This is a genomic window from Cognatiyoonia sp. IB215446 (assembly GCF_033963825.1).
Taxonomy (GTDB): domain Bacteria; phylum Pseudomonadota; class Alphaproteobacteria; order Rhodobacterales; family Rhodobacteraceae; genus Yoonia.
In genome coordinates this window covers 225,305-278,403 of record NZ_JAXBMD010000002.1, presented here as the reverse complement: position 1 = coordinate 278,403, position 53,099 = coordinate 225,305, and the positions used below count along the sequence as shown (strand labels likewise).

Here is a 53,099-nt window from a genome sequence, read left to right as displayed (position 1 = left end):
ATGGGTGCGATCACGTTAAACGCCGTAGAAAAATGGTTCGGCGCAGTGCAGGTGATCAAGGGCGTCGACCTTGACATCGCGGCAGGCGAATTCGTTGTTTTCGTGGGCCCGTCGGGATGCGGGAAATCCACGCTATTGCGCATGATCGGCGGCCTCGAAGATATCAGCCGCGGATCACTTCTTGTGGGTGGGCGCGACGCGACCGCCGAACCACCCTCCAAACGCGGGCTTGCGATGGTGTTTCAAAGCTACGCGCTTTATCCGCATATGTCGGTGCGCGACAATATCGGGTTCCCGCTCAAGACTGCTGGCGCCCCGCGAAGCGAGATCGAAGAGAAAGTCAATCAGGCCGCGGAGGTTCTGAAGCTGGATACTTATCTCGACCGCCGGCCAAAGGACCTTTCGGGCGGTCAACGCCAGCGCGTGGCGATTGGCCGCTGCATCGTGCGTGATCCAACCGCCTTTTTGTTTGATGAGCCCTTGTCCAACCTCGACGCAGCCCTCCGTGTTGAAATGCGCTACGAGATTGCAAAGCTGCACCGCCAACTTGACAAAACCATGATCTACGTGACCCACGATCAGGTTGAGGCAATGACGCTGGCAGACCGGATCGTCGTGCTGGACGCTGGGAAGATCGCGCAAAGCGGATCGCCGCGCGAGCTATACGAACGGCCCGCGAACCTCTTTGTCGCGCAGTTCATCGGCAGCCCCAAAATGAACATCCTAACCTGCGAGACCTCGGGTGGCAGCTATCGCCTCCCCGGTGCGCGAGGCGGCGCCTATGCAGGCGATCACCCCGCCGTCCATCTAGGTATCCGGCCAGAGCACATTACAATCGGTGCGGCAGGTGAGGGGCAATGCGATGGCGTGGTTGAGGTTGTCGAATATCTCGGCGCCGACAGTTTTATCCTGATCGATTGCGGAGATGCCGGCACGCTCACGGTGCGGGCGATCGGCGATACAAAGCTCCGTCCTGGCGAAAGCGTCGGATTGACCTTCGACAATGACCGCCTTTCGTTCTTCGACAAAGAGGAAAACCGCATTCCATGATGCTGTTCAACCAAAGTTACGCCAGAGCCATGCGATATCGCGGCTCTGGCACTTAGGTTCAGTCTTTTGACGCATGTCCGGGCGCACGGAGCAGGATGGACCAGACCTGCCCCAAGCTCTGTGCGCGCCGAACATCCCTGATCAGTTCGGGCCATTCCGAGAACCAGACCTTGATCGGATTCCTGGTGTCAAAGTCGCGTTTCAGGCCATAGCGTGGCGTTTCCTCTTCTTCCTGAAAGGTGCCCCAAAGCCTGTCCCAGATAATCAGAATGCCACCGTAGTTCTTATCCAAGTATTTGTCGTCACAGCCGTGATGTACGCGGTGATGCGAGGGCGTGTTCAGCACCCACTCCAACGGCCCAAGCTTGCCGATCAGTTCAGTATGGATCCAGGTCTGATAGGCCAGCACCACAATGACGCCAAACACAATTGCTTCGGGCGCAAAACCAATGAACGCCAGCGGCAAATGCGCGATGAGAGACCATACACCCTCTAAGGGGCCGAAACGCACGCCCGTCACGATATTCATATCACGTGACGAGTGGTGCACTGCATGCTGTGTCCAGAGGATGCGCACTTCATGGGCGATCCGATGTTCCCAATAATATGTGAGGTCGGCTAATATCACGATCAGCAGAAGGCTCCACCACGTCACCGGGACAGACCACGGCATGCCTTGTGCAATAACCCAGTAAAGTCCGTATGCCCCGGTCAGAATGAAGGTCTCGACCAGCAAATAGGGAAGCTGGGTGGAGGCACTTGTCAACATCTCACCAAAGGTCTTTGCTCTGAACTCGCCTCTAAAGGCCATCTCAGCAATCTCGATCAGAAGGATCGCAACACCAATGAGAAAGAATACCTCATCGATTTGTGTGGTCAGAGTTTCAACGTTCATCGTGAACCGCCTTTCAATCCGCGCGAGAGTGTACGCCATGCCAGTTCGGCCGCTTGTTTCGGTGTGGCCTCACCCGAGCGGACAAGCGACCAAGCAGCGTAGGTGAGATTTTCGTAAGCTTCGACAATCCAGGCCGTTGGCACATGAGGGTCGAACGCGCCTTCTTCTTTTGCTGCCTCAACGTCTGTGCAAAGCGCCGCCAGGCTCGACGCATAAGCGGCACCGATCTCAGGATCAGCATCCAGACCTTCATTGGCCAGAAACCACTGCCGATTTGCCAGCGGCACAGTTGCCATCAGCGACAGCCGAAAACCTTCTTCATAACTCTCCGCGTTGGCCGTAGCTTCTTCAACTGCTTCCTCCAATTCAACAAGCGCAATGTTTGCCAGCGCGCGCATCAACTCTGCGCGGCCGGGAAAATGGCGATGCAGCGTCGCGCGGCCAACACCGGCACGTTCGGCCACATCCCTCAAGGATGCGGCCTGGTTCTCAGCGAACACAGCAAAGGCGGCTTCGGTAATGGCGTCGCGGGTACTAGGGCGAATCTCGATCATGATACATACATGTCTCATTTGAGACAAGTATTCAATACCACGCCAAAAATAACGAAATCCGTTAACTGTATCTCAGTCACAGAACTCGCGGACTATGCAAGCAGCCAGCGCACTCATCCAAGTGATGTTGACGCAGCAACGTTCATCGCGCGGTTGCAAGCAAAGCTTGCTCGGTCGCGTCGTCGGCCGGAAACAAGGTCTCGACCCGCAGCTCCTGCGCAAGGCTTCCTGTCGGGCTTCCAATGACGGCGAGGACCGAAAAGAAGTTCATCTCGCGCTCGCCGTTGAGCATCTGGATCGGAAAAACGGGGCTAAGGGTATATTGCACATCCAGCGCCCACCAATCCCCAGGCAAATCGGGGTATCTTGCCACTCGATCAAGCGCCGCGCGCAAGTCCACGGGCGACAGCGCCTCACGATGAATGCGCTGAAGAGACTGACGCGCATAGTCATCCCAGTTGGTGATAAACGGCCGGAATCCTTCGGGACTGAATGTAATGTCCAGCATATTTAGCGATGAGTGAATATCATCAAACGGAAACGAGGCCGCAATCAGTGAAAGCATCTGTCGCGCTGAGGCGTTAGCATCCCTTACATGCCAGTAGCGGTCGATCACGAAAGACGGAAAGGGATCGTGCGCCCGCATCATCCTGCTGACAGCATCTTTCAACATCTGCATCTCACCGCTAGATAGTTCACCAGCCTGGTAGAGATCCGCAAATCCTGCCGTCCGCAGCATCAGATTTCTGTCGCGCAGTGGCACGTCCATAGCCGCTGCCAGTCGTGTGACCATATCCCGGGACGGTTTTGACCGACCTGTTTCCAGAAAACTGACATGCCGCGGTGGCGTTTCAATTGCATGCGCCAGATCGGCCTGCGACAGGCGGCGGGCCCGACGCCACGAGCGTAGAACCTCACCAAAGCTTGATGGCGGCGCAAAATCAGTCATGGCGGCCCAGTAACAAAACTGGACACACCACACCATTCCCTTGGAGGGAATTGATTGGCGACCCTCACTCGTCATAGGTCGGACTTGGCAATTCCAACAATGAGACTTCCGATGACGTTCTGGATCCTGGCCGCACTGGCACTTTACTTCGTCCAAACCCTTCTTCCGCCGATGTTCCGCTACATGTTGCAGCCGGACCCACAGATCCTTGCCACACTCGGGCCGCGGGACAACCCGCCTGAAACAAGCATCTATGGAGCCCGATCAGAGCGTGCGCTGCGCAATTCCGGCGAAGCCCTGTTGATCTTTCTGCCGCTAGCCCTCTTGGGCGCGGAAAAGGAAGGCGCACTGCTCGGCGCGCAGATCTTTGTCTTATGTCGTCTGGCCTATCTGCCCGCGTACATTCTGGGTATTCCGTTTCTTCGGTCGTTGGTCTGGACCCTTGGTGTCAGCGGTTTAGTCCTGATGGCGGCTGCGGCTGTCGGACCCGCATGAGGACCATTCGGCCTACCATCTGAACCTCCACGTGCTTCAACCACTAAGTTTCGAAGATCGCAGTATCCCAGTTTTCGCATTTTGAGACGAGTTCAGTTGGCAAATGATCAGTAAAGATCGCATCAATATCTCGTATCGACGCAATCCTCACCGGGGCCGAACGGTTGAGTTTCGATTGGTCAGCAACCAAAAAAGTCCGTCTAGAGCATTCGATGATGGTGCGGCTCACCCGCACTTCGCGCAAATCGAACTCCAGCAGGTTGCCCTCCATGTCCAGCGCTGATGTCCCAATGACGGCATAATCGACCTTGAATTGCCGTATAGCTTCGGTGGTCAGATCGCCGACAAGACCGCCGTCTTCGCGCCGCAGCTCTCCCCCCGCCACAATCACCTTGCTTGTTGTGTTCTTTGACAGAATGTCCGCAACATTGATGTTGTTGGTCACAATCGTCAGGTTTTCATGGGTCAGCAATTCACGCGCCACGGCTTCTGTTGACGTGCCGATATTCAGAAGAACAGAAGCATTCGGCGGAATCTGACGCGCGCAAAGCCGCGCGATCTCGCGCTTCGCACTTTCCTGCAACACTTTGCGCGCGCGGTAATTCGGATTGCGATGCGCATCTGGCATGATCGCACCGCCATGCACCCGATCAAGCCGCCCCTCATCCGCCAAAGCCGACAGGTCCCGCCGAATGGTCTGGGTCGTGACGCCAAAGCGGGTCGCCAGTTCATCGACGCTTACCTGGCCCGCGTGACGGGCAAGTTCCAGGATCTGCGATATACGAAATGAATCGACCATTTGAACCTGAAAGAAACGACCCTGAGGTTGGGTAGTGCCGCATATTCGGGCCGAAAAGCAAGCGAAAATGTTGATATATGTTCGTATTGTAGCCCCTTCATCCAAAAACAAACAAAATCGCGCCCACAGGGATGATTGATGAAAACGAACGAAGATTACCCTTTGACAAGCGAAAGGATATGAGCAACCAATTCAAGGGGAGGATTTACTGTGATGGCGCGTGGGGGGCACGACACCGACATGCTGGCGGTTCCAGAAGGCGTGAGCCGGTCTGCACGGCCCCTTGCTGGCACGACCAGCATCGTTTTACAGCTTCTTTCCGGTATGGGCGAGCTTGCAATCGGGATTGGGTCTGCCCTGAAACCGGACGAGTTCAGGGCCGTGCTGCAAGGCACCAAAATTGTCACGTCCCCAGCGGTTGCGTAGTAGGAGAGACAGCGCATGGGATTAGAGCTGAAAGGCGTCTCGAAGGTGGTCGATGGCAAAACGCATATCTACCCCACAGACCTGACGCTCGAACCCGGCACGATGAACGTGCTTTTAGGGCCAACCCTGTCGGGCAAAACATCTCTGATGCGCCTGATGGCCGGGCTTGACGTACCCGCAAGCGGTCAGGTGATCTGGAACGGCGCGGATGTCACCGGCCAACGGGTGCAGGACCGGGGCGTCGCGATGGTCTATCAGCAATTCATCAACTACCCCTCGATGAGCGTTTACGAAAACATCGCCTCACCCTTGCGGCTTTTGCGCAAGTCGAAAGCAGAGATTGATGCCGCCGTGCACAAGACAGCCGAGATGATGAAGCTAACGCCGATGCTGCAGCGCAAACCTCTGGAACTGTCGGGCGGGCAACAGCAGCGCTGTGCCCTCGCCCGCGCTCTGGTGAAAGAGGCCGGGCTGGTGTTGCTTGATGAGCCGCTCGCAAACCTTGACTACAAGTTGCGCGAAGAGCTGCGGGTCGAAATCCCACGCATCTTCGCGGAATCCGGGGCGATCTTTGTTTACGCCACAACCGAACCGGAAGAGGCCCTGCTGCTGGGTGGTAACACCGCCACGCTGTGGGAGGGCCGCGTCACGCAATTCGGGCCAACGCCAGAGGTCTATCGCAGACCAAGCGACGCCACCACCGCCAAGGTCTTTTCAGACCCGCCCATGAACTTCCTGCAAATCCGCAAGCGGTCAGGCTATCTGGAATTCGGTGACGGGCAGCGGGCCGAGGTAAGTGGGCAGCTTGGCGCCCTTGCAGATGGCGATTACATCGCAGGGTTCCGGCCCAATCACCTTGAGGCCGAAAAGCACACCGATGATGCGATGGCGTTTCACTGCAAGGTCGCCGTGACCGAAATCACCGGGTCCGAGACCTTTATCCACCTGGATCACCATGGCGAACGTTGGGTGGGTCTAGTCCACGGGGTGCGCGAGCTTGAGATCGGCTCAGACCTCACGATCTATCTCGACCCGTCGCATATCTACACCTTTACCGAAGACGGATCGCTGGCCGCAGCCGCATCCTATGCACAAGCCGCATAAGGAGACGCGTATGGCCAAGATCACCCTGTCCAACCTCGCCCATTCCTACATGCCGCGCCCGACATCGGACGCCGATTGGGCGCTGAAAGAAATGAACCACACCTGGGCGGATGGTGAGGCTTATGCCCTGCTTGGCGCCTCTGGCTGTGGGAAATCCACGCTCTTGAACATCATCTCCGGCCTCTTGCACCCGTCCGAGGGGCGCATTCTGTTCGGGGACGAGGATGTGACCGAGAAATCCACGACCGACCGCAACATCGCACAGGTCTTCCAGTTCCCGGTTGTCTACGACACGATGACCGTGCGCCAGAACCTCGCCTTTCCGCTGAAGAACCGGGGCGCTTCTGCCGAGTATATCGGCCAGCGGGTGCAGGCGATTGCCCAGATGATCGGGATGGAGGCCGAACTTGACCGCAAGGCACGCGGCCTGACGGCAGATGCCAAGCAAAAGATCAGTCTGGGCCGTGGCATGGTGCGTGAGGATGTGAATGCGATCCTGTTTGATGAGCCGCTGACGGTTATCGACCCGCATATGAAATGGGCCCTGCGCACTCAGTTGAAGGAACTCCATCAAGAGTTCGGGCACACGATGATCTACGTCACCCATGACCAGACCGAGGCGCTGACCTTTGCCGACAAGGTGGTGGTCATGCATGACGGGCGTGTGGTGCAAATGGGTACACCGCAGGAACTCTTCGAAACACCTGCACATACATTCGTGGGCTATTTCATCGGCTCGCCGGGGATGAACCTGCTGCCGGCGCAAGTAGACGGCATTATTGCCAAGACCGATGGTGGACAGATTTCACTTGGCGCCGCTTACCCCGAACTTGATGGAAAGGTAGAGATCGGCGTGCGTCCAGAATTTGTCCGCCTGACCGATGCGGAGGACGGCCTGCCGGTCACGATTCACAGGGTCGAGGATGTGGGCCGCCACAAGATCGTGCGCGCCGATTGCGCCGGCACCGCGCTCAACATCATCGTGCAGGAAGGCGAAGAGATCGGCGCCGACGCCGCGCGCGTCACCTTCGACCCTGCCCATGTGAACATCTACCAGAACGACTGGCGCGTGACGCCATCCCACCGGGAGGCCGCGTGATGGAAAAAACCGTCAATCAGAAAGCCTGGTTTCTGGTCCTGCCCGTCCTGATCCTTGTCGCATTCTCGGCGGTGATCCCGCTGATGACGGTGGTCAACTATTCGGTGCAGGACAGCTTTGGCAATAACCAGTTCTTCTGGGCGGGCCTCAGCTGGTTTGAGGAGCTTCTGGAAGACGACCGGATGTGGAACGCGCTACAGCGGCAGTTGATCTTTTCCGGTATCATTCTGGCGATTGAGATCCCCCTGGGCATCATGGTCGCACTCTGCATGCCAAAAAAAGGCATCTGGGTCTCGGTCTGTTTGGTGTTGATGGCCTTGCCACTTTTGATCCCGTGGAACGTGGTTGGCACGATCTGGCAGGTCTTCGGCCGGTCCGATATCGGTCTGCTTGGCGCCGCTCTGAACGGCCTCGGCATCGACTATAACTACACGCAAGACCCGTTTGACGCCTGGGTCACGGTGATCGTCATGGATGTCTGGCATTGGACATCGCTTGTGGCGCTGCTTGCCTATGCGGGCCTGCAATCTATCCCGCAGGCCTATTATCAGGCCGCCAAAATCGATCAGGCGTCACGCTGGGCCGTGTTCCGCTTCATCGAGCTGCCCAAGATGGCCGGAGTGCTGCTGATCGCGGTTCTGCTGCGGTTCATGGACAGTTTCATGATCTATACCGAGCCCTTTGTGGTCACCGGTGGCGGCCCGGGCAGTTCCACCACGTTCCTGTCCATTGACCTCGTGAAGATGGCGCTTGGCCAGTTCGACCTTGGGCCCGCCGCCGCCTTTTCGCTGATGTATTTCCTCGTGATCCTCGCAATCTCGTGGGTGTTCTACACGGTCATGACGAACCTCGACAAAGCGGACAGCAAACGATGAGTGATGGCGCCATCTCGACCCCCGCCACCCGCACGGCACGCAAGTTCGCCTTTCCCAAGGTGAACGGCTCAGCGCTGGTGATGATCCTGTACCTGTTGTTCCTGTTCCTGCCGATCTACTGGCTTATCAACATGAGCTTTAAGACCAATGCCGAGATCGTGTCCGACTTCACGCTCTGGCCGCAGGACTTCACGCTGCAGAACTACGTCACGATCTTTACCGATCCGGCATGGTATTCCGGCTACATCAACTCGCTGATCTATGTGGTTTTCAACACGCTTATCTCGCTCGCCGTGGCGCTGCCTGCCGCGTATGCCTTTTCGCGCTATACTTTCATGGGCGACAAGCATCTGTTCTTCTGGCTTCTGACCAACCGGATGGCACCACCGGCTGTCTTTGCCTTGCCCTTCTTTCAGCTTTATTCATCCGTCGGGCTTTTTGACACACATATCGCCGTCGCACTCGCCCATTGCCTGTTCAATGTGCCGCTTGCCGTTTGGATCCTTGAAGGGTTCATGCGCGGCGTGCCCAAGGAAATCGACGAAACCGCCTATATTGACGGCTATTCGTTCGGCCATTTCTTCGTCAAGATTTTCACGCCGCTCATCGCCAGTGGCATCGGGGTCGCGGCGTTCTTCTGCTTCATGTTCTCATGGGTGGAATTATTGCTCAGCCGGACGCTGACATCCGTGGATGCCAAGCCCATCGCCGCCACGATGAGCCGGACCCAAGGCGCATCAGGCATCGACTGGGGCGTGCTCGCTGCCGCCGGGGTGCTCACGATCATCCCCGGCGCGCTCGTCATCTATTTCGTCCGAAACTACATCGCCAAGGGCTTTGCACTGGGGAGGGTCTGATGAACTTGAAGGAATTCATTACCGATACGCTCAGCGAAATCGTTGAAGGCGTCCATGTCGCCGCCAACACGCCAAGATATGCGGGCATCATCGCTCCGGGAACCGAGGCGGGCGAGGCGATTGAGTTGAGCGATGTCAGCTTCGATGTCCTTGTCACCACCGACGAAGAGGGCGGCGGCGGTCTGAAGGTCATGGGTATCTTTGAGGCTGGCGGCAAGATGAGCAGTGGAAACGCGCATCGTGTCTCTTTCTCGGTCCCTGTGAACCTGCGCGCCAACGTCAACGAGGGGGCGTGATATGGAATGGATGGCATGGACCTGGCCGACCGCGATCTTTTTCATGGTGATCGCCGCACTGCTGATCACCTTCACCTTTCTGGCCATTCGGTTTCCCGAGACTCCGCGTATTGGCATCTTGAGGATCGAAACGACGCGGGGGGACCGGCTGTTTCTGACATTGCTTGGCTCGGCCTTCATCAACATCGCATGGCTCGGCCTGACGGATATCGCCCAATGGTGGGCGCTCGCCATCTGCGCCGTCTATGCAGCTCTGGTCTTTCGATACGTCTGACCAGCGCCATTCACGACCGGTCGTCGCCCGCAAAGTCGGGCCGCGCCCAAACAGGGAGAAGAGTGTTCATTAAAAGGAGGAGAATAATGAACCTGTCACTCAAATCATCCACGGCCTTGGCCCTGGTGGCGGGGCTGATGGCCACGCCATCCTTCGCGGATATGGAGGCCGCGATGGAGTTTCTCGACAACGAAATCGCGGGCCTCTCGGTTCTGACGCGCGAAGAGCAAGAGGCCGAAATGGCCTGGTTCATCGAAGCGGCAGAACCCTTTGCTGGCATGTCGATCAGCGTTGTGTCCGAGACCATCACGACCCACGAATACGAAGCGCAAGTGCTCGCCCCCGCCTTCACGGCCATCACCGGTATCGAGGTCACCCATGACCTGATCGGTGAAGGGGACGTGGTAGAACGTTTGCAGACACAGATGCAAACCGGCGAGAACATCTATGACGCCTATGTCAACGACAGCGACCTGATCGGCACCCATTGGCGCTATCAACAGGTCCGCAACCTGACCGACTGGATGGCGGGCGAAGGGGCTTCCGTCACCAACCCGAACATCAACCTTGAGGACTTCATCGGGTTGGAGTTTACGACCGGGCCGGACGGCAAGCTTTACCAATTGCCAGACCAGCAATTCGCGAACCTTTACTGGTTCCGCTACGACTGGTTCACCGATGAAAAGAACATGGCCGATTTCGAAGCCGAATACGGCTATCCGCTGGGCGTGCCAGTAAATTGGTCGGCCTATGAGGATATCGCCGAATTCTTTACCGGGCGCGATCTCAGCCACCTTGGTGTCGAGGGCGAAGTCTTTGGCAACATGGATTACGGCAAGAAAGACCCTTCGCTTGGCTGGCGCTACACCGATGCGTGGATGTCCATGGCCGGCATGGGTGATGTGGGTGAACCCAACGGTCTGCCGGTGGATGAATGGGGCATTCGGGTGAACGAAAACTCACAGCCCGTCGGCTCCTGCGTTGCACGCGGTGGTGCCACGAACTCGCCTGCGGCTGTTTATGCGGTGAACAAGGCGATTGAATGGCTACAGAAATATTCGCCACCCACCGCCGCCGGTATGACCTTCTCGGAGGCCGGTCCGGTGCCTGCGCAGGGCCAGATCGCGCAGCAGATGTTCTGGTACACCGCCTTTACCGCCGACATGGTGGGTGAGGGGGCCGGTGCGGTTCTGAACGATGACGGCACGCCACGCTGGCGCATGGCGCCTTCGCCACATGGTGTTTACTGGAAAGACGGCCAGAAAGTCGGCTATCAGGATGCAGGCTCATGGACGCTCATGCAGTCCACGCCCGTTGACCGCGCACAGGCCGCATGGCTTTATGCCCAGTTTGTCACCTCGATGACGGTGGACCTGAAAAAGTCTGATGTAGGTCTGACCTTCATCCGCGAGTCCACCATCAACTCCGACCACTTCACCGAACGCGCTGACCGCCTTGGTGGCCTGATCGAGTTCTATCGCTCGCCCGCCCGCGTAGCGTGGTCGCCCACCGGCACCAACGTGCCTGACTATCCACGTCTGGCACAGCTCTGGTGGCAGAATATCGGCGATGCGATGTCCGGACAGAAGACGGCTCAGGAAGCGCTGGATGCGCTCTGCGAAGCTCAGGAATCGGTGCTGGAGCGGCTTGAACGCGCAGGCGTTCAGGGCGATATCGGCCCGGTCATGAACGAAGAGCGGGATGCCGAATACTGGTTCGCCCAGCCCGGCGCGCCCTACGCTCCGATCGAGAACGAGGATGAAGAGCCGGTCACCGTCGCGTATGACGAGTTGATCCAAAGCTGGCAGAACTGATCCTGAACAGGGTCTCAGATCAGCCAGTCATACGCTAACGTATTGGGGCGAGCTCGGCTCGCCCCTTTCCTTTGGAAGCAAAGCCTATGACCCCATTTTCGTTTTCCACCGCGCAAACCATTCATTTTGGACGCGGAACCGCTGCAACGGTCGCTGAAGCCGCCGCGCGCTACGGCCGGCGGGCCTTGTTGGTCCATGGACGGAACGCTGAGCGGGCAGCATGGCTCTTGCGTGACCTGACTGCTCATGGCCTGCAAGTGCACAGTATCTCCGTCAGCGCCGAGCCCGACCTGCCGTTCCTCGAGCAGGCTTTGGCCGATATCCGGCGCGATCCGCCCGACATTCTCGTGGCCCTTGGCGGCGGCTCCGCCATCGATGCTGCCAAGGCCATCGCCGCCCTGACCCCATCGCCCGGCGCACCGCTTGATTACCTGGAAGTTGTCGGAAAGGGCCAACCGCTCGCCGCAGCACCAATCCCCGTCATCGCGGTCCCCACAACCGCTGGCACCGGCGCGGAGGTCACCAAAAACGCCGTCATTGGCATCCCGGAACACAGACGAAAGGTCAGCCTGCGCGATGATCGCATGATCCCGCAGATCGCCATTGTCGATCCTGCACTGACTGATCATTGCCCACCCGGTGTGACGTTTTCCAGCGGTCTCGATGCGCTGGCTCAGGTAATAGAGCCATTCCTCAGCACCAAGGCCAACCCCATGACTGACGCGCTTTGCCGAGATGCTATCCCGCGCGGTCTTGGCGCGCTGCTCCGGCTCGCCGAAACCGAAGATCCTAAGGCGCGTGACGATTTGGCACTGACAAGCCTGACGGGCGGCATCGCTCTGGCCAATGCGAAACTGGGAGCCGTGCATGGAATGGCGGCTGTGATTGGCGGTCGGACGCAAGCGCCCCATGGTGAGATTTGCGGATCGCTTTTGCCGCATGTTCTGCAAGAGACAGAGCGCGCCATTGCGCCAGATTCGCCTGTGGCCGAAAGGGTCACTTCCATCAAGACGTGGATTGCCGCCGCACTGGATGCGTCGATGGAGGGCGTCTGGGACCACTTCGCCCACTGGATCCGGGCACGCGGCTTAAGGGGTATGCGTGACCTCGGCCTGACGGCGGCCGAGATCACAGAAATCGCGACGGAGGCCAGACGGGCCTCTTCTTCGCAGACAAACCCCATCGCCCCGGACAAATATGACTTTGACGCCGTCATGGCCCGCGCGCTTTAGGCGTGGACAGCAATCGGAGCCTAACCGCAATCTGACGCGCGTCTTTTGCATTCGCGCGACCTTTCAACCCGCGCGGCATCACGGCATAGTCGGACCAAAGACGCTGCTAAAAATGAAGTCATGATTGAAATCTCCCTGCCCGTGACTAGCGTGACCGCCATCTGTGCGGCTCTTATCCTTCTGATGCTGACCTGGAAGGTGATCATGCTGCGCCGCAAGGATGGTGTTGTGCTGGGCGATACCGGTGATCGCGTTCTGACCAAAGCGATCCGAGGGCAGGCGAATGCAGCCGAACAGCTCCCCATGGCGCTGATACTGATGGGCCTTGCTGAACTTCAAGGGGCTAACGGCGTCGCGTTAACTGCCCTCGCCGCGATACTTCTGATCGGACGTGGCATGCACGCGGCTTATTTCGGCATACATGGCCTGACTTGGCGGCTGCGCTTTTATGGTATGTTCCTGACGCTTATCGCGCAGTTGGGACTGATGATCCTGCTTCTCTTGACCATCCTCTAAACCAACGAAAAAAGGCCGCGCAAATTGCACGGCCTCGTCACTGTCCTGAGCGGGGCGATCTTACTTGATCTTGCCTTCTTTGTACTCAACGTGCTTGCGCGCGACGGGGTCGTATTTCTTGATAACCATCTTTTCGGTCATCGTCCGTGCGTTCTTTTTTGTCACGTAGAAATGCCCGGTCCCCGCAGTGGAGTTCAGGCGGATCTTGATGGTGGTTGGCTTCGCCATGTCTCATCTCTCCTGGTTGCGGGCCCGTGTCCGGCGCAGCGCATGAATCTGATTGAACGTGCCTTTTACGCGCGGGCGGAGACGAGTCAACCGCAAACCCACGTCAAAACGCTGATATCGTGCACGGATGGCCTGTAAGCCGGATTCTGTCCACCGGATCGCTCCGGATGGATGACCATTCATCTTGAGTGCCTGTTGCCAGACACCCTGTAGCTGCCAACCCGGACCTGCTCGGGCTCAAGCCACCCTGTCTTGCGACGCGCGATCCCTATTTGGCATTGCTCCCGGTGGGGCTTGCCGTGCCGCTTGCGTTGCCGCTCGCGCGGTGGGCTCTTACCCCACCGTTTCACCTTTCCCTTGCAAGCAAGGTAGTCTGTTCTCTGTGGCGCTTTCCCTGGGGTTGCCCCCGCCGGGCGTTACCCGGCACCGTGCTTTTTGGAGTCCGGACTTTCCTCGACATTGCTGCCGCGGTCATCCAGCCATCCGCGCGGGATGCGCTTTAGGCCCAAGCGGCGTTGACGTCAACGGGGAAGCGTTTTGCAAGATCATTAATCATCGCCAGATCGACCGCGTCCAGCGGGCCACGATGGCCGGGGCGAAACCGCAGACGAAAGGTTCTGAGCAGCAGGTCCGGGTCGTCTGTCGCCGTGCAACCAAAGGCTTGCATCGCTGCGCCAAACAGTGCGTGATCAAGCGCTTGCGCGCCCTCTTCCGAAGAAGGCGCGCAAGCGCTTGATGAGGGCCAGACCGACAACCCCTGCCGTGCAAGCCTGCGCCAGTCAAACCTTGGGCCGGGGTCAGTCTTGCGCCCCGGTGCCATATCCGAATGCCCGATCACCCGGTCAGGCTGGATATCCCAGCGCGCCTTGATCCCTTTGAGCAAATCCACGAGGGCATCCATCAGCGGCGCAGCAAAAGGCGAGAACCCATCGTTCGCAAGCTCGATCCCGATCGAGTAACTGTTCACATCAGTCACCGACCCCCAGGCCCCTGCCCCCGCATGCCAGGCCCTCAAATCCTCGGGCACCAGCGACAGCACTTCCCCATCCGGCGCAATCAGATAATGCGCCGAGACCTCACTTACCGGATCACATAACGTCTTCAGCGCGGCGTTCGCCGACTGCATCGCCGTATAATGGATCACCACCAAACTGGGCCGCGCGCCATCCCGACGCGGACCGTAATTGGGCGACAGATGCGTGGTCAGTCTCAGTTCTGGAACGCCGCTTTGAAGGGGGCCGGGTCCCAACCACAGGCAAACCCGTCCCCGTCTGGGTCAATCCCCAACCGGTCACGTTCCGGCCCGCCACGCGCGAGGAAATCGCGCTGCGCATCATCAGGCGTCGGGTAAGCCGCGCAATTGCGTTGGAAGCGATTCTGACCTGCCAGGATCGACCGGCTATACCATTCCTGCCCCTTCACATTGGGCGCATTGAGTGCGTATTCAACGATATTCGGCCCCGTGTCGCGTGGGCGATCCGGCAGCGCGGTTGGTTCAATCTCTTCACGCGCTGCCGCCTGGGCGGCACGCCGCTCAGCATCGCTTTCAATCGTCTCCCGACCCGATACAGCATCAAAGTTCTGCTCATCAGAGATACCGGGATTGTTTTGCAAGTTAGGTGCAGGATTGGTAGGCGAAGCATCAAGCCCCGCAACACGCGCGGGATCAAGTGCCGAGTTCTCCGGCGTCTGACCAATCCCGGCGGCGGCAAGGTCGCTGGCCGAGATAGCGGGGCCACCCACCGGGCCGGGGATCGTATTGACCTGCGGTGGCGGAATGATCGATTCACGTGGTGCGGAAAGCGCCGCCTCGCGTCGCGCACGGTCAAGCTCAAACGCGGAAAAGTCGTCAAAGCCGACGCCACGCTCAGGCGACTGCCCTGGTCCACAGGCCACCAGGCTGAGCGCTGCCACCGCAAATATCATGCCGGATTTCATCACCATTCACCTGCCAAACTGCATCATTCTTGCGATGATCTTTACCACCACTTGGCCGGTTTGGCCACAAAACCCGCCGATTGCTCCAGGCTGTACGCGATATTGAGCAAATCGGCCTCTTCCCAAGGCCGCCCAATCAGCTGCAGCCCAAGTGGCAAGCCTTGTTTATCCAGTCCTGCGGGCACCGCAATCCCAGGCAATCCTGCAAGGTTCACCGTGACCGTGAACACATCGTTGAGATACATCTGGATCGGGTCAAAATTCTCACCGAGCGGGAAGGCGGCAGAGGGCGTGGCCGGTGTCAGGATCGCATCAACGCCATCGGCAAAGACCGTCTCAAAGTCGCGTTTGATCAGTGTGCGTACCTTGCGCGCGCGGTTGTAATAGGCGTCGTAAAAGCCTGCGGACAGCACGTAAGTCCCCACCATCACGCGGCGCTGGACCTCGGCCCCGAATCCTTCGGCGCGGGTCTTTTCATACATCTGGGTGATGCCGTCACCTTGGGCCAGCTTGGCGCGATGGCCAAAGCGCACACCGTCATAGCGGGCGAGGTTGGACGACGCTTCAGCCGGGGCGATCACGTAATAGGCGGGCAGCGCGTATTTGGTGTGCGGCAGCGTGATATCGACGATCTTCGCACCTGCATCTTTCAGCATTGCCGTGCCATCGGCCCAGAGCTTTTCGATCTCTTCAGGCATACCATCCATGCGGTATTCTTTTGGAATCCCGATGGTTTTGCCCTTGATGTCGCCGGTCAATGCGCCTTCAAAATCCGGTACAGGCAAATCAGCGCTAGTGCTGTCTTTCGCATCATGCCCGCACATGGCCCGCAGCATGATCGCCGCATCGCGCACGTCCTTGGTCATCGGCCCCGCCTGATCGAGTGACGAGGCAAAGGCCACAATCCCCCAGCGCGACACACGGCCATAAGTGGGTTTCATTCCTGTGATCCCGACGAAAGCCGCAGGCTGCCGGATGGAGCCACCGGTATCTGTCCCTGTCGCCGCAAGGCACAGGTCAGCGGCAACGGCACTCGCCGACCCGCCCGAAGAGCCGCCCGGCGTCAGGGCAGCCTCGTCATTGCCGCGCCGCCACGGGTTCACTGCATTCCCATAGACCGAGGTTTCGTTGGACGAGCCCATCGCGAATTCGTCCATATTGAGCTTGCCCAGCATGACCGCGCCCGCGTCGAAGAGTTGCGTGGTCACGGTGCTCTCATATTCGGGCTTGAAGCCTTCAAGGATGCCGGACGCCGCTTGCGACGGCACACCTTTGGTGCAGAACAAGTCTTTGATTCCCAAAGGAATCCCGCACATATCCGGCGCATCGCCAGCCTTGATCCGCGCATCGGCGGCTTTCGCCTGCTCGGCGGCAATCTCTGGCGTGTGGTGGACAAAGGCGCCCAAGGCCCCTGCCCCGTCAATGGCGCTCAGGCACGCATCGGTGATCTCCGCACTTGTCGTGTCGCCATTGCGCATCGCGTCGCGTGCTTCGGCGATGGTCAGTTTGGTCAGTTCACTCATCACTCAACCACCTTCGGCACCGCAAAAAACCCTTCACGCGCATCCGACGCGTTCTTCAGAACGGCGCCTTGCTGATCCCCGTCTGTCACCACGTCATCGCGGCGTTTCAGGCGCATCGGCGTGACGGAGGTCATCGGCTCCACGCCCTCCACATCCACCTCATTGAGTTGCTCGATGAAACCCAGGATCGCGTTGAACTCTCCCGCCAAGGCGGGCAGCGCATCATCTTCAACCTTGATCCGCGCCAGTTTGGCGACGCGGCGGGCGGTTTCTGTGTCGATGGACATGGGACGTCTCCGGTAAATCTCTGCCCGCGTTTAGCGCCCCGCTGCAGGACCCGCAAGCATGTGGCGGCGATAGACCTCGATCATCCAGCCCAGCATGATCCCGTTAAGGATATGCCAGAAGATATGGGTGCCGATGGGGAATTGCGGGCAGAGGATTTCATCGAGCGACCGCAAGCTGATCGAGGCCGAAAGGATCACCGCCCCGATGACAAAGCCCAACCCGACGGCGCCGCGCAGGTACGCCGCATAGGCCACCAGCAGGATCGGCACGGTCCAGTAGAAGTTCGAGATGTTGAAAAACGGCACGTCTCGCAGGAGCGAAACAACGCCGTAAGCATATGGAAAGAATAGGAAAGTGATGCCCAACGCACCCCACCAAGGCATGCCGACAATGTCGCGATTGGCCAGAAACAGATAGGTCAGGATGAAGACGCCGATAGGTGTGACATCGGCGAGCGCGGCCCATTGTGTCGCGTGTGTGTGGAAGAGGTAGCTGCCGATACCGATGCAGAACAGGATCACGCAGAGAAGACGCGCGGCAGGCAGGCCACCGGTGCGGCGCCACATGATGATGGCAGCGACAATGAATGCGGCATTGGTGACTGCGTTAAGTGGTTCAGACCAATAGGAAAAATCCGTCCGCTCGCAATAGCCGTCGATCTGTGCAAACCAGTCCATCTTGCGCCCTCTTCTCTGGGGCGTATCCTGACGAGAACGCAGTGGAGGGCAACATGAAAATCACCTGGTTGGGACATGCAAGTTTCCGGATTGAGATCGCGGAGGCGGTACTTTTGATCGACCCATGGCTGACGGGAAATCCGTCCTTTCCCGATGACAGACGCGCGGAGGCGCTGGCGGGTGCCACGCATATCCTGCTGACCCATGGGCATTTCGATCATGCCTCGGAAGTGGCTGATATTGCTGGGGAAACGGGTGCTACAATTGTCGGCATCCCCGAGCTGTGCGGAGCGTTTGCCGGCCACGAGACGGTGGATTTCAACAAAGGCGGCACGGTCGATCTGAACGGCGCGAAAGTGTCGATGGTGCAGGCCACGCATTCCTCCTCTCTCGGCACGGCGTATGCGGGGACCGAGGCGGGATATATGATCGGGGGCGAGGGCCACATGATCTATGTTTCGGGCGACACGGATGTGATGGCCGATATGGGCTGGATGGCAGAGTTCTATCAGCCCGATATCGGAATCCTCTGCTGTGGTGGGCATTATACGATGGGCATGGAAGGGGCGGCCTTTGCCGCCAGAAAGTTCTTTGATTTCAACATGGTGATCCCCTGCCACTACAAAACCTTCCCGCTCCTCGCGCAATCCGCGCAGCCACTTGTTGACGCATTGCCGGATGTGGATGTGCGCACGCCGGATGTGATGGACGTTATTGAGATCTGAGTGCCAAACTTTCATCGAAAGTTTGGGGCAATTCCTGTGCCAGGAATTGTCAGCGTTTGGCGGCGAAGAAGGTCTTCAGCAATTTTTCCGACGCGGCGGCATCGATTCCATCATAGATTTCAGGCACGTGGTGGCATTGTGGGTGGCTGAAGATGCGCGGCCCCTGCCCCACGCCGCCCGATTTCGGATCGGCGGCGCCGTAATAAAGCCGGGCGATGCGCGCGGCGCTGATGGCGGCGGCACACATCGGGCAGGGTTCCAAAGTGACATAGAGGTCCAGGCCTGTAAGCCGTTCTTTTTGCAGCATTTCACAGGCCTCACGGATCGCCAGCATCTCGGCATGGGCGGTCGGGTCGTTCAGTTCGCGCGTCCGATTTCCGGCTTGTGCGATGACACGATCACCGTCGGAGATCACGGCACCCACTGGCACCTCGCCCCGCGCGGCGGCCGCGCGCGCTTCTTCGAGGGCCAGATGCATATGCGAGCGGAAGGTCATAGGTTTGTGATGCCAGTTGGGATGTCGGCTCTCAAGCGGGGATTGCCCGTCACTGCCCATACCTTTTGGTATACTTGGACAAAAACCGCATACCTTTTGGTACGAAAGGGGATAGATCGCATACCCAAAGGTACGTTAACGTACTTTCTGGTATGTAGAGAAACGCTGATTTTTGAGGTGTCACATGAACATGTCGTTTGTCCTTTCTGCCGGCTTTCTGTCATCGATTTGGCTTGCCGTTCACCTTTTCGTCGGCGGTCGTCAGATCGCGACGCCGCTGTTGGCGTCTGATCTGGCACCGCTGGTGCGGCAAACGCAATACTTGTGCTGGCATTTCACCAGCGTTGCTATCGCGGCCATGGCGGTTTTGAACCTTTGGGCCGTGATCACCGATGATCCGGCCTTTGCACTTGCCGCGTTCCTGCTGGCTGTCGGTTTCGCGACCGTGGGGATTGGTCTGGTGTTACGCCTTGGTGCGCGCCATCTCGACCTGCCGCAGGGCTGGCTGTTTGTGCCGGTGGCGTTGCTTGGGGGGCTGGGTCTTTGGCTGTAGGCAAACGGCGCTTTCAGGCGGAGGATTGGCTGGCGCTTGGTCTAAAGGAGCTTTCGGCGCGGGGGCCGGAGGCGATAAAGCTCGCCCCAATTTGTGCCGCTGCGGGGCTGACGCGGGGGTCATTCTATTACCATTTCAACGATCATGATGCATTTCTGGTCGGCATGGCCGAAACCTGGCTGGAGACGCAAACCACAAACGTTGCTGCGATACTCAAAGGTCTGCGTGACCCGGACGTGCAGGCCGAGACGCTGACGGATGCGGCGATGTCAATCGACTACAAGTTGGAACTGGGCATCCGCGAATTGGCGCGCCGCAATGGCGATGTGGCCGACGTGGTGAAACGCGCTGATAACATGCGCTTGTCGGTCCTGATGGATCTCTACGCGGCACGATTTGATCTTGAGCGGCCAGAGGCCTGGGACATGGCGCATCTGGAATATGCGGCCTTTGCGGGGCTCATTCTGATCGACCCGGAGATGTCGGAAGAGCGGCAGCGCGATCTGGCTGCACGCTTTGATCTGATCATGCGGACTTTCTTTGCGACGCGGGACCTTGAAACCGACGCATGACCCGGCGCAATCTTGGACCGAAGCCCAGACGCCAAGAGGTCCCTCATGTCCAAGCCTTTGAAAGATATTCGTGTTCTGGACCTAACCAATGTGCTGGCGGGCCCGTTCTGCTGCCATCATCTGGCGCATCTGGGTGCCGAGGTGATCAAGGTGGAGGCGCGCGGGCGGGGCGATCTGGCACGGCAATTGGGGGCTGATCCTGCGTTGAATGCGGCGGGGATGGGCGTGTCATTTCTGGCACAGAATGCGGGGAAGAAGTCCGTCACGCTGGATCTGAAGAAACCGGATGGCAAGGCGCTGTTTCGGCGACTTGTCGGCTCTGCTGATGTGCTGGTGGAGAACTTCCGGCCCGGTGTGATGGACCGGCTGGGGCTTGGTTACGGCGCACTGAAGGAGGTCCGGCCAGAGCTGATCTATTGCGCGATTTCGGGCTTTGGGCAGGACGGGCCATGGAAGGATCGCCCGGCTTACGATCAGATCATTCAGGGCGCATCGGGGGTGATGTCGATCACCGGGGATGCGGGTAGCGCGCCTTTGCGCGTGGGCTATCCCGTAGCCGATACGTTCGGCGGGATGAATGCAGCCTTTGCGGTGGCGGCGGCGCTGAATGAGCGGCCCCGAGGGTGTTTCATCGATGTGTCGATGTTGGAATCTGTTTTGGTGTCAATGGGTTGGGTTGTTTCGAACCATCTGATTGCTGGGGTGACTCCGCAGGCGAATGGCAATGAGAATGTGACATCGGCACCGTCGGGCACGTTTTGCACCGCCGAGGGCATGATCAACATTGCAGCCAACAAGGATGAGCAATGGGTGGTGCTGACCGGGCATCTGGGGCTGGAGGCTTTGCGGGACCATCCCGACTATGCCACGCGTGAGGCGCGGAAAGTGAACCGTGTGGCGTTGCGCCAGGCATTGGAGGTGGTGCTGATGACAAAGCCCGCCGCCCATTGGGTGGAGGCGCTGAACGCGATTGGGGTGCCAACGGGTGCGGTGCTGAGCGTGCCGGAAGCTTTGGCCACGCCGCAAGTTGCTGAGCGCGGGTTTTTGCAATCTTATGAGGATGTTGCGGGTGTGGGCCGCGATATCGCGGTCGCGACAACCGGCGTGAAGATCGATGGAGCGGCACCGATTGTGGCGGACCCACCGCCGGAACTGGGCGCGGATAATGACGCGGTCTGGGGCGATTTGGGCCTGTCGGCGGCAGAGATCGCCCGACTAAGGGAGGATGAGGTGATATGAGCAGCGATGTGGCGGACTGGTGGGCGACCGAGATTATCGACATGGCGCCCGGCCAGATCCGCATGCGGGGGACGCCGATTGAGGACTTGATCGGGAATGTGAGTTTTCCGCAGATGATCTGGCTGATGTTACGGGGAGAGTTGCCCACGTCTGCGCAGGCGGAATTGTTCGAGGCCGCATTGGTCGCCGCCGTCGATCACGGACCGCAGGCGCCCTCGATTGCCGCAGCGCGCATGGCAGTGACCTGCGGGATGGGGCTGAACGGGGCGATGGCCTCGGCGGTGAATATGCTGGATGACGTGCATGGTGGCGCGGGTGAGCAGGCGGTGGAATTCTATGGCTGGGCAGACGCAAGCGGCGCGGAGGCAGCCATTGACCGCTGGCGGGCGGAGCGGTCGAAATACATCCCCGGCTTTGGCCACCGGTTTCACACGCCGGAGGACCCGCGCGCGCCGCGCCTGTTGGCGCTGGTGGCAGAGGCCGCAGCGGCGGGCACGGTCAGCGGACGATTTGCAAAGATCGGGCTGGAGGTGCAGCGGGTATTGGGCGAACAGGCGGGAAAGCCGGTGCCGATGAATATCGACGGGGCGACGGCAGTGATCTATGCCGAACTTGGCTTCGCGGGGCCGCTGGCGCGGGGGCTGTTCTGCCTGTCCCGGTCGGTGGGTATCCTCGCACATGCATGGGAGCAGATGCAGCAAGGGGGGCGGAACAAGGGGCCGACACCGCCCAAGTATCGGTGGACGTATGCGGGGCCGAACCCGATTGAGGAGTGAGCGGCTCCGCACCTATCCTAGTGCGATGCCCGGTGCGTGCAGGCCTTTTGGCGACAACGTGAAGATCTCATATCCATCTGCGGTGACGCCGATGGAGTGCTCGAATTGCGCAGAAAGTGATCGATCGCGGGTGACGGCAGTCCAGCCATCGGCGAGCGTTTTGACATCCGCGCGGCCCAGATTGATCATCGGCTCAACAGTGAAGATCATGCCCGCACGCAGAGCCGCGCCCGTTCCTGCCTTGCCAAAATTCAGGATGTTCGGCGCATCGTGAAAGACCCGTCCGATCCCGTGTCCACAAAAGTCCCTGACCACGCTGCAGCGTTGGGTCTGGGCATAAGACTGGATGGCATGCCCGATATCGCCCAAATGCGCCTCTGGCCTGACCGCAGCAATGCCGCGCATCATCGCCTCATGCGCGATCTGGACAAGGCGTTGGGCAGCGCGCTTTGGTGTGCCGACCGCATACATGCGGCTTGAGTCACCGTACCAGCCGTCAACAACGAGCGTGACATCGATATTCACGATGTCACCGTCGCGCAGCTTCTTGGCGGTCGGAAAGCCATGGCACACGACATGGTTGACCGATGTGCAGCAGGCATAGGCATAACCACTATAGCCAAGGGTCGCGGGCCTGGCGCGGTGTCTGACGGCGAAGTCACGGACGAAGGCGTCAATTTCCGCCAACGGCAGGCCGGGCGCAATCAGCGCAGCAACATCGTCAAGAAAAGTCGCTGTCAATTGGCCCGCCCGGCGCATCCCGGCAAAGGCGTCTGGCCCGTAGAGTTTGATGCTTTCCGTGCGGTGCACTTGATCTGGCGGCGGCGCAACGGGCATGTCGATGTAGCTATGCATGCAACCTCTCTTTGATGTATTGTGACGAGGACGAGCGGACATATGCCGCTGCGGTACAGCTATATACGAAATATATGTGATTCGTATATAATTGATGGAGGTGCTGATGGGCATTGTGAAAATAGGCGATGAGCTTCACGCAGAGATACGGAAGGCCAGCACCGTCATGTGCCGGTCGATCAATGCGCAGGCTGAATTCTGGATTAAGATCGGGCTTTTGGCCGAGGCCAATCCGACGCTTTCGTTCAATGATCTTGTGCGCAAACAGCTCAAAGACGCAGATGTGGCGTTTGAGGAAATCGACGCGGCCTAGGGGTGTTCGCTCTTACAGCCGAGCCGATTGCGCCCGGCGCCCCTTCCCCGTACATGGCAACACATGACTGACACCCCTCCTTCCGGCGACCGTATTGCCAAGGTTCTGTCCCGTGCAGGCATCGCAAGCCGGCGGGAGGCGGAGCGGATGATTGCCGAAGGGCGCGTCGGCGTGAATGGCAAGGTCATCGACAGTCCGGCACTGAATGTGACGGGGATGGACAGGGTCACCGTGGACGGCAAGCCAGTGGGCGACCCTGATCCGCCACGTTTGTGGCTCTATCATAAGTCAGCGGGTTTGGTGACGACGGAGCGGGATGAAAAGGATCGCCCCACTGTCTTTGCCGCGTTGCCTGACAAGATGCCACGCGTGATGTCGGTGGGGCGGCTCGATCTGAACTCCGAGGGGCTCTTGCTGCTGACGAATGACGGGGCGGTGAAGCGCAGGCTGGAACTACCCAGCACCGGCTGGCTGCGGCGATATCGGGTGCGTATCAATGGGTCGGTGAGCGAGGCACAGCTTGATGCGCTGCGCGAGGGGATCACGGTTGAGGGTGTGGCCTATCAGCCAATGGAGGTCAGTTTTGACCGCCAGCAAGGGGCGAATGCCTGGCTGACCGTGGCCCTGCGCGAAGGCAAGAACCGCGAGATACGACGGGTCATGGGGGCCTTGGGCGTGACGGTGAACCGGCTGATCCGTGTCAGCTACGGCCCGTTCCAGCTGGGCGGGCTGAAGGCTGGAGAGGTCGAAGAGGTCAAACAGCGCGTGGTGCGGGACCAGTTGGGCCTGTCGGCCAAGCCCAGACCAAGCCGGGTCCGCAAAGCGCGGGGTCAGAACCGGAAATGACAACCCTGCAACACCCACGGGACGTGACGACGGGCGCGGCGCAATGCGCGCGATACGCTATGTTTGCGCAGCGCGTTCTGGCCGGTTAGCTTGATCGCACGTGGTCAAGTCCGATACGCGTGCCCGCGTGAGAATAAGGTAGCCGAGGCCAGTGATCCGCGTTTTTCTTCTTGTTTCGCTTGGTCTGCTATGGGCCGCGCGCCTTTCGGCCATCAAGGCGGCGGGACTTTCGGGTATCCCTGTTCATGTGGTGGTCAGCGTATCAACATTCGGCATCGCCATCATGTTTTCCCTTGTCGCCACGTTCAGAAGCGCCTGGCCGCCACTCAGCAGGGCAACATTGATTTTTTACGTCCTGAGCGGGCTTTTAGGTTCTATCCTGCCGTTCTCGGTCGAAAGCCTGGTGGCACCACATCTGCCGGTATTCATTCTGGTGGTCATCATCGCGACGATGCCGATCATGACATTGGGACTTTCGGCATTGATCGGTCATCAGCGGCTCAACGTCGGAACGATCACTGCGGTGATACTTGGATTTCTGGGTGTGCTGTTCCTGATCTGGGACACAGCACGGTTTGGCGAGGCCGGTCAGGCCGACCTGGTATGGGTTGCTGTCGCGTTTGGGGTGCCGGTTCTTTATGCGGCGAATACTGTCTTCATCGCCACCAGATGGCCCGCGACCGCGGATGCAATCCAGGTCGCGCACGCGCAGGCGCTGATCCTTTCGGTCGCCGCACTGATCGGTGGGCTTGTCTTTGGCGGATTGCGCGTCTGGTCAGAGGCCACGCTGAACGTACCTGCCATTGCCCTGATCATCCTGTGTGAAGGCGGAGCGTTGATGCTATATCTGAAGCTGGCAAGCACTTATGGCGCGATATTCGTGTCATTTGCCAACTACATCTCGATGCTTTTTGCCGCCATGATAGGGGCGTATGTGTTTGGCGATCGGATCACCTGGTACAGCGCGTTGGCAGCCGTCGCGATCATCGCCTCGGTTGTCATTTATCAGCGGGGCACCAGACGGCAGGCGGAGCCATCGTGAGCCTCTGAAAGCGCCTGGATCGCTGATAGAAGCCACTTGCCCCTGCCGGTTGCAGCCATCAACGGGGAAAAACCGCCACACTTGAACCTTGTCCTGTTCCATCGCCTGTGCATGCTGGTGATCAAAGAAAAGAACTGGGGGACATCAATTGGCGGACTTGCTCACGCTGGAAAACGCGACCAACCTGATCATGCTGTGCTTTTTGCAGGCGGTATTGGGGTTCGACAACCTGCTTTACATCTCAATCGAAAGCCAGCGCGCGCCAGTGGCGCAACAAAAGGCGGTGCGGACATGGGGCATTATCATTGCGGTGGCTTTGCGTGTGATCCTGCTTTTCACCATGATCCAGCTGATTGATGCGCTGGCGGAGCCGTTCTACATCTTTGACTGGGAAGGTGTGATCGAAGGCGGGGCGAACTTTGCCACGGTGGTCTTTGTCTTTGGCGGGATTTTCATCATGTATACGGCCGTCAAAGAGATCGGCCATATGCTGTCGATGGAGCATCTGGATCATGATGTGGAGGGCAAGTCAGGCAAGTCCGCGGTACAGGTTGTGATGCTGATCGTACTGATGAACCTGATTTTCTCTTTCGATTCAGTGCTTTCAGCCATCGCGATCACCGACGTCTTCCCGATCCTGGCCTTTGCGATCATCCTTTCGGGCCTCGCGATGCTGTTGCTGGCGGATGGCGTGACGCGGTTTTTGGAGAAGAACCGGATGTATGAGGTTCTGGGCCTCTTTATTCTGTTGATCGTCGGGGTGGTTCTGCTGGGTGAGGCGGGGCCTGCTGCGGCGCATGCGATGCATGATGACAGCCTGCAGATCAAAATCTTCGGCTATGAGCTGCTCCCGATGTCGAAGACAACCTTCTACTTCTCGGTTGTGGTGCTGGTGGCCGTGGAAATCATCCAATCGGGCTATCGCAAGAAGCTGGATGCGGAACGGGCGGCGTTGCAGAGACACTCGTAATGGCCCGCTCTGCTACCTATCTGAAAGTTAAGCAAAACTGCGGGAGTGACTAAAAATGGTGCGATTGATCCTGGTGCTGGCATTTGTTGCGGTCTTGGCGATTGCATTTGCCGCCGTGCTGGGGACACTTGCAGCCACGCGTCTGCCCGCTGGGGAGGATCATGACACGATGCCGGAGACATTTCGCAAGATCGCGTATTTTGCCCTGGTGCTGTTGCTGCTGGGCCTGTCGTTGGGCTGGCTGGGGGCCGCCTGATGGCCAAGCGCTTTGGCGGGAAATACAGCCCTGATGGGCAAAGCGCCGATGTGCGTGCCGAGGCGATTGATATCCGCCAGATCAAGGCGGCAGGCTCGCCCGCACGGCTTTTGTATCTGCCCGCGATCATTTTGGTGTTCACCTCGCTTGGGTCCGGCCCTGCGACGCTCGTATTGGCGCTGATCGGAGGTGGTGTGCTGACACTGGCCGCCTGGATGCTGCAGGAGGGGCTGAAGGCGGAGGCCGAATACCACGCCCGCAAGGTGGCGCGCCGTCCGGCTGTGCCGCGCAAGATGCTGGCCTCGGCCCTGACGGGAATTGGCGCGGCGATTGCGGCCTATACGGGCGATAGCGGGATGATTGGCGCGGGGTTGTATGGGATCGCGGCGCTGGGTCTGCATGTGGCGGCCTTTGGCATTGATCCGATGGCCGACAAGCGCATGGAAGGCGTCGATACGTTCCAGCAGGACCGCGTGGCGAGGGTGGTTGACGAGGCCGAGGCGCATCTGGATGTGATGAAAGCGCAGATCGAAGGCCTCTCGGACCGGCGCCTGACCGAACGGGTGCAGGATTTTCAGGTGATCGCCCGGCGCATGATCCGCACGGTCGAGGAAGACCCGCGTGATCTGACTGGCGCGCGCAAATTCCTGAGCGTCTATCTGATGGGTGCCCGCGATGCGACAGTGAAATTTGTCGATCTTTATGGCCGCAACAAAGACGCGGATGCCCGCACGAGCTACGAGGCGCTCCTCGATGATCTTGAGCAGAACTTTGCCGCGCGGACCGAGAAAATGTTGCTGGATGATCGCAGCGATATGGATATTGAAATCAACGTGCTGCGCGACAGGCTGCAGCGCGAAGGTGTGAGCCTGAAAACCAAAGGGAGTGAGTAATGTCAGAGACTATTCGCCAGAAGGCCGAAGCGACCCTTGCCGAAGTGGAAAAAGTGACCGCCGTTGTCCTGCCCGAACCCAAAGGGGAATTGGTGACACTTGAGGCGGCTGACGCGCCCACAGGCGCCGAGATTGAAAAACGCGTGGCCGAAATCGATATCTCGGATACCAATTCGATTGTCTCCTTTGGCTCGGCCGCGCAGGCCGAGTTGCAGGAGATTTCGCAAAGCATGCTGGCGGGCGTGCGCAACAAAGATGTGGGACCGGCAGGCGACAGTCTGCGCGGGATCGTGACGACCATTCGTGGGTTTTCGGTGTCTGAGCTTGATGTGCGGCGCGAGCGGAGTTGGTGGGAAAAGCTGCTCGGGCGGGCCGCACCTATGGCGAAGTTTGCGGCACGGTTTGAAGAGGTGCAGGGCCAGATCGACAAGATCACCGATGATCTTCTGAAGCATGAACATGTGCTTTTGAAGGATATCGAAAGCCTCGATGTGCTTTATGACAAGACGCTTGGGTTCTACGACGAACTGGGCCTTTACATCGCCGCTGGTGAGGCCAAGATCGCTGATCTGGATGCCAAGACGATCCCCGCCAAAGAGGCCGAAGTGCAGGCCGCCGCCGAGGATGAGGCGGTGATGAAAGCGCAAGAATTGCGCGACATCCGGGCGGCCCGTGACGATTTGGAACGCCGGGTGCACGACCTGAAACTGACGCGGCAGGTGACGATGCAATCCCTGCCGTCGATCCGGTTGGTGCAGGAAAATGACAAGTCGCTAGTGACCAAGATCAACTCGACCTTGGTGAACACGGTGCCGCTGTGGGAGACACAATTGGCGCAGGCGGTGACGATCCAGCGTTCAGCAGAGGCAGCAGAGGCGGTGCGCGATGCGAATGACCTGACGAATGAACTGCTGCAGGCCAATGCCGAGAATCTGCGTCAGGCGAACCGCACGATCCGCCAGGAGATGGAGCGGGGTGTGTTCGACATTGAGGCCGTGAAATCGGCGAATGAAAATCTGATCGCAACCATCAATGAAAGCCTTGAGATCGCCGATGAGGGCAAGCGCAAGCGGGCCGAGGCCGAGACCGAGTTGCAGAAGATGGAAGCCGAGTTGAAGGAAACGCTCGCCGCCGCAAAGGCGCGCGACTCCGGAACCGCGGCTATGATTGGTGCGACCGCAGCTGTTGTGGCGAGTACTGGGTAATATCTAAATGACGACTTGGCGGAGCATGCGGGGCGGTCTGGGCCTTGTTCTGGCGACGGGGTTGATGGGGTGTGAGTTGCTGATGCCGCCCGTCGCGCCGCCTGCTGACACGCAGGTGAACGAACCGCCCCTGCCACCCATGCCCTTGGTGGTGCCGCCCAGCCAGGCGAGCGGCGATCTGGCGCGCTATTACACGCGGCTGCAGAACGATCTTTTGACGCAAGGCTTGCTGCGTGGCGATGGTGGGGGTGCGGATACGCCATTTACCGATACGCTGCTCGCGCGGAATTTTGTGCGGATCGCGCTTTTTAACGAATATCGCGATGACAGCGACTTCACACGGCCTCAGGCCACGGTCTCGAAACTTCGGCGCTGGACGCAGCCGATCCGCATGTCAGTGGAGTTTGGCCAGACCGTGCCGCTTGATCAGCGTGCGCAGGACACAGCCAGCGTCAGTGCCTATGCGGCGAGGCTGTCGCGACTGTCGAATGTGCCGATCACGCTGACGGACGAAAACCCGAATTTCCGCGTGCTGTTCCTGGGCGAGGATGACCGACGCGCCTATGGCGACCGTTTGCGCGAGCTGATCCCAACGATCTCGGACGCGACGGTGCGGACTTTCGTCAACCTGCCCCGCGACCAGCTTTGCGTAGTGATTGGGACCTTTGCGCCGGGTCGTTCAAGCTATACCAAGGCCATCGCGATGATCCGGGCCGAACATCCGAACCTGATGCGCACCGCTTGTATTCATGAGGAGCTGGCGCAAGGCATGGGTCTGGCCAATGACAGCCCAGATGCGCGTCCGTCGATCTTTAACGATGACGAGGAATTTGCGCTGCTAACGCGGCATGATGAGCTTTTGTTACAAATGCTCTATGATCCACGGCTGGAGACGGGCATGGACCCCGCGACAGCGGCCCCCATCGCAAGAGCGATTGCGCGGGATTATCTGGAGCCGGGAGCAAGTTAATGACAGATAGAATGGAGGCCATCTGATGGGCATATTCGATTTTCTGACGGGCGAGTTTATCGACGTCATCCATTGGACCGATGATACCCGCGACACGATGGTCTGGCGGTTTGAGCGTGAAGGCCATGAGATCAAATATGGTGCCAAGCTGACCGTGCGTGAGGGGCAGGCGGCGGTCTTTGTGCATGAAGGGCAGCTGGCGGATGTGTTCAGCGCCGGGCTCTATATGCTTGAGACGAACAATATGCCCATCATGACAACACTGCAGCATTGGGATCACGGGTTTCAGAGCCCGTTCAAATCCGAAATCTATTTTGTCAACACGACCCGGTTTGCGGGCCTGAAATGGGGCACGAAGAACCCGATCATGCTGCGCGATCCGGAATTTGGGCCGACGCGGCTGCGTGCTTTTGGCACCTATACGGTCAAGGTCGCCGACCCGGCGGTGTTCCTGCGCGAGATTGTGGGGACGGATGGAGAGTTTACCCGCGATGAGATCAGCTTTCAGATCCGCAATATCATTGTTCAGGAGTTTTCGCGGGCGATTGCGAAATCGGGCATTCCGGTCCTCGATATGGCCGCAGCCACGGCGGAAGTAGGCAAGCTGATTGCGGATGCGATTGACCCCACGCTGAAGCAATACGGGCTAAGCCTACCGGAGCTTTACATCGAAAACATCAGCCTGCCGCCTGCGGTGGAAAAGGCGCTTGATGAACGCACCTCACGCGGCGTGGCCGGCAATCTGGATGATCATATGAAGTGGAAAGCGGCTGAGGCCATGACCATGGAAGGGTCAAGCGCCGGTCAAGCCATGGGGATGGGCATGGGTGCCGGGCTGGGCATGCAGATGGCGCAGAACCCATGGGGTGCTTCGACACCTGCGCCAGCGCCCGCTGCGGCAGCGCCCCCTCCCCCACCACCAGTTGAGCATGTCTGGCATATCGCTGAGGCCGGCAACGTGACCGGCCCGTTCTCCAAGGCCGCTTTGGGCCGGATGGTGACCGAAGGCAAGCTGAGCCGCGACAGCATGGTCTGGACTCAAGGCCAGGATGGCTGGATGAAAGCGGAAGACGTGACCGAGCTTGCGCAGCTTTTCACCGTGATGCCCCCGCCTCCACCGCCTGTCTGATGACCCGCCGCCGCTTGACGATCCTGTTGCATTGGTCGACCTTGCTTTTGGTCCTGATGATGGTCAAAGGCGGGACATCGGATGTGATCGTCCGCTGGCTCTTTGTCATCGGGGGCGCGGTATGGGTCGGCATGGCCTTGGCGCGCGGCATGATGTGCAAGCCGGGGCCAAAGCTGCAAGGGCCTTTGCGGGCCGCTTACCCGTGGATGCATCGAGGGATGTATGCGCTTTTGGCGGTGGCCGTGGTGCTGAATGCAAGCGCTTTGCTGGGGCTTGCACCGCATGACACGGGCTGGGTGGCATTGCTGCTTTTATTAGCGGCGGCCACGTTTCATGGTCTGTTTCATTTCTGGCGCCACAACGCGCTTTTTGACGGCGCCTTGCGTGTGATGACCCCTCGTTTTGTCCATAAGTATCTGTGATGGAAGAGAAAACATCAGTCGCGGCTGAACATCGCTTTCCTTGTGAGGCCTGCGGGGCCGATCTGCGCTATGACCCCGGCGACGATCAACTGGTCTGCGATCATTGCGGGAATATCCAGCCCGTCAGTGGCGACGGGCCTTGGTCAGGTGCGATCCGGGAGCTTGATTTCCGCAAGGGCGTGAATGCGCAGCTTTCGGCGGAAGACATTGAGGAAACGCGCGTCGTCACCTGCCCCAATTGCGGCGCGCAGACCGAGTTTGATATCGACCTGCACGCCGCCGAATGCCCGTTTTGTGCGACACCGGTGGTGACCGATACCGGCACCCATCGGCATATCAAACCGCGTGGTCTTCTGCCTTTTGCTTGGGAGGAAGCGCAGGCGCGCGATGCGGTGACGGACTGGCTGGGTGGTCTGTGGTTTGCACCCAACGGACTTGCCGAATATGCCCGCAAGGGCCGCAAGATGAACGGTATTTATGTGCCCTATTGGACCTTCGATGCCGACACCAAGACGCGCTATACCGGGCAGCGCGGCACGCATTATTACGAGACGCGCACGGTCACCCGCGATGGCAAGCGCAAGCAGGTGCGCGTGCGCAAGACCCGCTGGCGCAATGTCTCAGGCCGGGTGGCGCGGTTTTTTGATGATGTGCTGGTGCTGGCATCAAAGTCGCTGCCAAAGAAATACACAGACGGTTTGGAGCCGTGGGATTTGTCAGCGTTGGAGCCTTATAAGCCCGAATACCTCGCCGGGTTTCGGGCAGAAGGGTATCAGGTGGAACTCGTCGATGGGTTTGATGAGGCGCGGGCCTATATGGACCGGATGATCCGGCGCGACATCAAATATGACATTGGCGGCGATGATCAGCGGATCGGGTCGGTGAATACGGATGTGGCGGATGTGACCTTCAAGCATATTCTGCTGCCGGTCTGGCTCGCCGCTTATAAATATCGAGGCAAATCTTACCGCTTCGTCGTGAATGGCCGCACGGGCCGGGTTCAGGGGGAAAGGCCCTATTCGGCGTGGAAGATCGCCTTTGCCATCGTCATCGGGATCATCATTGCATTGGCCGTGGGATTTGTTATCGCGGAAAACCAATAAGGGAGGTTTGCGATGATACTGTGTGCGGGTGAGGCCCTGATGGACATGCTGCCGCGAAAGACCGTAGAGGGTGGCGATGCTTTTGCCCCCCATGCGGGCGGATCGGTGTTTAACACGGCGATTGCCTTGGGGCGGCTAGGCGCGCCTGTGCAGTTTTTCTCCGGTCTGTCATCGGATTTGTTCGGCGATATCTTGCGGGCGGAATTGGCGGCCTCGGGCGTCGATGACGGGCCTGCGGCGATCAGCAACCGCCCCACGACGCTGGCCTTTGTGACGCTGACAGACGGCCATGCGTCTTACGCGTTTTACGATGAGAATACTGCGGGGCGGATGATTGCGCCGGTGGATCTGCCGGATGTGGCGGCGGAGGCGCTGTTTTTTGGGGGTATATCGCTCGTGGTGGAGCCCTGCGGCGCTGCCTATGAGGCTTTGATGCTGCGCGAGGCCGCGTCGCGCGTGACGATGATTGATCCCAATATTCGACCGGGCTTCATTACGGATGAAGCTTCCTACCGCGATCGGCTGACCGGCATGCTGGGTGCGGCGGATATCATCAAGACCTCGGATGAGGATCTGGAATGGATCACGGGGGCTGCGGATGCCAGTGCGTTTTTGCGGGATGTTGGCGCGCAGGTGGTCCTGCTGACACGCGGCAGCGCGGGTGTGACGATTGTGACCGCACAAGGTGCCGTTGATGTGGCCGCCGCGAAGGCCGAGGTCGTGGATACGGTTGGCGCAGGCGATACGTTCAGCGCGGGGTTCCTGGCCTCATTGCATGACCAAGGCGTGCTGACCAAGGCAGGCATCAGCACAGTGACTAAGGCGCAACTGGTTGAGGCGGCGACATTCGGGGCGAAGGTTGCGGCGATCACAGTAAGCCGCGCGGGGGCGAACCCGCCCTGGGCCGCCGAGTTATGAGGGCGCTGATCCAGCGGGTGACCGAGGCGTCGGTGCGCGTGGACGGCGAAGTGATCGGCGAGATTGGGCAGGGGATGCTGATCCTAGTCTGCGCAATGGAGGGCGATGATCGCGCAAAGCCCAAAGCGCTGGCGGCCAAGATCAGCAAATTGCGGATTTTCCCGGACGATGCGGGCAAGATGAATCGGTCACTGTTGGATACGGGCGGTGCGGCACTGATTGTCAGCCAGTTCACGCTGGCCGCCGATACGTCACGTGGCAACCGGCCCGGCTTTTCGCAGGCGGCAAAGCCCGATGAAGGGCGCGCGCTTTACGAAGCCTTTGTGGCCGAGGTGGACATACTGGGGATCGCTACCGCCACCGGAGCGTTTGGGGCCGATATGGCCGTCAGCCTTGTCAATAACGGGCCGGTGACGATCTGGATGGATGTATGAGGGGGGCAGACTTTTCGTCACGAAAAGTCTGTTAACAAATCCTCCCGGAGGATTTGAGGCCAGTTTTTGTGTCAAAAACTGGCTGCCAGCTAGCACTGCTTGCCGACAACCAGCACCCAATAGAGGCCCTCAGGCTCTTGGGCGATACCGATGCCGAATTCCTCGATCCGGGGATGCATCATGTTGCGGCGGTGACCCGGTGAGTTCATCCAACCGGCAATGATCCGTTCAGGCTGCGGATAGCCCCAGGCGAGGTTTTCGGCAACGATGCAATCATCATAGCCAGCCGCGCGGACGCGACGCTGGGAGTTTGAGCCGTCTGTGCCGCGGTGATTGAAGAAATCATTCACTTGCATGTCGCAGGCATGAACCATCGCCGCCTGTCCCAGACGCCGGTTGAAACGCAGCGGCGCCTCGCCTTGCGCGCGCCGGTTGGCATTCACCCCCGCAGCGATTTCCGTGGCCAGCGCGTTGACATTTGCAGGTGCGACGCAATTGGCCGACGCGGCGGCCTGTGTCGAGGCAAATGTCAAGAAAAGCCCGGCGACGAGGCCAAAGAAGCGCTGCATTGTGATGTCCTTTTGTCCCGTGGTTTCTACGGTAGATTTGACACCGGATCGCGGCAAGGCTGTGGCGCATGAAGGGCCTTGCAGCAGCAATTCACTGCTGAAATGGGGGCCTTGGAGCCGTCTTCAGAAGTCTGTCGGCGCGCCACCTTCCTCTTTTCGTCTGGCGACAAAGGCAGCGAGTTCCTCGCGCACGCCGGGATCCATCGGCGGCTCTTCGAACGTGGCGAGGATTTCCTTGTAAGTGCGATGCGCGCGCTCTGCGGTCCAGATACTGCCTGCGGCCTCCCACGCCTCAAAATTGCGCCAATCGGACATAAAGGGCTGATAGAACGCGTTTTCATAGCGTTCCTGCGTGTGCGGGATGCCGAAATAATGCCCGTTGGGGCCAACCTCTTTGATCGCGTCAACGGCGATGTCTTCGGGGCCAACGGCGGTGATCGCAGGCTCAAAATAGCGCTGGATCATCTGGATAACCTCGCAATCCATCACGAATTTCTCGGGGCAGGCAATCAGCCCGCCTTCGAGCCAGCCCGCCGCGTGATAAACGATATTCGTGCCTGATTGCACGGCGGCCCAAAGTGCATTTGACGTCTCCCACATCGCCTGTCCGTCAGGGATATTGGCCGCGCAAGAGCCAGAGGCGCGCATTGGCACACCGTAGAACCGCGCCATCTGGCCGGTCATCTGGGTCGCGCGCATATATTCGGGCGTACCAAAGGCAGGCGCACCGGATTTCATGTCAACGTTGCTGGTAAAGGTGCCGATCAAGCAGGGAATGCCGGGGCGGACATATTGGAAAAGGGCGATGGCGCTGATCGCCTCGGCAATCGACAGTGTAACGGCACCCGCCATGGTCACCGGTGCCATCGCACCGGCCAGCGTGAAGGGCGTGACGATGATCGCCTGCCCGCGCCGCGCACAACGCAGGCAGCCATCGATCATCAGATCGTCATGTTTGAGCGGCGAGGTCGAATTGATGTTAGTGTACATATGCGGTTTGGCCGCGAATTCCGCTTCGCTGAGCTGGCTTGATATCTTGACCATCTCCATCACATCCTCGACCCGTTCCTTGCCGAGTGAATAGGCGTGCACGACTTTGTCGGTCAGCGTCATCTTGTCATACATGATGTCGAGATGGCGGACCGAGGCATGCAGATCGACCGCCTCGACCGGGTACCCACCGGCGAAATGGATACAGTTGAAATGTTGCGTCAGGCGCAAAAGGTTCGCGCATTGGGCGCGGGTGCCAGAGACCTTCTTGCCGATCTCCAGATCGAAATAGTTGGGTGGTGACGAGACATTGCCAAAGAGGATATGCTTGCCGCCCAGGGTGATCTTACGCTCAGGGTTACGCGGCGTGATGTCAAAGATCGCAGGCGCGTGGCCCAACATCTCCATCACCCAGTCGCGGCCCATGCGCACATTGGTGCCGTTGACGATGCATCCGGCCTCTTTGAAAAGTGCCAGTGCCTCATCATGCAGAAATTCGATGCCGATCTCTTCGAGGATACGCATCGCGCCGTCATGGATGGCCTGCACGCCGCTTTCATCCAGCGGCTCGGTCGGCTTGTCGGTGTTCAGCGGGATGCGCCATGGCATCTGGTCGATTCCGGCAGATGCGCGCCGGTTTGCATTGCCCGCCCGGCCACCGCCGCGTCTGCGTGTTTTCGTCTCTGCCATGACATCTTTCCCATCTCGCTTGGCGGCATGATGACAGCGGCGTCCGCGATGGGCCGCGCTGAAACCGACAAGTCATGTCGGAAACGCAGGAAGGAATGCCGGGTGCTGCCAGTGAACTCATCCGATCTCAGACAAAGTAGACGGTGCGGCATTCTTTAGATACGCACATTCCATGACCATGCTATTCCGCGCACAGGCCTATAACAACGCTTGGGCAAATCACCGGCTGGGCAAAGCCTGTCTTCAGCTGTCGGGCGACGACCTTGCAAAGACGCGAGAAAGCTTCTTTGGCTCGATCATCGCGACGCTCAATCACATCCTGATTGTCGATTGGTTCTACGTCTCGGCGCTGGAAGGGCAATGCATGGGCCCGTCGGCTTTTGATGATGAGATTCCTTGTCCAGAGATTGAGGCGCTTGTTGATCAGCAAAAGCAGATTGATGCGCGTCTGATCCGCGCCTGCGCCGCACCTGATGAGGCTCTGGGGCCAAGGATCGTGACCATGGAACGCGGCCATACGATCCAGAAAGAACGTTTCGACCGGACATTTCTGCATCTGATCCAGCATCAGATCCATCATCGCGGACAGGTGCATGGCCTGCTCTCCGACGCGGGCTTGGCACCGCCGCAGCTTGATGAGTTTTATCTTGCCTGGGAGCCTGATCGGACGCGGCGGGCGGGCGAACTGGAGGAACTCGGCATCACTGAAGAGGCGATCTGGGGTGATGCGGCGGGTGCCCCCGGCTAGTGCTCAGGATCGGGCGTCGAGCCAGGCGGGAATGTGGCCGATATCGGGGAGGACGACGTCGGCGAGCGGGGCAAGCTCGGCACTTGGCGCGGGGCCGGTAAGCACGCCGATGGTTGTCATGCCCGCCGCGCGGCCTGCCTGCAGATCATGGGTGCTGTCACCGATCATAGCGCAATGATGCGGGGCAAGGCCGGTCTCGCGGCAGAAAGCGTCAAGCTGGCCGGTGCCGGGTTTGGCGCCATGGCCGCTGTCATAGCCCGCGATAAAGTGGAAGTGATCGTGCACGCCTGCGCTGGTGAGGTTCGCAAGCGCGGGCGCTTCGGCATCATTGGTTGCGATGCCAAGCGCCAGCCCCCGCGCGCGCAAATCGTCGAAAAAGGGGATCAGGGGCACGGCCTGCACTTGCTCCACCGCGCTTGCAGCCGCGTTCATGCGGGGGATCAGGGTGTCGTGCGTCTCATCGGTTAACACCGTGAGCATGGCGCTCGCCGTCTCTTCCACGGTGGCTGCAATCACCACGCTGGCCGGCCGGAAGCGTTGGTTTTCCATGTCATACCCCATCGCGTTGGCCAAGGCTGTGGTCTTGGCCGGGTTTCCGGCAGTCTCGCCCGCGATCATCCGGCCCGCCCAGGCACCCCAGGTGGCGTTGAAGTCAAAAAGCGTGCCATCCTTGTCGAAAATCAGGCCCTTGATCACTTTGCTGTTCCTTTGCGGTCATTGACATGGGCGCGCGCGGGGCGGAGGTTGCCGCCATGTTGAAGCTGCGGTCCTACAAATCCCGTCCTGTCCATCTTGGCCCGTTTCCACTGGAAAAACTGGCGCGTCAATCCACGATTGATGTCAGCGCGTTACCGCCCTTCACACCGGTCTCGTTCCGCAGGCCAGAGGACCCTGCAAGCATCGTGAATGCGATGCAGGACTATCAGGCGATGCTGGATGCGACCCGCGACGGGATGATCAAGCGCGAGATCGCGGAGATCCCGGATAACCTAGATGAGCGTGCCCGGCATCTCAAGGCGTTCGGCTATTACTGCGATGCACGCATGGTGGGGATTTGTGAGGTGCCTGAGGCGGTCTGGCTGGATGAACCGGTGGTGAATCCGGATGTGGCGCGGCTGGCCGAAAAGCTGCGGGTGATGCAGCCAAGCTCGCTGGCGGCAGGGATTGATGTGATCATGGCGGGTCTGCGCGAAAGCATGGCGCTGCCGCCGGAGGATTGCCGGCACCATAGCCATGCATTGGTCTTTCTCTATGACCATCCGCGCGCGCCGCGCTCAGGTGAGCCTGGGAGCGATTGGATCAGGGACGCGCTGCCACAGCGGGCCTGTTTGCGGGGTGCGGAGACGGCGGTGACGATTGCCAGCTACATCCGTACCTTGGGCTATGGGGCGCGGGCGCATTCGATGGCGGCGACAGATGTTGACTTGGGCGCTCTTGCGGCCCTTGCGGGCCTTGTCGCCTTGGAAGATGGCGCATTGGTGAACCCGTTTACGGGGGACCGTTATGGGCTGGCGGCGGTGACGACGACGCTGCCGATGGCTACGGATTTGCCTTTGGTCCCGGGGCAGAACGTGCCTGCGAGCTATCGCACCGGTCTGGGTGCCCACGATACGTCAGCGCGAAGGCGAGATGCCTTTGCGCGGCGGGACTTTGCGGATGGGCCGCACCCGTTTGAGACGTTGAAGCGGGTTGATGAGCCCACGACCTATATTGACCGGCCCAATGTGGCGCGCGTGCCGAAACGGGCGAATATGTTTGTGCGCGGGCTCTTTGGCGATATGGGCAAACATGTGCAGGAGGCCACGAAGAACGGCAATTATGTACGCAAATCGGCGGCGGCCTTTGCGTTTCGCCCATCGCTGGGGGCGTTTGTTTTGCTGCAGGATGGGGCGGCGGTCGGCGCGCCTTGCAGCGCTTCTCCCGCTGAGAATGCCGCCAATATCAAGGCGGCCTTGTATTTTCTGGGGGTGGATGCAGTTGGATTGTCGGCCTGTCCCGACTGGGCCTATTACAGCCATGACGTGAAGGGCGACCCGATCACGCCGTACCATGATCACGCGATTTCGATGATCATCGATCAGGGACATGAGACGATGGAGGGCGCCTCTGGCGATGACTGGATCGCTTGCGCGCAATCGATGCGGGCTTATTTGCGTTTTTCCTTGCTGGGAGGTGTTCTGGCGCAGCATCTGCGTAACCTCGGGTTTGAGGCGAAGGTGCATTCGGTCATGGATGAAGAGGTGCTGCATCCGCCGCTTTTGCTTTTGTCCGGTTTGGGTGAGGTTTCCCGGATTGGTGAGGTGATCCTGAACCCGTTTCTGGGGCCGCGCCTGAAATCGGGTGTGGTGACGACGAACATGCCCATGGTGCATGACAAGCCGATTGATTTCGGGCTGCAGCGGTTTTGTGAAGCGTGCAACAAATGCGCGCGCGAATGCCCCTCGGGTGCGATTACCGCCGGGCCGAAGCTGATGTTCAACGGCTATGAGATCTGGAAATCGGACAGCCAGAAATGCACCACCTATCGCGTGAGCCAGAAGAACGGGGCGATGTGCGGGCGATGTATGAAGACCTGCCCGTGGAACCTGGAGGGGCTGTTTGCCGAGGCACCGTTTCGCAAGCTGGCGATGAACGTTCCGCAGGCGGCGAAGGCGCTGGCGAAGCTCGACGATACGCTTGGCAAGGGTGCGATCAATCCGGTCAAGAAATGGTGGTGGGATCTGGAGATGGAGGATGACGGTGCCTATCGCCGGTCGCGCCATCCGGTAAACAATCGTGGGTTGCAGAAGGACCTTGATCTGCGCTTCGCAGATCAGACGCTTGCGGTCTACCCCGCCCCGCTTGCGCCGCCACCCCATCCCTGGCCCGCACCGATGGATCGCGAGGCGGGGATTGCGGCTTATGAAGCGATGATCGCGGCGGCCGAGCATAAGGCCCGCCGCGCGGCTGGCACACCGCCAGAACATGTTTACGCGCCCGTCACGGGCGATGCACCGGTGATGCAGGTGGTGATCCGCAAGGTCACAAAGATGACTGACGCGGTGACCAAATATGAATTTTCGCTGCCCGATGGCGGCGATCTACCTCCCGCTACGGCAGGCGCGCACATCGATGTGGTCGTGGCACCGGAGTTCTTTCGACAGTACTCGCTCTGCGGTGATCCAGCGGATCGGTCCGCTTATCAGATTGCTGTCCTGCGCGAGGATGAGGGCCGCGGCGGGTCAAAGCTGATGCACAGGATTTTCACCGAAGGGCGGCAGGTCTTTATCTCGCCTCCGATCAACCATTTTCCGCTGGTTGAGGATGCGAAACGGACGCTTCTGTTTGGGGGTGGCATCGGGATCACGCCGATGATCGCTATGGCGCACAGGCTGCACCGTCTCGGCGCGGATTTTGCGGTGCATTACAGCTTTCGGCGGCGGGCAGATGCCGGTTTTCTGGATGAACTGGCAGCTGTTCCATGGGTTGACAAGGTCCACCTGCATGTCAGCGAAGAAGGTTCGCGTGCTGATCTGGCGCGGCTCACGCGATTCTCGCAAGGGGCCCATATCTATACCTGCGGGCCGGACGCCTATATGGCGGCGGTAATGGCGGCCGCCAAGGCCAACGGTTTTCCGGAAGAAGCCCGGCATCTTGAGTATTTTGCGGTGCCAGAGCAGCCTGAATATGAGAACCATCCCTTTACGCTCGCGCTCCGCGATGGGCGCGAAATCTCCGTGGCGGCGACGCAATCGGCATCCGACGCGCTAATTGCTGCGGGGGTGCATGTGGATGTGAAATGTGCGGACGGCCTATGCGGGGTGTGCAAATGTGGGGTGTTTAAGGGCGAGGTTGAGCATCGCGATTTCGTGCTGTCAAAGGCGCAACAGAAGGACGCAATGATCCTTTGCCAAAGCCGCGCAGCGGCACCAAATGGCGTGATTTCTTTGGATTTGTGACAATGGAGATTGTCACATCACAGGCCTCGCGCGGCTTTAAAGGACCGGCAGTGATCTTGTTTGATGCCATCATCGCCGCCCCCACAGTCGCCGCACGTGATGCATGTCCTGGCGACATCCTGGAAGTGTCAACACTCTCAGGCACGCCACATCAGGTCGGTCATGTGGCCGCTGTGCGCGTCCATTGGGGTCTGCTGGATTTGCACCTGACAGAGACCATCACCGCGCATGAAAGACCGTCACATATCTCGATCTCGCGCCTTCCCATGGGCGCATCTCCCTATGATCCGGCAGAACGCTTGCCGCCGCCGGGGACTGAGTTGTTTCCAAATCCGGAACGGACTTTCCAACGCGCGTTTGGCACTGACCCGGTTTCTCAAATATTCCATTTCACCTTGCGACAACGAGACGTGGAAACTGTTCTTGAGATAAGCTGGGGCGTCTCTAAGCGGCGGCGCCTGACCGCTTGGGGGAACCGCCGCGACTCGCGTCACCTGGCATCGGAACTTGAAGCGATGCTTGACGCCATTTTTGCGCGGGCCACGGCGCGGTTGGGCTAAGTCCAGTTGACCTGCTGCGCACCCGGGAGCGCGTAGCGCGCCCGCAAGGGAACATCGTAGGCGAGGTCATGGACGTCGCAGAAGGCGATGATCCAGGCATCGTCCATTGTAAGAAATTCGAGCACGGAGGCCTGAAATGCAGGATCAGAGGCCTGCATGCGCAGGTCATAGGCTGAACCGCCGGTCGCGCTCAGAAAGATGGGGCAAAGCTCCTCGTTCCCGGCCAACCAGCCAAGCGCCTTCAGCGCGATGATCTGTGCCTGTTCGGGTCCCATTCAAAATCCTTACACTCTCAGAAACCGTTTCTTAACCAATCAACCTCAAATTGTCGGCAATTGCGCGAACGGAAGTCAAAGAGGTCCAAGGATGTCAGGTCGTATACTGATCATTGATACGGTTGCAACAAACAGAATCGTTCTGAAGGTCAAGATGCTGTCGGCGCAGTTCAGCGTGGATGCCTGTTCCAGCCGGATCGAGGCCGAGGCGATCATCGCGACAAACCGGCCCGATCTGATCCTGATCAACCTGTCCGACCCGGTAGAAGACCGCCACGCATTCTGTCAGGCCTTGCGTCAGGACCCGCAGACCGCATCGATTGCGATCATCGCGGTGGGCGTGGCGGACACGTCACGCGCGCGCTTTGCGGCCCTCGATGCGGGGGCGGATGATGTCTTGCCGCGGCCGATGAATGACACGCTTCTTCTGGCGCGGATCCGCAGCCTCTTGCGTGTGCGCAGTGCCACGGAAGAGCTGATGCTGCGTGACAGCACCAGCCGCGCGCTCGGCTTTGAAGAGGCGCGGGCCAGTTTTGAGAAGGCGGCCAATGTGGCGCTGCTCGCCCCTATTGAAACCGATCATCCTGGCTTCCGCACCATTCTGCAGGCAGGTCTGTCGGTGCCTGTTCGAGTGCTTGATACAAACGCCGTGTTGCGGACCGCAAATGTGGAACCGATCCCCGATTTGTTCGTGATCGATGCCACGCAGGTGGAGACACAGCAAGCGAAGCTCTTTGGGCTGGTTTCTGACCTGCGCTCACGCACGGAGACTCGGTTGTCGACGCTGCTCATCATCGTGCCAGACGGCATGCCGGAAGAGGCGGCGATGTTCCTTGATCTGGGGGCCGATGACATAGTGGTGGCAAGCACCTCGGAAGGTGAATTGACCTTGCGAGCCAAGGCGTTGGTGCGGCGCAAGCTGTTGCATGATCGGCTACGCGATACGGTGCGCGACGGGCTGCAGGCGGCGGTGACCGACCCGCTGACCGGGCTTTACAACCGCCGCTATGCCGAGCCGCATCTGGCAAGGATGGCCGATCAGGCGCGCAAGGCAGATCGCGATTTTGCGGTGATGATGATGGATATCGATCACTTCAAATCCATCAATGACACTTACGGACATGCGGCGGGCGACCGTGTGCTGGTCCAACTGGCCGAACGCCTGCGAGAGAACCTGCGCACCATTGATCTTGTTGCCCGGGTGGGTGGGGAAGAGTTCCTCGTGGCCCTGCCCCGTACCACCACGGCACAGGCCCATGCGACGGCCAACAGGTTGCGCCGTCTGGTCAATTGCCGCCCGTTCGATCTGGGCGAGGAAGAGCCGGAACTCCGCGTCACGGTCTCGGTCGGGGTGGCGGTAAGCCATCAGAACGGGCTGCCGGAGGAAGAGCCGCGCGCGGTTTGTGACAAGGCCGATGCCGCGCTCTACGCCGCTAAATCGGCGGGGCGCAATCAGGTTGCGATGAGCCGCTCAGCCGCCTGAAGGGCGATCCCTGTCAGAGCGGATGCGCCGCATCTCGGCCTCAAGCGCTGCGGCGAATTCCAGGCGTCGTTCGGGTGTCATCTCGCTGACAAGATCAAGCAAGGCCGCCTGAATGATGCGCTGCAATTCCGTTGTACGGACGGCCTGTGCCTCCATCACAGCAGCCATTTCAGCGGCGTCAAAGGGATCAGCGCCGAGGGTTGCCACGACATCCCGCATGCCGCCGCGCAGGTCCAGATCGCGCAGGGTGCCGTCGCGGAAGAGGCTGCGGCGCAATACGCGCCGTTCATCGGGGGTAAGGGCGCGGCCCAATGGGCCCAGCCCCAACTCAATCTGAGGCGGTGGTCCGTCTTTCAGGCGGCCCGACGCCGCCGCCCCGGCAACAAGTCCCACGATGGCGAGGTTGAGTGCCAGGGAAATAGCCAGGATCACGCGCCAGAGTCGGCTAGGTTTGGAAGGGGTCGTGTCAGCCATCGGCAAGGGGGTCCATGTCAAATACGGTGTCGCTGCTGAGAATACCAACGGCCACCTGTTCGCCCAGCATGGCGGCAGTGAAATCTTCGACGGATGCGGGCGGTGCGACACCAATCCAAAGCCCGCCGAGTGTGGCCGCAACCAGACCGCCCGCTGCGGGCCAGCCGCCGATCATGTCAAAGAACCGGTCAAGCAGCGTGGGCTTTGGCGTGGCGGCAGCGTGACGCACAGCAGCGGCATCGGCCAGCACCCGGGCCACGAGTGCCTCGCTCGGCTCAGGGGCGACGTTGCGCGCCTGCCCAAAAAGATCATCTAGCATATCATCATTCGGATCAGTCATCGTGATATCCCAATTCCGCCTTGCGCCCGGCCAATATGGCGGCCAGGGCCCGTTTGCCGCGTGCTGTGAGACTTTCCACGGACCGCACGCTGATGTCCATGATTTGCGCAATTTCCGGGTTCGAAAGCCCCTCCAGATGCCGTAGCGAGACCGCCGTGGCCTGACGTTCCGGCAGTTCCGCCAATGCGTCGGACAGGGCCCGCAGGCGGGTTTGCGTCTGCATCCGCGCGGCCACGCTTGGCGTTTCATCGGGTGGCTCTGCCACCTGATCGAGCGAGACCCCGCCCCGTCGCCTGCGCAGACGATCCGTGCACAGGTTCGCCGTGACCTGATAAAGCCAGGTGCTGACCTGCGCAGTACCCGCGCGCCAATCCGGTGCGATCTTCCACAGACGCAACATCGCCTCTTGCGCGACATCCTCGGCCTCGGTCGGGTTGGCGAGCATCCGGGTGGCCTGCGCCAGGACCCGCGGCAAAAGGCGTTGTGTCAATTCACGCGCCGCCTGCCCATTCCCTTGGGCAAACGCCAAAAGCAGATCCGCATCCGAGACGCTGACCTTCGGATCCCACGTGGTGTTCATCGGGTGTTTTGCTACCGCCCTTGGCCGCCTTGTGTAAATGGCAGAAGGCCAGAGGCCGCCTTCTGCCATCGATGCGCTCATCCGCGGTCGCGCTGGCCTTTGCGGCCATCGGCCCGCTCGATGGCGGCATCAAACTCGGCCTGCGTGACGGCGCCATCGCCATCAGCATCGATCCGTTCAAACATCCGACCGGCACGGTCGCCGCGCTGGGGCATCTCATCCTGCTGCAGAACGCCATCATCATTGGCATCAAAACGGTCCATCATGCGCCCGATCCGCTCGGCCTGGCGGGCATCCGCGGCAGCGGTCATCTCTTCAACCGACAGCCCGCCATCACCATTTGTGTCAGCAGCAGCAAAGCGCGCGGCACCTTGCGCCTGCATCTCTTCCAGCGTCAGGCTGCCATCATTGTTCAGATCAAGCGTCTGAAAGTCCGGCCGCTCACGCGGGCCGTCCTGAGCCTGGGCTGCGGCGCTGCTCATCACCACTGCAGAGAGTATCGCAGTCAAGAGGATTGTCTTTTTCATCTTTTTTCCTTTTGTTATGCAGCGTGTTGTGCTGCTGACATTCCTTGAACGGCGGGGCCTGGTTTTTCCGTCGCGCGGTGGCGCAATTCTTTACAAATTGCCGCATCCCCTTTTCAAAGAGGTGCGGATAGGTCATCTGAGCCGCAAGATCGGAGACATTATGACAGATGCAATGACCCACGAGGATGAGCGGCCCATGCGCCCTGCCCTGATGCACGGTCTGCGCTGCCGGTGTCCGAAATGCGGTGATGGACAGCTTTTCACCAGCTATCTGAAGGTCACCGACAATTGCCCGAATTGCGGTGAGGCCCTGCATCATCACCGCGCAGATGATGGCCCGGCCTATCTGACGATCCTGATCGTGGCGCATATCATCGGCTTTGCCATTCATATCATGTGGGTAGTCTGGCGGCCCGAACCATGGGTGATGGCCACGGTGCTGAGCGTGGGGGCAGTTGCGCTTTCGCTGGCCCTGCTGCCGCGTCTGAAGGGCATGATTGTGGGCATCCAATGGGCACGGCGGATGCATGGCTTTGGGCATGCGGCCTAATCTGGTCCCTAAACCACGGACCGGGCCTGCCCCGATCCGGGACGCCGCAACGATCATCGTTTTGCGCCACGCCGACACGAACCCGATGGTGCTGATGGGCCAGCGCGGCGCCAAGGCCGCGTTTATGCCGGGCAAGTTCGTCTTTCCCGGCGGGGCTGTCGATGCTGATGACGCGCGCGTTCCGCTGACTGCCCTGTCCTCAATCGATGAGGAGCGGCTGAAGAGCGAAAGCCGGGTGTCCCCTATTTCGCTCGCTGCGGCCGCCATCCGCGAATTGTGGGAAGAGACGGGGCAGATGTTGGGCACGGTGGGGTCCTGGCCGCATCCACCCGAAAATTGGCGGCGCTTTGCGGATACCGGGCATTGGCCAAACGGGCGCGCGCTGCAATTCTTTTTCCGGGCAGTCACGCCAGAGGGGCGTCCGCGCCGGTTTGACGCGCGGTTCTTTCTCGCCTCGGCGGATGATCTCGTCACCGACCCGGATGACTTCTTTGGCGCCGAGGATGAACTCGCGCATCTGCAATGGGTGCCTTTGGCGGCGGCACGGCAATTCGATCTGCCGTTTATCACGCAGGTGGTGCTGGCGGAGTTGATCGTCCATCTCAAACAAGGCGGCCCGCCTGCCACGGTCCCGTTCTTTCGCAATGATGATGAGGCGCATCTGGTCAGCCGCCTTGAGGGCAAGTCACCGCTTTAGGTGACGAGGACCAGAATGATGATGCTCGCCGTGAGCAGCGTCAGCCCCTGCCATTCGCGCCCAGTAACCTTCTCACCAAAGACGAATGCGCCGATCAGGAGTGAGAACAAAAGCTCTACCTGCCCCACCGCATTCACATAAGCCGCGTTCTGCAGGGTGAAGGCCGTGAACCAGCAGATGGAGCCGACCATGCTGGTCAGCCCCACAAGGCCCGCGACACGCCAGGCGCGCAAAACGGTGCTGATCTGCCCCCTCTCACGCCAGGCCAGATAGGCCGCCATTGAAAGCGTCTGAAACGCGGTTACAAAGGCCAGCGTGATGATCGCGCGATAGAAGACATCGCCATCACCCAGCGACAGGGATGCGCCGCGATAGCCGTTGCCGGAAATCCCGAAGAGAATGCCGGCGCCAAGGCCCAACGCCGTCGCCCGGGTGAAGATCCGTTGATGCCAGGGGCCCGTGCCGCCCGGCGGGTCCGACAGCAAAAGAACCCCGGCAAGGCCAACGCACATCGCGAAAATCGCCCAGCCGGTGAAGACGTCACCGAGGATCAGAAAGCCGAACAGCGCGCTCAGCAGCACTTCGGTCTTTTTGAACGTGATCCCGACAGCAAAGTTGCGATGCATGAAGAGGGCCACGACACACATCGTGGCAAGGATCTGCGACGTGCCGCCTGCAAGCATGTAGGGCCAGAACTGCGCGGGGACCTGTGGTGCGCCCTGCCCGGTTGTCGTGGCATAAAGGGTCGCGATCACCGCGACCAACGGCGCGGAATAGATAAACCGCGCAAAGGTCGCCCCAGCAGTCGAAAGCTGGGTCGCCTTGAGGTGCTTTTGCAGCATGAAGCGCAAGGTCTGCGCGGCGGCGGCACCAAGTGTGATCAGTATCCAGGGTTCCATCAGAAACCCCTATGCACCCAATCGTCTAGCGCCGCCAGAGCGGGTGCGCGACGGGGTCCTTGCGGTGCCAGAGGTAGCGGGCAAAAACCTCTGTGTATGAGCGGTAGACATAGCCGCCATTGCGCCTCTGATAGTGGTCCTTGCGTGACTGGTAGAGCGCGGGCAGATCGTACCACGCAACGCCCGGATGCATGTGGTGGACCACGTGCAGGTTGTTGTTGAGGAAGAGAAAGGCAAAGGGTCCGCGATCCTCAATGATGACGCTGCGCCCGCTGGCGCGTTCGTGGGCCTGATGCTCCAGAAACGTGCGCAGTTTTAGAAGCGACATCGCGAAATAGGCAGCGATGAAATAGGCCCAAACGGGGATAGGTGCGACCAAGATCACCCAGAGCGTGACGATGAGCGCAGGGATGTGCAGCGCCCAGCCGCGTGTGACGGCGGCATCGCGCATGCGCCATTCGCCCAGCATGAACATGATCGTTCCTATGGCGGGCCCGAGGATCAGCCGTCCGGCGAGCGTATTATTCCAAGTCAGGATCATCTGAACTGCGCTCGGCAACCTCTCCCATGTCCCAGGATCGAGGAAATTGGTTTCTGGATCATCATAAGGGTCGGTCAGCGTGGCGTCGTTATGATGCGCCAGATGTGTGGCCTTGAACCGCGCATAGGGCACGATCAGCATCAGCGGCGGCCAGATCAGCGCGTCGTTCAGCCATTGCCACCGAAACGGATGGCCGTGGATCACCTCGTGCTGGAGCGAGGCATGGAGCGCGATAATGATCGCAAGCAGCGGTATTGCCAGCACGATCGGCGAAAACCAAAGCGCCGCGAACCACGCACCATAGCAAATGACGATAAGGCCCAGCGTGGGCCAGGCGACCCCGCCGGGACGGTTCTTGTTATCCTGTCCCATACTGACATTCTGCGGCGTCACGCCGCTCTTGCCCATTCTGAGAGTAGTTCACAAAAACCGCGATCTGTGATTTTTTGATGCCATGGTGATAAAAATCGACAAACGTGAGCGCGCGCAACTCTTCCGTGATCGCCTGCAGGCGGCCATGTCTGCGGTGCAGATGTCACAAAGCGCTTTGGCCCGGCAGGTGGGTGTTGATCGATCAACACTGTCGCAACTCCTGAAGGACAAGGGCGCGAGACTGCCAAATGCACAATTGGTGGCCGAGGTGGCGGCAGGGCTGGGGGTGAGCGCCGACTGGCTGCTGGGTCTGTCGGACCGGCCCGAACAGGCGGCTGATCTGGTGGCCACCGCTATTTCGATGACCGAAGCGCCCCGCGCGATGGTCGATGACCAAATCTTTGCCTGGCATCAGGAGGCCGCGGGCTACAAGATCAGGCACGTACCCGCAGGCCTGCCGGATATGCTCAAGACCGAGGATATGTTGCGTTGGGAGTACGCGCCCTCGCTCGGCAAGACGATTGATCAGGCCATTGGCGCAAGCCGCGACAGGCTGAACTGGATGCGCGGCGCGCGGTCGGATTACGAGATCGCGATACCCATGGCGGAATTGGAGGCTTTTGCGGGCGCGACGGGTTATTACGCTGGCATTTCGCCCGCTTTGCGGCAGACACAACTGCTTCAATTGCGCGATTTGCACGCCCAGCTTTATCCTTCTTTGCGCCTGCACATCTTTGACAAGCGACAGCTTTTTTCGGCGCCCGTCACGGTGTTCGGACCGCTTCTGGCGGTTATCTATATTGGGCAGAACTACCTTGTCTTTCGCGACACCGATCGCGTCGTTGCCATCACGCAGCACTTCGATGCGCTGGTCCGGGCGGCCGCCATCGGGCAGCGGGAACTCGCGGCGTATTTCGATGGGCTGATTGCTGAGATATCTGGAAACTAAGCTTAGACGCGAGTTGGACCGGGCCCCCGGCCCGGGCCGCGCCCGACCCTCCCACCGGGAGGGCGCGGCCCTACAAACTAACCTTTAACACCAACAGCTTTCCCGGCCCCGTCAGGTCTCGGCAGTATCGCATGCGCCTCAGCCACCTTTGCCAGCACCTCTGCCAAATGCGGCGCGGGTGCGCTGGCGCGGCGTGTCTCAAGGTTCACATGGATCAGCATGTGCTCGCCTGTCGCGAGCTCGCGCGTGCCTTCGTACATTCGGTGAAAGAGATGCATCTTCTTGCCTTCGCCCAGCAGCACCCGCGTCTCGATGCGGATCACGGCACCGGCATGAACCTCGTTCAGATGGCGGATATGGGTCTCGGCAGTGAAAAAGCTGCCGCCCGTCGCGATGTATTCCGCGTCGCAACCGATCAGCAGCATCATCCGGTCGGTCGCATCGCCAAAGGCCTGCAGATACCGCGCCTCGTTCATATGGCCGTTATAGTCGGTCCAGTCGAGCGGGACGGCGCGGTGCACGGTCACGATGGGCCGGCTGAGGTCATCCGGTAGGGCCACAGCACCTTCAACCCGGCGGTCCCGCGCATTCAGCAGCGCCCCTGCCCCGGCATCGCGGGCCTTGAGCCCGCGCAGGATAGTCACAAGGTTATCGTCGCGCATGCGTTCGAGTTCGCGGATCGTGTAGTCGCCCGATTGCGCATCGGATTGGTCCGCAATCTGGGTGATCAGGTCATCGGTGAGGTCAGGGACATCCATCAGCTTGGTCCAGGGCCACTTCAGCGCGGGGCCGAATTGCGCGATGAAATGGCGCATGCCCGCCTCGCCACCGGCGATCCGGTAAGTCTCAAAAAGGCCCATCTGCGCCCAGCGCAGGCCAAAACCATAGCGGATCGCGTTGTCGATCTCTTCAGTTGTGGCGATACCGTCGTTGATCAGCCACAGCGCCTCGCGCCAGACGGCTTCAAGGAAACGGTCGGCGATATGGGCGTCGATTTCAGCGCGCACGTGCAAGGGATACATGCCGATTTCGGTCAGGATGGCCTTTGCCGTTTCGGTGGTCTCTGCTGCCGTGGAAGGGCTCGGCACCAGTTCGACCAAGGGCAACAGATAGACCGGGTTGAACGGATGTGTGACGAGGATTTGCCCCGGTCGTTTTGCGTGTTCCTGCAATTCAGATGGTCTGAACCCGCTGGTCGATGAGCCGATGATGGCGTCGGGCGCGCAGTGTTCCTGGACCGTGCGATAAACCTCCCGCTTGAGCTCAAGCCTTTCGGGCACGCTTTCCTGAATCCAGATCGCGCCTGAGACTGCGTCGGGGATCGTATCATGGAATGTCAGCGCGCCTTCAGGTGGCAAAGCCACGTCAGACAGACCGGGGAGCGACCTGCGTGCGTTGTCCAGCACTGCGCCCAATTTGCGCTCGGCTTCCGGGTCCGGGTCAAATACTCGCACATCCCAACCCATCAAAAGGAATCGCGCGGCCCAACCGCCTCCGATCACACCGCCGCCGATGATTGCTGCCGTCTGACCACTCATGCGGCGCTACCCGGCATTGGCGGGGTTGTCGAATTCATCGACGGGCTGCGGCTCACCACGCACCGAGGGGTCGCAAGCGATCATCGCGGTATTGGCGTCCCGGATGATCAGGCCACCGCGCGACCGGCAATCCTCAAAGCTCATGCGGCCACCGATGACCATGAATTCGGGATTGCCCCCGCCGCCGAAGCCCGCGCCGCCATCGCAGGCGGCCAAAAGTGTGACAAAACCAATCGCGAGACGCTTCATTGCGCGACCTCCTTTAGCCGGGTCAGATCATAGCCGTTGAAGGCAAGCACATCCTTGGCCGCGTTCAACCGGTCGGCGCGGATCTCGGGCGTGCGGTTCAGGATCCAGCCCGCGCGTCCGTTCGGCGCACCGACGACAGCGGTCTGGTAGTCTTCGTCGGTCCAAAGCACCCAGTAATCGGCGGCCACAAAGGGCACCGAGGGGAAGCGCACCTTGAGCCTGCCGGGGCCGACAATTTCGGCGGTGCCCGCAATGCGGGATTTTTCAGTACCATCAGGGTTGCGGCAGATATTCAGGACCGAGATGAGCCCGTCATCGCGCGCGCCGTATTCGGCGGTCACACCCACGCAGCCTCTCTCAAACGGAACGGGATAGCGCGCAACCTCGAACCAGAGGCCCAGGTAACGGTCAGGTTCGAACACAGCCTTGGAGGCGATGGGCGCATCGGTATCACGGTAGACCTCAAGCACCCCACAACCGGAGAGCAGCAGTGCGAAAACCAGCGCCCTCATGCCGCGACCGGGGCGCGTTTGGTCAGGTCCAGTTTCGCGCGGACCTTATCGGGGCCGATCACCCGCGCGCCAAGGTTTTCAATGATGCCAACGGCGCGCTCCACAAGCTGTGCATTCGTGGCAAGCACGCCTTTGTCGAGCATCAGATTATCCTCCAAACCGACGCGCACATTGCCCCCAGCGAGTACGGCGGCGGCGACATAAGGCATCTGCGACCGGCCGAGGCCGAAGGCCGAGAAGACCCAATCATCAGGCACATTGTTGACCATGGCTATGAAGGTATTGAGGTCATCGGGCGCGCCCCAGGGCACGCCCATGCAAAGCTGCACCAAAGCCGGGCTGTCGAGGATGCCGTCCTGCACAAGTTGCTTGGCGTACCAAAGATGGCCGGTGTCAAACGCTTCGATCTCCGGTTTCACGCCCAGATCGGTCATCATCCGGCCCATGGCCTGCAACATGCCGGGCGTGTTGGTCATGACATAATCGGCCTCGGCGAAGTTCATCGTGCCGCAATCGAGCGTGCAGATTTCGGGCAGACAGGCGGCGACATGGGCCACACGTTCCGTGGCCCCAACCATGTCAGTACCTTCAACAGTCGGCAGCGGAGCCTCGGTCCCGCCAAAGACGATATCGCCGCCCATGCCAGCAGTCAGGTTCAGGACGACATCAACTTCAGCATCACGGATGCGGTCTGTGACTTCGCGGTAAAGCGCCAGATCGCGCGACGGCACGCCGGTTTCCGGGTCGCGCACATGACAATGAACAATCGCCGCCCCGGCTTTCGCGGCATCAATGGCGCTCTCGGCAATCTGCTTAGGCGAGCGTGGCACATGCGGGCTGCGCTCCTGAGTGGAGCCGGACCCGGTCACGGCGCAGGTGATGAACACCTCGCGGTTCATTTGCAATGGCATCGCCGCCCTCCCTCGGTCGTTTTGCGCGACACTGGGCGAAATTGGACGGGCGCACAAGGCAATCCTTGACAGATCGGCCCCGGGTCTGGCAGTTCATTTGCCATGACCAAGCGACCGCACATTGCCAGCGTTTATTTTACCAGCGCCATATAGCGGCGGCTGGACCTTTCTGACATCTGACATCAACAGCCGCCCGCAAGGGTGCTGAAGCTGATCTGTGTCCTTGCGCGGGGCCAAACGCCAAGGATCACGAGACATGACGACATTTTCTATCACCCCGGCAGCGCCACGCGACCTGCCTCATATACAAGCCATGATCCGCTGCTTATCCGCCTTCCACGGCGATGAAGCAGAGGTCACGTTAGAGCAACTGCAAGACTTCTTCTTTGGCGATCACGCCCCGGCGCTGGCCTTTGTTGCGCGTGATGGGCGAGAGATTGTGGGCTATGCGGGGGTTTTGAAAAAGCTGCAAATCCACTCGGCCCGGATCGGTTTTGACATCCAGCATCTTTATGTCGCTGAACGCTCACGCGCCCAAGGTGTCGGACGCGCCCTGATCGCGACAGTCAGGGAAAATGCCGAAGAGGTCGGGGCCAAAGTCGTGACGATTGGCACCGCGCCGGACAATCCCACCGCGCATGCGGCCTACCGCGCGATGGGGTTGGAGGAGATCACCGATGCGGGTCCCCGTTTCAGAGTATTCCACGACAAGTAGGATGGGCGCTTCCGACCACCCTACCCCACGGCTTCAGCCAGCATCGGGCAGCAGGAATTCCACACGGCGGTTCAGTGCACGGCCTTCGGGGTTGTCCGAGCCATCGGCGCGCAGGTTATCAGCAACAGGGTCAACCTCGCCAATCCCTGTTGCGGTCACCACATCAGCGCTCAGTGCACTATTGGCGATCAGCCAGTCGCGTACAGCATTCGCGCGACGCAGGCCCAGTTCCTGATTGGAGACCTCATCACCAATGGCATCGGTGTGTCCCGCAATCTGCAGCGCAGTGGCGCCTTCAAGTTCAGGCGCAAGCTCTTCCAAGAGGCTCACCGCTGCCGGTTCCAGCCTGTCATCGCCGAAACTGAAGAGCACGTCCGACAGCATCA

At 59.9% G+C, this 53,099-nt stretch carries 65 protein-coding genes and 1 other RNA gene (1 of these 66 cut by a window edge); 38 read left to right on the top strand and 28 right to left on the bottom strand.

The genetic code is table 11. From position 1 onward, the window contains the following. Complete coding sequence (locus tag SLH49_RS08865) at positions 1-1,050, top strand: ABC transporter ATP-binding protein (protein ID WP_320268809.1); 1,050 nt, start codon at positions 1-3, stop codon at positions 1,048-1,050. 58 nt (positions 1,051-1,108) lie between these two features. Here SLH49_RS08865 and SLH49_RS08860 read toward each other — a convergent pair whose 3' ends face one another. From SLH49_RS08860 to SLH49_RS08850, 3 genes are all read right to left on the bottom strand, one after another. Continuing rightward, on the bottom strand, positions 1,109-1,945 hold the full coding sequence (locus tag SLH49_RS08860; protein ID WP_320268808.1) for a sterol desaturase family protein: 837 nt from the start codon (positions 1,943-1,945) through the stop codon (positions 1,109-1,111). Further along, positions 1,942-2,499 (bottom strand): helix-turn-helix domain-containing protein, encoded by a 558-nt coding sequence (locus SLH49_RS08855; protein ID WP_320268807.1) that lies wholly within the window; start codon positions 2,497-2,499, stop codon positions 1,942-1,944. Before SLH49_RS08855 ends, SLH49_RS08860 begins: the two co-directional genes overlap by 4 nt. 142 nt (positions 2,500-2,641) lie before the next feature. After that, positions 2,642-3,448, bottom strand: a complete 807-nt coding sequence (locus SLH49_RS08850; RefSeq protein WP_320268806.1) for a helix-turn-helix transcriptional regulator — start codon at positions 3,446-3,448, stop codon at positions 2,642-2,644. A 111-nt stretch (positions 3,449-3,559) separates the two neighbouring features. On the opposite strand from SLH49_RS08850, the gene SLH49_RS08845 reads away from it, so the two are divergent. Continuing rightward, on the top strand, positions 3,560-3,943 hold the full coding sequence (locus tag SLH49_RS08845) for an MAPEG family protein (RefSeq protein ID WP_320268805.1): 384 nt from the start codon (positions 3,560-3,562) through the stop codon (positions 3,941-3,943). Positions 3,944-3,986: 43 nt separating this feature from the next. Here SLH49_RS08845 and SLH49_RS08840 read toward each other — a convergent pair whose 3' ends face one another. Further along, positions 3,987-4,742 (bottom strand): DeoR/GlpR family DNA-binding transcription regulator, encoded by a 756-nt coding sequence (locus SLH49_RS08840; RefSeq protein ID WP_320268804.1) that lies wholly within the window; start codon positions 4,740-4,742, stop codon positions 3,987-3,989. 213 nt (positions 4,743-4,955) lie between these two features. Here SLH49_RS08840 and SLH49_RS08835 point away from each other — a divergent pair, with 213 nt between their 5' ends. The 10 genes from SLH49_RS08835 (at position 4,956) to SLH49_RS08790 (ending at position 13,235) form a co-directional block, all read left to right on the top strand. Then, positions 4,956-5,168 (top strand): hypothetical protein, encoded by a 213-nt coding sequence (locus SLH49_RS08835; protein ID WP_320268803.1) that lies wholly within the window; start codon positions 4,956-4,958, stop codon positions 5,166-5,168. A gap of 15 nt (positions 5,169-5,183) precedes the next feature. Beyond that, entirely contained in the window at positions 5,184-6,272 is a 1,089-nt protein-coding gene (locus SLH49_RS08830; protein WP_320268802.1) for an ABC transporter ATP-binding protein, read from the top strand. A 10-nt stretch (positions 6,273-6,282) separates the two neighbouring features. Next, the gene (locus tag SLH49_RS08825) at positions 6,283-7,371 is read left to right on the top strand and encodes an ABC transporter ATP-binding protein (RefSeq protein WP_320268801.1); all 1,089 of its coding nucleotides are present in this window, start codon (positions 6,283-6,285) and stop codon (positions 7,369-7,371) included. After that, entirely contained in the window at positions 7,371-8,246 is an 876-nt protein-coding gene (locus SLH49_RS08820; RefSeq protein ID WP_320268800.1) for a sugar ABC transporter permease, read from the top strand. Before SLH49_RS08825 ends, SLH49_RS08820 begins: the two co-directional genes overlap by 1 nt. Continuing rightward, the gene (locus SLH49_RS08815) at positions 8,243-9,103 is read left to right on the top strand and encodes a carbohydrate ABC transporter permease (RefSeq protein ID WP_320268799.1); all 861 of its coding nucleotides are present in this window, start codon (positions 8,243-8,245) and stop codon (positions 9,101-9,103) included. Before SLH49_RS08820 ends, SLH49_RS08815 begins: the two co-directional genes overlap by 4 nt. After that, the gene (locus SLH49_RS08810) at positions 9,103-9,399 is read left to right on the top strand and encodes a hypothetical protein (RefSeq protein ID WP_320268798.1); all 297 of its coding nucleotides are present in this window, start codon (positions 9,103-9,105) and stop codon (positions 9,397-9,399) included. Before SLH49_RS08815 ends, SLH49_RS08810 begins: the two co-directional genes overlap by 1 nt. A 1-nt stretch (position 9,400) precedes the next feature. Further along, positions 9,401-9,673: a DUF2160 domain-containing protein gene (locus SLH49_RS08805; protein WP_320268797.1), complete on the top strand. Its 273-nt coding sequence runs from the start codon at positions 9,401-9,403 to the stop codon at positions 9,671-9,673. A gap of 86 nt (positions 9,674-9,759) precedes the next feature. Then, positions 9,760-11,487: an ABC transporter substrate-binding protein gene (locus SLH49_RS08800; RefSeq protein WP_320268796.1), complete on the top strand. Its 1,728-nt coding sequence runs from the start codon at positions 9,760-9,762 to the stop codon at positions 11,485-11,487. An 86-nt stretch (positions 11,488-11,573) separates the two neighbouring features. Next, the gene (locus SLH49_RS08795) at positions 11,574-12,719 is read left to right on the top strand and encodes an iron-containing alcohol dehydrogenase (protein WP_320268795.1); all 1,146 of its coding nucleotides are present in this window, start codon (positions 11,574-11,576) and stop codon (positions 12,717-12,719) included. Between the two features lie 120 nt (positions 12,720-12,839). Further along, positions 12,840-13,235 carry an MAPEG family protein gene (locus SLH49_RS08790; RefSeq protein WP_320268794.1) on the top strand — a complete coding sequence of 132 codons (396 nt, stop codon included), beginning with the start codon at positions 12,840-12,842 and terminating at the stop codon, positions 13,233-13,235. Between the two features lie 60 nt (positions 13,236-13,295). On the opposite strand, the gene rpmG is transcribed toward SLH49_RS08790, so the two are convergent. From rpmG to SLH49_RS08755, 7 genes are all read right to left on the bottom strand, one after another. After that, positions 13,296-13,463 (bottom strand): 50S ribosomal protein L33, encoded by a 168-nt coding sequence (gene rpmG, locus SLH49_RS08785; protein WP_218448217.1) that lies wholly within the window; start codon positions 13,461-13,463, stop codon positions 13,296-13,298. 119 nt (positions 13,464-13,582) lie between these two features. Next, an RNA gene (gene rnpB, locus SLH49_RS08780) (RNase P RNA component class A) lies at positions 13,583-13,950 on the bottom strand. Between the two features lie 12 nt (positions 13,951-13,962). Further along, the gene (locus SLH49_RS08775; RefSeq protein ID WP_413785290.1) at positions 13,963-14,658 is read right to left on the bottom strand and encodes an N-acetylmuramoyl-L-alanine amidase; all 696 of its coding nucleotides are present in this window, start codon (positions 14,656-14,658) and stop codon (positions 13,963-13,965) included. 14 nt (positions 14,659-14,672) lie between these two features. Then, on the bottom strand, positions 14,673-15,401 hold the full coding sequence (locus SLH49_RS08770) for a hypothetical protein (RefSeq protein ID WP_320268793.1): 729 nt from the start codon (positions 15,399-15,401) through the stop codon (positions 14,673-14,675). 41 nt (positions 15,402-15,442) lie between these two features. Further along, positions 15,443-16,924 (bottom strand): Asp-tRNA(Asn)/Glu-tRNA(Gln) amidotransferase subunit GatA, encoded by a 1,482-nt coding sequence (gene gatA / locus SLH49_RS08765; protein WP_320268792.1) that lies wholly within the window; start codon positions 16,922-16,924, stop codon positions 15,443-15,445. Next, on the bottom strand, positions 16,924-17,211 hold the full coding sequence (gene gatC / locus SLH49_RS08760) for an Asp-tRNA(Asn)/Glu-tRNA(Gln) amidotransferase subunit GatC (RefSeq protein WP_320268791.1): 288 nt from the start codon (positions 17,209-17,211) through the stop codon (positions 16,924-16,926). Before gatC ends, gatA begins: the two co-directional genes overlap by 1 nt. A gap of 30 nt (positions 17,212-17,241) precedes the next feature. Beyond that, on the bottom strand, positions 17,242-17,889 hold the full coding sequence (locus SLH49_RS08755; RefSeq protein ID WP_320268790.1) for a hypothetical protein: 648 nt from the start codon (positions 17,887-17,889) through the stop codon (positions 17,242-17,244). Between the two features lie 53 nt (positions 17,890-17,942). On the opposite strand from SLH49_RS08755, the gene SLH49_RS08750 reads away from it, so the two are divergent. Next, the gene (locus SLH49_RS08750) at positions 17,943-18,614 is read left to right on the top strand and encodes a metal-dependent hydrolase (RefSeq protein WP_320268789.1); all 672 of its coding nucleotides are present in this window, start codon (positions 17,943-17,945) and stop codon (positions 18,612-18,614) included. 49 nt (positions 18,615-18,663) lie between these two features. Here SLH49_RS08750 and SLH49_RS08745 read toward each other — a convergent pair whose 3' ends face one another. Next, positions 18,664-19,110, bottom strand: coding sequence for a nucleoside deaminase (locus SLH49_RS08745; RefSeq protein ID WP_320268788.1), 447 nt, complete (start codon positions 19,108-19,110; stop codon positions 18,664-18,666). A gap of 190 nt (positions 19,111-19,300) precedes the next feature. Between SLH49_RS08745 and SLH49_RS08740 the strand changes: the two genes are divergently transcribed. The 4 genes from SLH49_RS08740 to SLH49_RS08725 are packed head-to-tail and all read left to right on the top strand — an operon-like array spanning position 19,301 to position 22,250. Further along, positions 19,301-19,663 carry a hypothetical protein gene (locus SLH49_RS08740; RefSeq protein ID WP_320268787.1) on the top strand — a complete coding sequence of 121 codons (363 nt, stop codon included), beginning with the start codon at positions 19,301-19,303 and terminating at the stop codon, positions 19,661-19,663. Continuing rightward, positions 19,654-20,235 carry a TetR/AcrR family transcriptional regulator gene (locus SLH49_RS08735; RefSeq protein ID WP_320268786.1) on the top strand — a complete coding sequence of 194 codons (582 nt, stop codon included), beginning with the start codon at positions 19,654-19,656 and terminating at the stop codon, positions 20,233-20,235. The genes SLH49_RS08740 and SLH49_RS08735 overlap by 10 nt, the downstream gene beginning before the upstream one ends. A 45-nt stretch (positions 20,236-20,280) precedes the next feature. Next, positions 20,281-21,474, top strand: a complete 1,194-nt coding sequence (locus tag SLH49_RS08730; RefSeq protein ID WP_320268785.1) for a CoA transferase — start codon at positions 20,281-20,283, stop codon at positions 21,472-21,474. Then, entirely contained in the window at positions 21,471-22,250 is a 780-nt protein-coding gene (locus SLH49_RS08725) for a citryl-CoA lyase (protein ID WP_320268784.1), read from the top strand. The genes SLH49_RS08730 and SLH49_RS08725 overlap by 4 nt, the downstream gene beginning before the upstream one ends. 12 nt (positions 22,251-22,262) lie before the next feature. Here SLH49_RS08725 and map read toward each other — a convergent pair whose 3' ends face one another. Then, entirely contained in the window at positions 22,263-23,105 is an 843-nt protein-coding gene (gene map / locus SLH49_RS08720; protein WP_320268783.1) for a type I methionyl aminopeptidase, read from the bottom strand. A gap of 106 nt (positions 23,106-23,211) precedes the next feature. On the opposite strand from map, the gene SLH49_RS08715 reads away from it, so the two are divergent. The 13 genes from SLH49_RS08715 (at position 23,212) to dtd (ending at position 33,606) form a co-directional block, all read left to right on the top strand. Further along, a complete protein-coding gene (locus SLH49_RS08715) occupies positions 23,212-23,418 on the top strand; it encodes a ParD-like family protein (RefSeq protein ID WP_320268782.1) in 207 nt (68 codons plus the stop codon). Between the two features lie 63 nt (positions 23,419-23,481). Further along, on the top strand, positions 23,482-24,264 hold the full coding sequence (locus SLH49_RS08710; RefSeq protein WP_320268781.1) for a pseudouridine synthase: 783 nt from the start codon (positions 23,482-23,484) through the stop codon (positions 24,262-24,264). A gap of 151 nt (positions 24,265-24,415) precedes the next feature. Further along, the gene (locus SLH49_RS08705) at positions 24,416-25,306 is read left to right on the top strand and encodes a DMT family transporter (RefSeq protein WP_320268780.1); all 891 of its coding nucleotides are present in this window, start codon (positions 24,416-24,418) and stop codon (positions 25,304-25,306) included. Positions 25,307-25,454: 148 nt separating this feature from the next. Next, a complete protein-coding gene (locus tag SLH49_RS08700; RefSeq protein WP_320268779.1) occupies positions 25,455-26,276 on the top strand; it encodes a TerC family protein in 822 nt (273 codons plus the stop codon). A gap of 55 nt (positions 26,277-26,331) precedes the next feature. Then, complete coding sequence (locus SLH49_RS08695; RefSeq protein WP_320268778.1) at positions 26,332-26,532, top strand: hypothetical protein; 201 nt, start codon at positions 26,332-26,334, stop codon at positions 26,530-26,532. Next, complete coding sequence (locus SLH49_RS08690) at positions 26,532-27,425, top strand: 5-bromo-4-chloroindolyl phosphate hydrolysis family protein (RefSeq protein ID WP_320268777.1); 894 nt, start codon at positions 26,532-26,534, stop codon at positions 27,423-27,425. Before SLH49_RS08695 ends, SLH49_RS08690 begins: the two co-directional genes overlap by 1 nt. Further along, positions 27,425-28,630 (top strand): toxic anion resistance protein, encoded by a 1,206-nt coding sequence (locus SLH49_RS08685; RefSeq protein ID WP_320268776.1) that lies wholly within the window; start codon positions 27,425-27,427, stop codon positions 28,628-28,630. The genes SLH49_RS08690 and SLH49_RS08685 overlap by 1 nt, the downstream gene beginning before the upstream one ends. Before the next feature lie 7 nt (positions 28,631-28,637). Continuing rightward, positions 28,638-29,600 (top strand): DUF2927 domain-containing protein, encoded by a 963-nt coding sequence (locus SLH49_RS08680; RefSeq protein ID WP_320268775.1) that lies wholly within the window; start codon positions 28,638-28,640, stop codon positions 29,598-29,600. 25 nt (positions 29,601-29,625) lie between these two features. Beyond that, positions 29,626-30,729 carry an SPFH domain-containing protein gene (locus tag SLH49_RS08675; protein WP_320268774.1) on the top strand — a complete coding sequence of 368 codons (1,104 nt, stop codon included), beginning with the start codon at positions 29,626-29,628 and terminating at the stop codon, positions 30,727-30,729. Beyond that, positions 30,729-31,151, top strand: a complete 423-nt coding sequence (locus SLH49_RS08670) for a hypothetical protein (protein WP_320268773.1) — start codon at positions 30,729-30,731, stop codon at positions 31,149-31,151. Before SLH49_RS08675 ends, SLH49_RS08670 begins: the two co-directional genes overlap by 1 nt. After that, positions 31,151-32,254 carry a TFIIB-type zinc finger domain-containing protein gene (locus SLH49_RS08665; RefSeq protein WP_320268772.1) on the top strand — a complete coding sequence of 368 codons (1,104 nt, stop codon included), beginning with the start codon at positions 31,151-31,153 and terminating at the stop codon, positions 32,252-32,254. Before SLH49_RS08670 ends, SLH49_RS08665 begins: the two co-directional genes overlap by 1 nt. A 12-nt stretch (positions 32,255-32,266) precedes the next feature. After that, complete coding sequence (locus tag SLH49_RS08660) at positions 32,267-33,172, top strand: carbohydrate kinase (protein WP_320268770.1); 906 nt, start codon at positions 32,267-32,269, stop codon at positions 33,170-33,172. Then, entirely contained in the window at positions 33,169-33,606 is a 438-nt protein-coding gene (gene dtd, locus SLH49_RS08655; protein WP_320268769.1) for a D-aminoacyl-tRNA deacylase, read from the top strand. Before SLH49_RS08660 ends, dtd begins: the two co-directional genes overlap by 4 nt. Before the next feature lie 89 nt (positions 33,607-33,695). On the opposite strand, the gene SLH49_RS08650 is transcribed toward dtd, so the two are convergent. Together SLH49_RS08650 and SLH49_RS08645 are read right to left on the bottom strand one after the other, a co-directional pair. Next, on the bottom strand, positions 33,696-34,175 hold the full coding sequence (locus tag SLH49_RS08650; RefSeq protein ID WP_320268768.1) for a CAP domain-containing protein: 480 nt from the start codon (positions 34,173-34,175) through the stop codon (positions 33,696-33,698). A 123-nt stretch (positions 34,176-34,298) separates the two neighbouring features. Beyond that, positions 34,299-35,855, bottom strand: coding sequence for a trimethylamine methyltransferase family protein (locus tag SLH49_RS08645; protein ID WP_320268767.1), 1,557 nt, complete (start codon positions 35,853-35,855; stop codon positions 34,299-34,301). A 172-nt stretch (positions 35,856-36,027) separates the two neighbouring features. On the opposite strand from SLH49_RS08645, the gene SLH49_RS08640 reads away from it, so the two are divergent. Next, positions 36,028-36,603, top strand: a complete 576-nt coding sequence (locus SLH49_RS08640; protein ID WP_320268766.1) for a DinB family protein — start codon at positions 36,028-36,030, stop codon at positions 36,601-36,603. Between the two features lie 3 nt (positions 36,604-36,606). Here the strand turns inward: SLH49_RS08640 and SLH49_RS08635 are convergent, their stop codons facing one another. Next, on the bottom strand, positions 36,607-37,299 hold the full coding sequence (locus SLH49_RS08635) for an HAD family hydrolase (protein ID WP_320268765.1): 693 nt from the start codon (positions 37,297-37,299) through the stop codon (positions 36,607-36,609). 56 nt (positions 37,300-37,355) lie between these two features. Between SLH49_RS08635 and SLH49_RS08630 the strand changes: the two genes are divergently transcribed. Together SLH49_RS08630 and SLH49_RS08625 are read left to right on the top strand one after the other, a co-directional pair. After that, a complete protein-coding gene (locus tag SLH49_RS08630) occupies positions 37,356-40,541 on the top strand; it encodes a 4Fe-4S double cluster binding domain-containing protein (RefSeq protein WP_320268764.1) in 3,186 nt (1,061 codons plus the stop codon). A gap of 50 nt (positions 40,542-40,591) precedes the next feature. Beyond that, a complete protein-coding gene (locus tag SLH49_RS08625; protein ID WP_320268763.1) occupies positions 40,592-41,101 on the top strand; it encodes a hypothetical protein in 510 nt (169 codons plus the stop codon). On the opposite strand, the gene SLH49_RS08620 is transcribed toward SLH49_RS08625, so the two are convergent. Continuing rightward, a complete protein-coding gene (locus tag SLH49_RS08620) occupies positions 41,098-41,376 on the bottom strand; it encodes a DUF3572 domain-containing protein (RefSeq protein WP_320268762.1) in 279 nt (92 codons plus the stop codon). The two genes, SLH49_RS08625 and SLH49_RS08620, sit on opposite strands and share 4 nt — an antisense overlap. Positions 41,377-41,467: 91 nt before the next feature. On the opposite strand from SLH49_RS08620, the gene SLH49_RS08615 reads away from it, so the two are divergent. Next, positions 41,468-42,859 carry a diguanylate cyclase gene (locus SLH49_RS08615; protein WP_320268761.1) on the top strand — a complete coding sequence of 464 codons (1,392 nt, stop codon included), beginning with the start codon at positions 41,468-41,470 and terminating at the stop codon, positions 42,857-42,859. Here SLH49_RS08615 and SLH49_RS08610 read toward each other — a convergent pair. The 4 genes from SLH49_RS08610 to SLH49_RS08595 form a co-directional block, all read right to left on the bottom strand. Continuing rightward, positions 42,848-43,333 (bottom strand): periplasmic heavy metal sensor, encoded by a 486-nt coding sequence (locus SLH49_RS08610; protein ID WP_320268760.1) that lies wholly within the window; start codon positions 43,331-43,333, stop codon positions 42,848-42,850. The genes SLH49_RS08615 and SLH49_RS08610 overlap by 12 nt on opposite strands. Next, on the bottom strand, positions 43,326-43,673 hold the full coding sequence (locus SLH49_RS08605; protein ID WP_320268759.1) for a hypothetical protein: 348 nt from the start codon (positions 43,671-43,673) through the stop codon (positions 43,326-43,328). Before SLH49_RS08605 ends, SLH49_RS08610 begins: the two co-directional genes overlap by 8 nt. After that, positions 43,666-44,253 carry an RNA polymerase sigma factor gene (locus SLH49_RS08600; protein ID WP_320268758.1) on the bottom strand — a complete coding sequence of 196 codons (588 nt, stop codon included), beginning with the start codon at positions 44,251-44,253 and terminating at the stop codon, positions 43,666-43,668. Before SLH49_RS08600 ends, SLH49_RS08605 begins: the two co-directional genes overlap by 8 nt. Positions 44,254-44,330: 77 nt before the next feature. After that, on the bottom strand, positions 44,331-44,780 hold the full coding sequence (locus tag SLH49_RS08595) for an EF-hand domain-containing protein (protein ID WP_320268757.1): 450 nt from the start codon (positions 44,778-44,780) through the stop codon (positions 44,331-44,333). Between the two features lie 160 nt (positions 44,781-44,940). Between SLH49_RS08595 and SLH49_RS08590 the strand changes: the two genes are divergently transcribed. Both SLH49_RS08590 and SLH49_RS08585 read left to right on the top strand, forming a co-directional pair. Then, positions 44,941-45,330 (top strand): DUF983 domain-containing protein, encoded by a 390-nt coding sequence (locus SLH49_RS08590; protein WP_320268756.1) that lies wholly within the window; start codon positions 44,941-44,943, stop codon positions 45,328-45,330. Continuing rightward, positions 45,320-46,027 (top strand): NUDIX hydrolase, encoded by a 708-nt coding sequence (locus SLH49_RS08585; RefSeq protein ID WP_320268755.1) that lies wholly within the window; start codon positions 45,320-45,322, stop codon positions 46,025-46,027. The genes SLH49_RS08590 and SLH49_RS08585 overlap by 11 nt, the downstream gene beginning before the upstream one ends. Here the strand turns inward: SLH49_RS08585 and SLH49_RS08580 are convergent. Both SLH49_RS08580 and SLH49_RS08575 read right to left on the bottom strand, forming a co-directional pair. Continuing rightward, a complete protein-coding gene (locus tag SLH49_RS08580) occupies positions 46,024-46,926 on the bottom strand; it encodes a DMT family transporter (RefSeq protein ID WP_320268754.1) in 903 nt (300 codons plus the stop codon). The genes SLH49_RS08585 and SLH49_RS08580 overlap by 4 nt on opposite strands. Positions 46,927-46,951: 25 nt before the next feature. Next, on the bottom strand, positions 46,952-47,839 hold the full coding sequence (locus SLH49_RS08575; RefSeq protein WP_320268753.1) for a fatty acid desaturase: 888 nt from the start codon (positions 47,837-47,839) through the stop codon (positions 46,952-46,954). A gap of 82 nt (positions 47,840-47,921) precedes the next feature. Here SLH49_RS08575 and SLH49_RS08570 point away from each other — a divergent pair, with 82 nt between their 5' ends. Continuing rightward, on the top strand, positions 47,922-48,788 hold the full coding sequence (locus SLH49_RS08570; protein ID WP_320268752.1) for a helix-turn-helix transcriptional regulator: 867 nt from the start codon (positions 47,922-47,924) through the stop codon (positions 48,786-48,788). Between the two features lie 77 nt (positions 48,789-48,865). Here SLH49_RS08570 and SLH49_RS08565 read toward each other — a convergent pair whose 3' ends face one another. The 4 genes from SLH49_RS08565 to SLH49_RS08550 are packed head-to-tail and all read right to left on the bottom strand — an operon-like array spanning position 48,866 to position 51,998. Beyond that, positions 48,866-50,326 (bottom strand): carnitine 3-dehydrogenase, encoded by a 1,461-nt coding sequence (locus tag SLH49_RS08565; RefSeq protein ID WP_320268751.1) that lies wholly within the window; start codon positions 50,324-50,326, stop codon positions 48,866-48,868. A 6-nt stretch (positions 50,327-50,332) separates the two neighbouring features. Further along, positions 50,333-50,575, bottom strand: a complete 243-nt coding sequence (locus SLH49_RS08560) for a hypothetical protein (RefSeq protein ID WP_320268750.1) — start codon at positions 50,573-50,575, stop codon at positions 50,333-50,335. Continuing rightward, positions 50,572-51,087 carry a lipocalin family protein gene (locus SLH49_RS08555; protein ID WP_320268749.1) on the bottom strand — a complete coding sequence of 172 codons (516 nt, stop codon included), beginning with the start codon at positions 51,085-51,087 and terminating at the stop codon, positions 50,572-50,574. Before SLH49_RS08555 ends, SLH49_RS08560 begins: the two co-directional genes overlap by 4 nt. After that, entirely contained in the window at positions 51,084-51,998 is a 915-nt protein-coding gene (locus SLH49_RS08550) for a 3-keto-5-aminohexanoate cleavage protein (RefSeq protein ID WP_320268748.1), read from the bottom strand. The genes SLH49_RS08555 and SLH49_RS08550 overlap by 4 nt, the downstream gene beginning before the upstream one ends. A gap of 256 nt (positions 51,999-52,254) precedes the next feature. Here SLH49_RS08550 and SLH49_RS08545 point away from each other — a divergent pair, with 256 nt between their 5' ends. Beyond that, positions 52,255-52,713, top strand: coding sequence for a GNAT family N-acetyltransferase (locus tag SLH49_RS08545; RefSeq protein WP_320268747.1), 459 nt, complete (start codon positions 52,255-52,257; stop codon positions 52,711-52,713). 33 nt (positions 52,714-52,746) lie between these two features. On the opposite strand, the gene SLH49_RS08540 is transcribed toward SLH49_RS08545, so the two are convergent. Further along, a protein-coding gene (locus tag SLH49_RS08540) for an OmpA family protein (protein ID WP_320268746.1) crosses the window boundary here: on the bottom strand, positions 52,747-53,099 show its 3' portion. It continues 421 nt past the right edge of the window; 353 of the gene's 774 nt are visible here — the last part of the coding sequence; its start codon lies off the right edge, out of view — the gene reads right to left on this strand; its stop codon occupies positions 52,747-52,749.

Excerpts from the sequence above, each read along its gene's own strand:
- SLH49_RS08865 (WP_320268809.1), top strand. The coding sequence starts at position 1 with ATGGGTGCGATCACGTTAAACGCCGTAGAAAAATGGTTCGGCGCAGTG.
- SLH49_RS08860 (WP_320268808.1), bottom strand. The coding sequence starts at position 1,945 with ATGAACGTTGAAACTCTGACCACACAAATCGATGAGGTATTCTTTCTC.
- SLH49_RS08855 (WP_320268807.1), bottom strand. The coding sequence starts at position 2,499 with ATGATCGAGATTCGCCCTAGTACCCGCGACGCCATTACCGAAGCCGCC.
- SLH49_RS08850 (WP_320268806.1), bottom strand. The coding sequence starts at position 3,448 with ATGACTGATTTTGCGCCGCCATCAAGCTTTGGTGAGGTTCTACGCTCG.
- SLH49_RS08845 (WP_320268805.1), top strand. The coding sequence starts at position 3,560 with ATGACGTTCTGGATCCTGGCCGCACTGGCACTTTACTTCGTCCAAACC.
- SLH49_RS08840 (WP_320268804.1), bottom strand. The coding sequence starts at position 4,742 with ATGGTCGATTCATTTCGTATATCGCAGATCCTGGAACTTGCCCGTCAC.
- SLH49_RS08835 (WP_320268803.1), top strand. The coding sequence starts at position 4,956 with ATGGCGCGTGGGGGGCACGACACCGACATGCTGGCGGTTCCAGAAGGC.
- SLH49_RS08830 (WP_320268802.1), top strand. The coding sequence starts at position 5,184 with ATGGGATTAGAGCTGAAAGGCGTCTCGAAGGTGGTCGATGGCAAAACG.
- SLH49_RS08825 (WP_320268801.1), top strand. The coding sequence starts at position 6,283 with ATGGCCAAGATCACCCTGTCCAACCTCGCCCATTCCTACATGCCGCGC.
- SLH49_RS08820 (WP_320268800.1), top strand. The coding sequence starts at position 7,371 with ATGGAAAAAACCGTCAATCAGAAAGCCTGGTTTCTGGTCCTGCCCGTC.
- SLH49_RS08815 (WP_320268799.1), top strand. The coding sequence starts at position 8,243 with ATGAGTGATGGCGCCATCTCGACCCCCGCCACCCGCACGGCACGCAAG.
- SLH49_RS08810 (WP_320268798.1), top strand. The coding sequence starts at position 9,103 with ATGAACTTGAAGGAATTCATTACCGATACGCTCAGCGAAATCGTTGAA.
- SLH49_RS08805 (WP_320268797.1), top strand. The coding sequence starts at position 9,401 with ATGGAATGGATGGCATGGACCTGGCCGACCGCGATCTTTTTCATGGTG.
- SLH49_RS08800 (WP_320268796.1), top strand. The coding sequence starts at position 9,760 with ATGAACCTGTCACTCAAATCATCCACGGCCTTGGCCCTGGTGGCGGGG.
- SLH49_RS08795 (WP_320268795.1), top strand. The coding sequence starts at position 11,574 with ATGACCCCATTTTCGTTTTCCACCGCGCAAACCATTCATTTTGGACGC.
- SLH49_RS08790 (WP_320268794.1), top strand. The coding sequence starts at position 12,840 with ATGATTGAAATCTCCCTGCCCGTGACTAGCGTGACCGCCATCTGTGCG.
- rpmG (WP_218448217.1), bottom strand. The coding sequence starts at position 13,463 with ATGGCGAAGCCAACCACCATCAAGATCCGCCTGAACTCCACTGCGGGG.
- SLH49_RS08770 (WP_320268793.1), bottom strand. The coding sequence starts at position 15,401 with ATGAAATCCGGCATGATATTTGCGGTGGCAGCGCTCAGCCTGGTGGCC.
- gatA (WP_320268792.1), bottom strand. The coding sequence starts at position 16,924 with ATGAGTGAACTGACCAAACTGACCATCGCCGAAGCACGCGACGCGATG.
- gatC (WP_320268791.1), bottom strand. The coding sequence starts at position 17,211 with ATGTCCATCGACACAGAAACCGCCCGCCGCGTCGCCAAACTGGCGCGG.
- SLH49_RS08755 (WP_320268790.1), bottom strand. The coding sequence starts at position 17,889 with ATGGACTGGTTTGCACAGATCGACGGCTATTGCGAGCGGACGGATTTT.
- SLH49_RS08750 (WP_320268789.1), top strand. The coding sequence starts at position 17,943 with ATGAAAATCACCTGGTTGGGACATGCAAGTTTCCGGATTGAGATCGCG.
- SLH49_RS08745 (WP_320268788.1), bottom strand. The coding sequence starts at position 19,110 with ATGACCTTCCGCTCGCATATGCATCTGGCCCTCGAAGAAGCGCGCGCG.
- SLH49_RS08740 (WP_320268787.1), top strand. The coding sequence starts at position 19,301 with ATGTCGTTTGTCCTTTCTGCCGGCTTTCTGTCATCGATTTGGCTTGCC.
- SLH49_RS08730 (WP_320268785.1), top strand. The coding sequence starts at position 20,281 with ATGTCCAAGCCTTTGAAAGATATTCGTGTTCTGGACCTAACCAATGTG.
- SLH49_RS08725 (WP_320268784.1), top strand. The coding sequence starts at position 21,471 with ATGAGCAGCGATGTGGCGGACTGGTGGGCGACCGAGATTATCGACATG.
- map (WP_320268783.1), bottom strand. The coding sequence starts at position 23,105 with ATGCATAGCTACATCGACATGCCCGTTGCGCCGCCGCCAGATCAAGTG.
- SLH49_RS08715 (WP_320268782.1), top strand. The coding sequence starts at position 23,212 with ATGGGCATTGTGAAAATAGGCGATGAGCTTCACGCAGAGATACGGAAG.
- SLH49_RS08710 (WP_320268781.1), top strand. The coding sequence starts at position 23,482 with ATGACTGACACCCCTCCTTCCGGCGACCGTATTGCCAAGGTTCTGTCC.
- SLH49_RS08695 (WP_320268778.1), top strand. The coding sequence starts at position 26,332 with ATGGTGCGATTGATCCTGGTGCTGGCATTTGTTGCGGTCTTGGCGATT.
- SLH49_RS08690 (WP_320268777.1), top strand. The coding sequence starts at position 26,532 with ATGGCCAAGCGCTTTGGCGGGAAATACAGCCCTGATGGGCAAAGCGCC.
- SLH49_RS08685 (WP_320268776.1), top strand. The coding sequence starts at position 27,425 with ATGTCAGAGACTATTCGCCAGAAGGCCGAAGCGACCCTTGCCGAAGTG.
- SLH49_RS08680 (WP_320268775.1), top strand. The coding sequence starts at position 28,638 with ATGACGACTTGGCGGAGCATGCGGGGCGGTCTGGGCCTTGTTCTGGCG.
- SLH49_RS08675 (WP_320268774.1), top strand. The coding sequence starts at position 29,626 with ATGGGCATATTCGATTTTCTGACGGGCGAGTTTATCGACGTCATCCAT.
- SLH49_RS08670 (WP_320268773.1), top strand. The coding sequence starts at position 30,729 with ATGACCCGCCGCCGCTTGACGATCCTGTTGCATTGGTCGACCTTGCTT.
- SLH49_RS08665 (WP_320268772.1), top strand. The coding sequence starts at position 31,151 with ATGGAAGAGAAAACATCAGTCGCGGCTGAACATCGCTTTCCTTGTGAG.
- SLH49_RS08660 (WP_320268770.1), top strand. The coding sequence starts at position 32,267 with ATGATACTGTGTGCGGGTGAGGCCCTGATGGACATGCTGCCGCGAAAG.
- dtd (WP_320268769.1), top strand. The coding sequence starts at position 33,169 with ATGAGGGCGCTGATCCAGCGGGTGACCGAGGCGTCGGTGCGCGTGGAC.
- SLH49_RS08650 (WP_320268768.1), bottom strand. The coding sequence starts at position 34,175 with ATGCAGCGCTTCTTTGGCCTCGTCGCCGGGCTTTTCTTGACATTTGCC.
- SLH49_RS08645 (WP_320268767.1), bottom strand. The coding sequence starts at position 35,855 with ATGGCAGAGACGAAAACACGCAGACGCGGCGGTGGCCGGGCGGGCAAT.
- SLH49_RS08640 (WP_320268766.1), top strand. The coding sequence starts at position 36,028 with ATGACCATGCTATTCCGCGCACAGGCCTATAACAACGCTTGGGCAAAT.
- SLH49_RS08630 (WP_320268764.1), top strand. The coding sequence starts at position 37,356 with ATGTTGAAGCTGCGGTCCTACAAATCCCGTCCTGTCCATCTTGGCCCG.
- SLH49_RS08620 (WP_320268762.1), bottom strand. The coding sequence starts at position 41,376 with ATGGGACCCGAACAGGCACAGATCATCGCGCTGAAGGCGCTTGGCTGG.
- SLH49_RS08615 (WP_320268761.1), top strand. The coding sequence starts at position 41,468 with ATGTCAGGTCGTATACTGATCATTGATACGGTTGCAACAAACAGAATC.
- SLH49_RS08610 (WP_320268760.1), bottom strand. The coding sequence starts at position 43,333 with ATGGCTGACACGACCCCTTCCAAACCTAGCCGACTCTGGCGCGTGATC.
- SLH49_RS08605 (WP_320268759.1), bottom strand. The coding sequence starts at position 43,673 with ATGACTGATCCGAATGATGATATGCTAGATGATCTTTTTGGGCAGGCG.
- SLH49_RS08600 (WP_320268758.1), bottom strand. The coding sequence starts at position 44,253 with ATGAACACCACGTGGGATCCGAAGGTCAGCGTCTCGGATGCGGATCTG.
- SLH49_RS08595 (WP_320268757.1), bottom strand. The coding sequence starts at position 44,780 with ATGAAAAAGACAATCCTCTTGACTGCGATACTCTCTGCAGTGGTGATG.
- SLH49_RS08590 (WP_320268756.1), top strand. The coding sequence starts at position 44,941 with ATGACAGATGCAATGACCCACGAGGATGAGCGGCCCATGCGCCCTGCC.
- SLH49_RS08585 (WP_320268755.1), top strand. The coding sequence starts at position 45,320 with ATGCGGCCTAATCTGGTCCCTAAACCACGGACCGGGCCTGCCCCGATC.
- SLH49_RS08580 (WP_320268754.1), bottom strand. The coding sequence starts at position 46,926 with ATGGAACCCTGGATACTGATCACACTTGGTGCCGCCGCCGCGCAGACC.
- SLH49_RS08575 (WP_320268753.1), bottom strand. The coding sequence starts at position 47,839 with ATGGGACAGGATAACAAGAACCGTCCCGGCGGGGTCGCCTGGCCCACG.
- SLH49_RS08570 (WP_320268752.1), top strand. The coding sequence starts at position 47,922 with ATGGTGATAAAAATCGACAAACGTGAGCGCGCGCAACTCTTCCGTGAT.
- SLH49_RS08565 (WP_320268751.1), bottom strand. The coding sequence starts at position 50,326 with ATGAGTGGTCAGACGGCAGCAATCATCGGCGGCGGTGTGATCGGAGGC.
- SLH49_RS08560 (WP_320268750.1), bottom strand. The coding sequence starts at position 50,575 with ATGAAGCGTCTCGCGATTGGTTTTGTCACACTTTTGGCCGCCTGCGAT.
- SLH49_RS08555 (WP_320268749.1), bottom strand. The coding sequence starts at position 51,087 with ATGAGGGCGCTGGTTTTCGCACTGCTGCTCTCCGGTTGTGGGGTGCTT.
- SLH49_RS08550 (WP_320268748.1), bottom strand. The coding sequence starts at position 51,998 with ATGCCATTGCAAATGAACCGCGAGGTGTTCATCACCTGCGCCGTGACC.
- SLH49_RS08545 (WP_320268747.1), top strand. The coding sequence starts at position 52,255 with ATGACGACATTTTCTATCACCCCGGCAGCGCCACGCGACCTGCCTCAT.